37 protein-coding genes are annotated in these 56,705 nt (G+C 69.4%); 12 read left to right on the top strand and 25 right to left on the bottom strand.

What is annotated here, in order from left to right:
• Positions 1-110: 110 nt before the first annotated feature.
• The 5 genes from ACWEMY_RS19135 to ACWEMY_RS19115 all read right to left on the bottom strand — a co-directional run bounded on the left by ACWEMY_RS19135 (position 111) and on the right by ACWEMY_RS19115 (position 9,032).
• A complete protein-coding gene (locus ACWEMY_RS19135; protein WP_452391104.1) occupies positions 111-614 on the bottom strand; it encodes a helix-turn-helix domain-containing protein in 504 nt (167 codons plus the stop codon).
• Between the two features lie 541 nt (positions 615-1,155).
• A complete protein-coding gene (locus tag ACWEMY_RS19130) occupies positions 1,156-4,365 on the bottom strand; it encodes a type I restriction endonuclease subunit R (RefSeq protein WP_452391103.1) in 3,210 nt (1,069 codons plus the stop codon).
• Entirely contained in the window at positions 4,365-5,486 is a 1,122-nt protein-coding gene (locus ACWEMY_RS19125; RefSeq protein WP_452391102.1) for a restriction endonuclease subunit S, read from the bottom strand. The genes ACWEMY_RS19130 and ACWEMY_RS19125 overlap by 1 nt, the downstream gene beginning before the upstream one ends.
• Positions 5,479-7,104 (bottom strand): class I SAM-dependent DNA methyltransferase, encoded by a 1,626-nt coding sequence (locus tag ACWEMY_RS19120; RefSeq protein WP_452391105.1) that lies wholly within the window; start codon positions 7,102-7,104, stop codon positions 5,479-5,481. The genes ACWEMY_RS19125 and ACWEMY_RS19120 overlap by 8 nt, the downstream gene beginning before the upstream one ends.
• Before the next feature lie 23 nt (positions 7,105-7,127).
• Positions 7,128-9,032: a helix-turn-helix transcriptional regulator gene (locus ACWEMY_RS19115; protein ID WP_452391101.1), complete on the bottom strand. Its 1,905-nt coding sequence runs from the start codon at positions 9,030-9,032 to the stop codon at positions 7,128-7,130.
• Positions 9,033-9,261: 229 nt separating this feature from the next.
• Between ACWEMY_RS19115 and ACWEMY_RS19110 the strand changes: the two genes are divergently transcribed.
• The 3 genes from ACWEMY_RS19110 to ACWEMY_RS19100 all read left to right on the top strand — a co-directional run bounded on the left by ACWEMY_RS19110 (position 9,262) and on the right by ACWEMY_RS19100 (position 11,840).
• A complete protein-coding gene (locus tag ACWEMY_RS19110) occupies positions 9,262-10,689 on the top strand; it encodes a Fis family transcriptional regulator (protein WP_452391100.1) in 1,428 nt (475 codons plus the stop codon).
• Between the two features lie 131 nt (positions 10,690-10,820).
• Positions 10,821-11,477: a hypothetical protein gene (locus ACWEMY_RS19105; RefSeq protein WP_452391099.1), complete on the top strand. Its 657-nt coding sequence runs from the start codon at positions 10,821-10,823 to the stop codon at positions 11,475-11,477.
• A gap of 93 nt (positions 11,478-11,570) precedes the next feature.
• Positions 11,571-11,840, top strand: a complete 270-nt coding sequence (locus ACWEMY_RS19100; RefSeq protein ID WP_452391098.1) for a hypothetical protein — start codon at positions 11,571-11,573, stop codon at positions 11,838-11,840.
• Between the two features lie 200 nt (positions 11,841-12,040).
• Here ACWEMY_RS19100 and ACWEMY_RS19095 read toward each other — a convergent pair whose 3' ends face one another.
• The 5 genes from ACWEMY_RS19095 to rplN form a co-directional block, all read right to left on the bottom strand.
• Entirely contained in the window at positions 12,041-12,313 is a 273-nt protein-coding gene (locus tag ACWEMY_RS19095) for a hypothetical protein (RefSeq protein WP_452391097.1), read from the bottom strand.
• A gap of 160 nt (positions 12,314-12,473) precedes the next feature.
• A complete protein-coding gene (locus ACWEMY_RS19090; protein WP_014981705.1) occupies positions 12,474-12,659 on the bottom strand; it encodes a type Z 30S ribosomal protein S14 in 186 nt (61 codons plus the stop codon).
• A gap of 4 nt (positions 12,660-12,663) precedes the next feature.
• Positions 12,664-13,227: a 50S ribosomal protein L5 gene (gene rplE / locus ACWEMY_RS19085; RefSeq protein ID WP_019045062.1), complete on the bottom strand. Its 564-nt coding sequence runs from the start codon at positions 13,225-13,227 to the stop codon at positions 12,664-12,666.
• A 1-nt stretch (position 13,228) separates the two neighbouring features.
• Positions 13,229-13,546, bottom strand: coding sequence for a 50S ribosomal protein L24 (rplX, locus tag ACWEMY_RS19080; protein ID WP_019045061.1), 318 nt, complete (start codon positions 13,544-13,546; stop codon positions 13,229-13,231).
• 2 nt (positions 13,547-13,548) lie between these two features.
• Complete coding sequence (rplN, locus tag ACWEMY_RS19075) at positions 13,549-13,917, bottom strand: 50S ribosomal protein L14 (RefSeq protein WP_043647623.1); 369 nt, start codon at positions 13,915-13,917, stop codon at positions 13,549-13,551.
• Between the two features lie 305 nt (positions 13,918-14,222).
• On the opposite strand from rplN, the gene ACWEMY_RS19070 reads away from it, so the two are divergent.
• From ACWEMY_RS19070 to ACWEMY_RS19060, 3 genes are all read left to right on the top strand, one after another.
• Complete coding sequence (locus ACWEMY_RS19070; protein ID WP_452391096.1) at positions 14,223-16,232, top strand: M13 family metallopeptidase; 2,010 nt, start codon at positions 14,223-14,225, stop codon at positions 16,230-16,232.
• Positions 16,233-16,308: 76 nt separating this feature from the next.
• The gene (locus ACWEMY_RS19065) at positions 16,309-17,289 is read left to right on the top strand and encodes an ABC transporter substrate-binding protein (protein ID WP_375934213.1); all 981 of its coding nucleotides are present in this window, start codon (positions 16,309-16,311) and stop codon (positions 17,287-17,289) included.
• Positions 17,290-17,350: 61 nt separating this feature from the next.
• The gene (locus tag ACWEMY_RS19060; protein ID WP_452391095.1) at positions 17,351-18,163 is read left to right on the top strand and encodes a CPBP family intramembrane glutamic endopeptidase; all 813 of its coding nucleotides are present in this window, start codon (positions 17,351-17,353) and stop codon (positions 18,161-18,163) included.
• 223 nt (positions 18,164-18,386) lie between these two features.
• On the opposite strand, the gene ACWEMY_RS19055 is transcribed toward ACWEMY_RS19060, so the two are convergent.
• The gene (locus tag ACWEMY_RS19055) at positions 18,387-18,791 is read right to left on the bottom strand and encodes a MarR family winged helix-turn-helix transcriptional regulator (RefSeq protein ID WP_452391094.1); all 405 of its coding nucleotides are present in this window, start codon (positions 18,789-18,791) and stop codon (positions 18,387-18,389) included.
• Positions 18,792-18,871: 80 nt separating this feature from the next.
• On the opposite strand from ACWEMY_RS19055, the gene ACWEMY_RS19050 reads away from it, so the two are divergent.
• Positions 18,872-20,683, top strand: a complete 1,812-nt coding sequence (locus ACWEMY_RS19050) for an ABC transporter ATP-binding protein (protein ID WP_452391093.1) — start codon at positions 18,872-18,874, stop codon at positions 20,681-20,683.
• 26 nt (positions 20,684-20,709) lie between these two features.
• Here ACWEMY_RS19050 and ACWEMY_RS19045 read toward each other — a convergent pair whose 3' ends face one another.
• The 14 genes from ACWEMY_RS19045 to ACWEMY_RS18980 all read right to left on the bottom strand — a co-directional run bounded on the left by ACWEMY_RS19045 (position 20,710) and on the right by ACWEMY_RS18980 (position 53,501).
• Positions 20,710-21,474 carry an ABC transporter permease gene (locus ACWEMY_RS19045; RefSeq protein ID WP_452391092.1) on the bottom strand — a complete coding sequence of 255 codons (765 nt, stop codon included), beginning with the start codon at positions 21,472-21,474 and terminating at the stop codon, positions 20,710-20,712.
• Complete coding sequence (locus ACWEMY_RS19040) at positions 21,471-22,250, bottom strand: ABC transporter permease (protein ID WP_452391091.1); 780 nt, start codon at positions 22,248-22,250, stop codon at positions 21,471-21,473. Before ACWEMY_RS19040 ends, ACWEMY_RS19045 begins: the two co-directional genes overlap by 4 nt.
• Positions 22,247-23,203 carry an ATP-binding cassette domain-containing protein gene (locus tag ACWEMY_RS19035; protein ID WP_452391090.1) on the bottom strand — a complete coding sequence of 319 codons (957 nt, stop codon included), beginning with the start codon at positions 23,201-23,203 and terminating at the stop codon, positions 22,247-22,249. The genes ACWEMY_RS19040 and ACWEMY_RS19035 overlap by 4 nt, the downstream gene beginning before the upstream one ends.
• Before the next feature lie 113 nt (positions 23,204-23,316).
• Positions 23,317-26,364: a nocobactin polyketide synthase NbtC gene (gene nbtC, locus ACWEMY_RS19030; RefSeq protein WP_452391089.1), complete on the bottom strand. Its 3,048-nt coding sequence runs from the start codon at positions 26,362-26,364 to the stop codon at positions 23,317-23,319.
• Positions 26,357-27,655, bottom strand: a complete 1,299-nt coding sequence (locus tag ACWEMY_RS19025; protein ID WP_452391088.1) for a beta-ketoacyl [acyl carrier protein] synthase domain-containing protein — start codon at positions 27,653-27,655, stop codon at positions 26,357-26,359. Before ACWEMY_RS19025 ends, nbtC begins: the two co-directional genes overlap by 8 nt.
• Positions 27,652-28,413, bottom strand: coding sequence for a thioesterase II family protein (locus ACWEMY_RS19020; protein WP_452391087.1), 762 nt, complete (start codon positions 28,411-28,413; stop codon positions 27,652-27,654). The genes ACWEMY_RS19025 and ACWEMY_RS19020 overlap by 4 nt, the downstream gene beginning before the upstream one ends.
• A gap of 28 nt (positions 28,414-28,441) precedes the next feature.
• Entirely contained in the window at positions 28,442-34,615 is a 6,174-nt protein-coding gene (locus ACWEMY_RS19015) for an amino acid adenylation domain-containing protein (protein WP_452391086.1), read from the bottom strand.
• A 63-nt stretch (positions 34,616-34,678) separates the two neighbouring features.
• The gene (locus ACWEMY_RS19010; protein ID WP_452391085.1) at positions 34,679-38,170 is read right to left on the bottom strand and encodes an amino acid adenylation domain-containing protein; all 3,492 of its coding nucleotides are present in this window, start codon (positions 38,168-38,170) and stop codon (positions 34,679-34,681) included.
• Between the two features lie 209 nt (positions 38,171-38,379).
• Positions 38,380-42,672 (bottom strand): non-ribosomal peptide synthetase, encoded by a 4,293-nt coding sequence (locus tag ACWEMY_RS19005; RefSeq protein ID WP_452391084.1) that lies wholly within the window; start codon positions 42,670-42,672, stop codon positions 38,380-38,382.
• Positions 42,669-44,297, bottom strand: a complete 1,629-nt coding sequence (locus ACWEMY_RS19000; RefSeq protein ID WP_452391083.1) for a condensation domain-containing protein — start codon at positions 44,295-44,297, stop codon at positions 42,669-42,671. Before ACWEMY_RS19000 ends, ACWEMY_RS19005 begins: the two co-directional genes overlap by 4 nt.
• Positions 44,294-45,286 carry an ABC transporter substrate-binding protein gene (locus ACWEMY_RS18995; protein ID WP_375934169.1) on the bottom strand — a complete coding sequence of 331 codons (993 nt, stop codon included), beginning with the start codon at positions 45,284-45,286 and terminating at the stop codon, positions 44,294-44,296. The genes ACWEMY_RS19000 and ACWEMY_RS18995 overlap by 4 nt, the downstream gene beginning before the upstream one ends.
• Before the next feature lie 65 nt (positions 45,287-45,351).
• The gene (locus tag ACWEMY_RS18990) at positions 45,352-51,201 is read right to left on the bottom strand and encodes an amino acid adenylation domain-containing protein (protein WP_452391082.1); all 5,850 of its coding nucleotides are present in this window, start codon (positions 51,199-51,201) and stop codon (positions 45,352-45,354) included.
• A gap of 28 nt (positions 51,202-51,229) precedes the next feature.
• Positions 51,230-52,171, bottom strand: a complete 942-nt coding sequence (locus ACWEMY_RS18985) for a methionyl-tRNA formyltransferase (protein WP_452391081.1) — start codon at positions 52,169-52,171, stop codon at positions 51,230-51,232.
• A 37-nt stretch (positions 52,172-52,208) separates the two neighbouring features.
• Positions 52,209-53,501, bottom strand: a complete 1,293-nt coding sequence (locus ACWEMY_RS18980) for a SidA/IucD/PvdA family monooxygenase (RefSeq protein ID WP_375934160.1) — start codon at positions 53,499-53,501, stop codon at positions 52,209-52,211.
• 139 nt (positions 53,502-53,640) lie between these two features.
• On the opposite strand from ACWEMY_RS18980, the gene ACWEMY_RS18975 reads away from it, so the two are divergent.
• The 5 genes from ACWEMY_RS18975 to ACWEMY_RS18955 all read left to right on the top strand — a co-directional run bounded on the left by ACWEMY_RS18975 (position 53,641) and on the right by ACWEMY_RS18955 (position 56,463).
• Positions 53,641-54,123 (top strand): hypothetical protein, encoded by a 483-nt coding sequence (locus ACWEMY_RS18975; protein WP_375934156.1) that lies wholly within the window; start codon positions 53,641-53,643, stop codon positions 54,121-54,123.
• Positions 54,124-54,235: 112 nt separating this feature from the next.
• Positions 54,236-54,943: a siderophore-interacting protein gene (locus ACWEMY_RS18970; RefSeq protein WP_452391080.1), complete on the top strand. Its 708-nt coding sequence runs from the start codon at positions 54,236-54,238 to the stop codon at positions 54,941-54,943.
• Between the two features lie 39 nt (positions 54,944-54,982).
• The gene (locus tag ACWEMY_RS18965; RefSeq protein WP_452391079.1) at positions 54,983-55,249 is read left to right on the top strand and encodes a hypothetical protein; all 267 of its coding nucleotides are present in this window, start codon (positions 54,983-54,985) and stop codon (positions 55,247-55,249) included.
• Entirely contained in the window at positions 55,246-55,653 is a 408-nt protein-coding gene (locus ACWEMY_RS18960) for a PIN domain-containing protein (RefSeq protein ID WP_452391078.1), read from the top strand. The genes ACWEMY_RS18965 and ACWEMY_RS18960 overlap by 4 nt, the downstream gene beginning before the upstream one ends.
• A 48-nt stretch (positions 55,654-55,701) precedes the next feature.
• Positions 55,702-56,463, top strand: a complete 762-nt coding sequence (locus ACWEMY_RS18955) for an alpha/beta hydrolase family protein (protein ID WP_452391077.1) — start codon at positions 55,702-55,704, stop codon at positions 56,461-56,463.
• Positions 56,464-56,705 lie beyond the last annotated feature (242 nt).

Here is a 56,705-nt window from a genome sequence, read left to right as displayed (position 1 = left end):
AACTCGTCATCTACGATCCAGGGTGCTGCCACGACGAAACATCCTGCACGACAGCGGGTCTCACCGCTACATGACCGAACCCGTTAGGGGATCTAAGTAGGCTCGCCTACTTACAGCGAGAACGCGTCAAAGTGAGAAACACCGTGCTGGATCATCCTGTCGAGCAGGCAATGGTCCGCCAGCGTCGGCAGTGCCGACTCGTCGAGTTCAGCCACAGCGGCGACCTCGGTCCAGCGAACCACGTCCGCCCATAGCCACAATCCACCGGAAGCCAGCGTGACGGGAGCGGGAAACGGCCGCGCGCTATGCCTCTCACCACGAACCCAGTTGCCGACAGCCTGCCTCGACATATCCAACCGGTCGGCAATATCCTGCCTGGAAACAAGATCCTGATAGGTGCGCGACGGCGCCAAGCCGACCGCCGCGAGCGCCTTCGCCGCGAGCAGGCCGGCCTCGATCGCTGTCTCAGCGTCAACCAGGGTGGTTGCCACCGTCAAACCAAGCGCTCCGCTGATCGTGGTGCCCGGCAGCGCTTCCATCGCCTGATCGATGCGGGAATCGTCAGCCTCGACTGTCTCGATCACAAACGCGATCTCGAACTCATGAACAGTCATGCCAATATGATGCCTTCCGCCAGGCCTGTTGTCAATTGACAACAGGCCTGCCACGCCATTAGTCGGCACGGTCTTTTAGCAGCTCAGCGATGGTTTTCTCCAACCCTTGGCAGCAGCGATCGAGGACTCGCGCTTGACTCTTTCCATCCCCTTTCGGCGTGTGGTCGAACCTCGCGAACGGCGCCGGGGGCGGAGCCCATCGAAAACCAGGGTCCGGTGGCCATAGCCCGTATCCGTGTCCTTGCTTGCGCACTCTCCACCCCTTCTTCAGCCACTTCTCGACTGTCTCTGGGACCTCCTTGGTCCCCTTGTACGCAGCACGTACTTCGGCCAGACTCGACTCTTCCCAGGATCCCTGGTTACCCACTATGGCTCGCGCCTTCCCGTGGTCGGACAGCTGATGCCCGGCCCGAAGCCAGCGGCAGATTCGAGCGACGATCCTAGCGACCTCAGCCGCAGAACCGTTGCGTCGCAGGCTGATCCTGCGTACACAGTCGGGCCGGAGAACCTGTCGGTCCCGGACGCACGCCAGGAACCGAGATCACCGCGCTGATTCCTCGCCGCTTCGCGCGTAGTGCGGCGCCAGCGCCTCCATCTGGTCGATCACCAACCGGATCGCCTCCGGCTGCTTGTCCGGCGGGTACCGGTATTTGATGAGGAGTCGTTTGATGGTCGAGCGCAGTTTGGCTTTCACGTCGTCGCGCACAGTCCAGTCGGTCTTGGTGTCGCGGCGCATCACAGCGACCAGTTCGCGGGCGATCTGGCCGAGTACTTCCTGACCCATCTGGTGCACGGCGGACTCGTTCTCGCAGACCGCGTCATAGAAGGCGAGTTCGTCGTCGGACAGGCGAGGGGTGAACGCCTTGCCTCGGTCTCGTTCGGCGGCGGCCTCGCGGGCCAAGGCGACCAGTTCGGCGATCACTTCGGCCGAGGTGAGCTGCTGGTTGGTGTATTTGTTCATCAGGGTGCGGATGCGTTCGGAGAAGGCGCGCTGGCGGACCAGGTTGTGACTGGTACTGCGCCGCACTTCCTCGGTGAGCACCGCGCGCAGGGCTTCGATGGCCAGGTGCGGGTTCTCGGCTTCGCGGGCCTTGGCCTCGAACTCCGGGGTGAGGTCGGTGAGCGCCGGTTTGGGTAGTCCGGCGGCAGCGTAGATGTCGATGATCTCGCCCGACGCCGTGGTGTCGGCGACGAGATTCTCCAGCAGGCGGGTGATCTCGGCGGGCACCGGACGGCCCTCGGCTTCGCGCGTGGCGGCGTCGTACTTCGCCATCCACACGCGGACCTCTTCGTAGAACCTGACCGCCAGGCGCACCTCGGCCCCCGCCACCAGCGATGACCCGGAGCTCACCGCCCAGTTGCGGCTCAGCTGATTGGCCAGCGCCCGGAATCGGGTCACCAGTTTGTCGCCCTCGGCCGCCACCTGGTTTCCGGCGGTGTGCGGCGAGCGCAGGTATTCGGCGAGTCCGGTCGCGGCGATCACCCAATCACGTTGTCCACCTTTGAGTTTCGATCGCCACGGATAGCCTTCGACCAGCCGGTCCAGCAGGGCCAGCACCTGGAGCACCAGCTCGGCGATCTCGTCGGCGTTCTGCCCGACAGGTTTGCGCTCGCGGTCGGTCGCGGTGTACTCGTCCAGCGCGCGCTCGAGGTTTTCCGCCAGCGGCGCGTAGGCCACGACGAGGCCGTCCTGTTTGCCCTCGAAGGTGCGGTTCACGCGCGCGATGGTCTGCATGAGCAGCGCGCCCTCGAGCGGGCGGTCCAGGTACAGGGTGTGCAGGGGTGGCGAGTCGTAGCCGGTGAGCATCATCGACTGCACGATCACCAACTGGAGCGAGTCGTCGGGGTCCTTGAGCCTGGCTTGGATCAGCTTGTTCTCCCCGGCGCGGCGAACGTGCTTGGCCACCACGCCCTGATCTTTCGCCGAACCCGTGTAGACGACCTTGAGCACGCCCTCGCGCACCGAGTCGGCGTGCCATTCGGGACGCAGTTCGATCAGGTATTCATACAGGTCGGCGCAGATTTGCCGGGTGCCGGCGACGATCAGCCCCTTGCCCGGGCCACCGATGAACTCGACCATCGACTGCGACCGGTTCTCCCAGTGCGCGACGAGATCGGCGGCGACCTTGCGCAGCCGGGCCGGGGCGCCGTAGATGGCGTTGATCACCGCGACCGAGTTCTCGACCTTGGCGCGCTCCACGTCGTCGAGCCCGACCACGGCTTCGTCGGCCGCGTTGTCGATGTCCTCGTCGGAAACCCCCTCGACCACCCGCACTTCCGGGAGTCGTGGTTCGAAGATCACCCGGACGGTCGCGCCGTCCTCGACCGCGCGAGTGAGGTCGTAGACGTCGATGTCGTCACCGAAGCGGGCGCGGGTGTCGCGGTCGGTGAAGGAGATCGGGGTGCCGGTGAAGGCGATGCGGGTGGCGCCGGGCAGCGCGTCCTGGAGGTGCTTGGCGTAACCGTCGAGGGTGTCATAGTGGCTGCGGTGCGCCTCGTCGACGACGACGATCACATTGCGACGATCACTGAGCAGCGGGTGATCCAACCCCGCGTCCTTCTCCGCCTTGGACAGGCCGAACTTCTGCAGGGTGGTGAAGTAGATCCCGCCCGTGGTGCGCTCGGTCAGTGCCGCGCGCAGCTCGGCGCGGGTGTTGACCTGAATCGGCCTCTCCCCCAACAGCATCGACTTGTCGAATGTATTGAACAGCTGCCCGTCGAGCTCGGTGCGATCGGTGACCACGACGATGGTGGGGTTCTTCAATCTCGGCTGCTTGCTCACCAGGTGCGCGTAGAGCTCCATCTCCATGGACTTGCCCGAGCCCTGGGTGTGCCAGACCACGCCGGCCCGGCCGTCGCTCTCGGCCGCGGCCACCGTGCACCCGACCGCCTTGGTGACAGCGAAATACTGGTGCGGCTTGGCGATTCGCTTCACCAGCCCGTCGCCGGTGGAGTCGAACGCGACGAAGTTCTGCCGGATCTGCAGGAACCGTTCCGACTGCAACACACCCGCGATCAAAAACTCGAGCTCGATTCCCGCGTGCTCGTCGTCGCGAGCCTCGCCCAGCCGCAACGGTTTACCGTCATCGTCGACATTCCACGGCGCGTAGTGGTTCAGCGGCGTGAACGGTGTGCCGTAGCGAGCGAGCTGACCGTCGCTGATCACGGTGAGCACCGCGAACCGGAACGCCATCGGGAACTCGCGCAGGTAGGTGCCGAGCTGGGCGTGAGCCGAGGCCAGATCGGCCTGCATCGCCCCAGCCTTCTTCAATTCGATGACACCGACCGGCATCCCGTTGAGATAGAGCACGATGTCGAAGCGGCGCACCGATTCCCGCGACCGCACCGTCACCTGACTCACCGCGAGCAGTTCATTGTCCTCCACCCGAGGACCGACCAGACGAATCGTCGGATTCTGCTCAACCCCTTGATGATCCACATAGCTGATCCCGCGATACCCCTCGGTGAGGATCGCGTGCAGACGCTGGTTCTCAGCGAGCGCGTCCTGAGACTTCGGCGCGAGAATCTCCGCCCGCGCCTGCTCCAGGAACTCCGCGGGAACCTGCGGATTCAGTCGGCGCATCCGCTCCAGAAGCCGACCCGGCAGCACGATGTCGTCCCACGCCGCCCGCCCGCCGTCCTTCCCCGGAACGATCTCACTCCCGGAAAGCGGCTCCCACTCGCACTCCGCGAGCTCATCGAGCGCGAACTGCTCCCACTGCGCCTCACTGAAACCAGCGTCTTCGACCATCAGGCGATCTTTTCTACTATCTGCTCAGCGTCTTTGACACGGAGTTTTCCGGACATGAGGAGAGGGAGGAGTTCGTCGCGCGTTTTGGCGAGCACCCGGGTTTCGTCAACGGCAGCCTTCACCCGCGAAAGCAGGGCTTGCGAGACTTCGTCGAACTCGGCGAGCATCGCGGAGTCCGGCTTACCGATTTCGTACGCCGCGACGTCGGCTGCCGAGAGGCGTTGGCGGCCGGTGGTTCCGACCATGTGACGGATCGCGTACTCACGGAACCGCGGGCTCACCGAGAGGAAGTACGCGAATGCCGCAGGCACATTCGGCTTCGGTCTCATCACAATGAATTCGGTCGAACCGACACCAATCTCGCCGTCATCGAGAAAGTCGACGTAACCGGCCTTTCCATTCTCCAGACATGGCGTGATCCGGGCAAGCAATGCGTCCCCGTTGCGAAACCTTGCGCCGCCACGTGCGGCCCGGTGACCCCAATCCGAAACTGTCATCGCCCGATCTGGAAGATTCTTCATCTCCAGGTAGACAGGATCATCAGGACTGGCCGACAGTCGTTCCGTGGGATTGAAGGTGATCATCTCGTCCAGCAAGATCGTCTCGGCGACGCCGTCCGCCGCTTCGAATTGCGAGAACAACATGGACAAAAGGTCCCTTACAAGGTCCTGAATCCGGGAGTTGGCAGCAATCTTGTCGTCGAGCGCCCCCAACACCTCCGCAATCGCAACCTGAGTCGAGAAGTTGGGTACTCGGACTTCGAGTCCGGCAATGTAATTTCGATTCAACATCGGCTGCACGCTGCCCGAGTCGAAGCCGCTGAGGTCAAGCGTCTCGAACAAGTGAAATAAGAACTTCGGGTGATTCCCCTTGAAATCAGCGGCATACAGCGTGGTATTCAGCGGCCAGAAGTCTTCATCGGACCATGTGGGCACTCCCAAATTTGTCGCTCGACCAATGACGAACCCAGGACCTGCCACCGGCGCCTCGTCGTGCCACCCCGCAGTTACTCCGGCGGACAAGACACGATACGGCCCGGGGCGCCGACTCTTGGTGGGGAGATCGAACCCTCGACGCAACTCCACAACATCAGAAAGCTGCTTAGGCATCCATTCAGTCACGGATACGCTCCAGTTGATTACGCACCGCTCGCTCGAGACGTGCGGATTTATCGAACGCTTCGGCCAGTTCAGCAGTCAATCGACCAATTTTCTCACTAAGCGGCTCATCGTCGACAATACCCGAACTAACACCGACGAAACGACCCGGCGTCAGCGAGTATTCAGCGCTTTTGAGATCTTCTAGCGATACAGACCTACAGAACCCCGGAACGTCCTCATACGTCAACCGCTTCCGCGCCGCCGAGTCCGTCCCCCGCCACGCATGATAAGTATCCGCGATCCGCGCAATATCCTCATCACTCAACGCCCGCTCAGCCCGGTCCACCATGTACCCGAGCTCCCGCGCATCGATGAACAGCACCTCCCCCCGCCGATCAATAGCCCCACCCTTCCCCGCCGACTTGTCCTTGGCGAAGAACCACACGCACACCGGAATCCCGGTGGACCGGAACAGCTGGGTCGGCATCGCCACCATGCAGGACACCAGATCGGCCTCCACGATGCGGGCGCGAATATCGCCTTCTCCGTTGGAGTTCGACGACATCGAACCGTTCGCCATCACCACACCAGCGCTACCGCGAGGCCCCAGCTTGTACAGCACATGCTGGATCCAGGCGTAGTTGGCGTTGTTGGCTGGTGGCACCCCGTACACCCAGCGCGGGTCGTCGGTGTTGCGGGTCCAGTCTTTGATGTTGAACGGCGGATTCGTCATCACGTAATCCATCCGCGTATCGGCGTGCTGGTCGCGGGCGAAGGTGTCGCCCCAGCGGGCGCCGAGGCCCTTGTTGTCGATGCCGTGGATGGCGAGGTTCATCTTGGCCATGCGCCAGGTTTCCTCGTTGGCCTCTTGGCCGTAGACGGCGATGTCCTGCGGGTCGCCGTTGTGGTCCCAGATGAACTTCTCCGACTGTACGAACATGCCGCCCGATCCGCAGCACGGGTCGTAGATGCGGCCCTTGGTCGGCTCGAGCACCTCGACAATGGTCTTGACCACGCTCGGCGGGGTGAAGAACTCGCCGCCGCGCTTGCCTTCGGCGCGGGCGAAGTTGCCCAGGAAGTACTCGTAGACCTCGCCCATCAGGTCGCGGGCCTTGTGCTCGCCCTGGCGGCTGAAGCGGGCACTGTTGAACAGGTCGACCAATTCGCCGAGGCGGCGCTGGTCGATATTGTCCCGGTTGTACAGGCGGGGCAGGGTGCCGCGCAGCGATTCGTTCTCGTGCATCACCGCGTCCATGGCCTCGTCGATCAGCTGGCCGATGGTCTTGGTGAGCGAACCATCCGGGCCGACGAGACCTTTGGCGTTCTCGGCGAGGAACTCCCAGCGGGCCTGCCCCGGGACGAGGAATACGCCGTAGCCCTGGTATTCCTCCGGGTCGTCGATGATCTGGGCGATCTGATCATCGTCCCAGCCCTCCGCCAGATGCTCGGCACGAATTGTCTCCCGGCGTTCCTCGTAGGCGTCGGAGACGTACTTGAGGAAGACCAAGCCGAGGATGACGTCTTTGTACTGGCTCGCCGACAGCGAACCACGGAGTTTGTCGGCCGCCTTCCACAGCGTGTCCTTCAGCTCCTTCATCGTCGACGGGGCCGACGACTCCTGCCTCTTCCTCGGTGGCACCCGGGGGCTCCTCTCCTCGTTCATCAGACAACAACCTGTTCCGGCGCGCGCAGGCTGACCGTGCCGTTCGCGATACCGTGGATCAGCGCGGCACACAACTGCGATGTCGCAGTCAAGCGCGCACGCATCTCCGACTCGTACACGGCGGCACGGCCGAGCGTATCCTCGAGCTCCGACGTCTCCGACCGGCCCAGCCACGGCACGCTCCACGCCTTCCATTCGCGGCCCTGCGCGGGCATCTGATTGATCAGCGCGGCCAGTGCCCGCGGACCGACGCCCGCTTCGGCGTCGAGGTCCAGGCGCAATATCCGGGAGGGCGAGGCGACCAGCGCGCCGCCGGTCTCGTCGACCCAGGCGAGCGGGCGCGGACGCTCGGCGAAGATCACATCGCCGGGGCGAGTACGCACCGCTCGACTGTAGTACCGCTCGGCATCGAGCGGATCGAGCGTCATGCCGTCGGTGCTGTGGTCTGCCGCGAGTACCGGGACGGTCGCACCGTCGCACGCGTGGGCCGGGTCGATGCGGCTGCCGCGCAGCATCCGCACCAGCTTGCGCTCGGCCAGCTCGGACAGCGACCAGTGCCGCACCTGGACCGTCCCCTTCGCGGGCACGACGAGAACGTCGAGAGGTTCCACCGGGCGAGCCGTCAGCACAGTGGCCGCGCGAACACGGTCGATGTCGTGGGTAGCGTCGGTGACGCGCAGCCGGTCCGCGCATATGCCCTGCGGCACCATCGCGCCCCCGGCCAGAATGTCGGAACGACGGCGCGGGCGGCCGTACCGATAGGCACGCCGCGCCGAACTGGTGAGGGCTCCGACGATGTCGGCCGCCAACGCCTCGAGGTCGAGAGCTCCGGCCGCGGGCGCACCCAGATCCGATACCAGCGGCTGCTCGATATCGGCCCCACCGCGCACGATCCACACTCCCATCGCCTGCCGGTGCGCATCCCGCCACAGCCCGCGCGGCAGCCGCAATGCCATGGCCACCCCGCCCAGGCGCACTGTGCCCGACCGCCTCGGTTCGAGATCACGGCCCAACTTCTCACACAGCACCGAGGCGGGACCGACGACGATCGCCACCTCACCCGGTTCGAGGGCGACCAGCACGTCGTCCACGCGGTCCAGTGCCGGGGCGGGGTCGTCACCGATCACCGACATCAGGCGAACGGCGGGTGCCGCGGCCTGGTCGACCACGCGAGCTTCACGGATGGTCGCTCTGCGGCGCAAGCCGCGTGCGCGCGCGTCGTTCCCGACGACAGTCAGGTCGGCGCGGTCACCGATCAGGTCGAGGACGAGGCGAGGCAGATCGCCGTCCGACACCAGGCAGCTGGTATCGGAATCCTGGAATTCCAGGCAGGTTTCGACGATGCACCGCAGCAGCGACAGGCCGGACTCGGACAGGTCGCGGGCTTCCAGAGCACGCCCGGCGCGGCCTGTCTCCAGGCGTTCCAGTGCGTCCGCGAGGCCGAAGGCCGATTCGATCAGGTCATCGATATAGGCCAGGACCTTCGGCTCGATCGGCACCGTACCGACCTCCGCGACCAGCATGGTGTCGCCGGGGTCGACGTCTGTGGCCAGCGCGGTGAGCTCGGCGCCGGACAGCCCGGCCAACTCCCGACCCGACGCGGCCGCCAGGCACAGCAGCGTGACCAGGTGCTCGAACTCGACGCCGTCGGGAACGCTCAGCGCGGGCGCGTCGAGCCGGTGGGCGGTGTTGTTTCCGCGGCCGGTCCGCTCGAGCCAGTCGATGACCTCGTCGCGACGGAACCGCTCGACCCGATCGACCGTGGCGACCGGCGCGGGAAACGGCACGAACTCCCCGCGTGCCACCGGACGCTTGCGCCACATGGACACGACGGGCCGATGGACCTGCGCCAGATCGGCGATGTCCTGCATCGTCAGCGTCGGCTCGTGCTGGTGTTCTGCCATCCCCTGCTCACATTCTCCGGTCGAACGTCGTGTTTCGAGAGTAGAGCCGATCGCTTGACACTCAGCATCGAATCTCCGATAAGAGCCCTTATCAGCGTTTCACATCGCCAAACCCAGCATCGCCCGCCACGGTGTAGTCAGCACCACAACCTGATGCGCGACGCGCAGCCATCACCGAATCCGGTGTGGCACCGGGTAATTCATCACAGTCCAGTCAGAGGAGACCGATATGGTAGAGCACACCCGCCCCGAATCCGCCGGCGCCTACTTTCACGACAACGCGCAGGCTGTCCTCATCGAGCATGTCCTTGTCCACGACGCGGACGTGGCCCGGGAGGCCCGCCACTGGACGAGCGGCGCGCGGGGGCCCAGCGTCGAGGATCCCGACCAGCTCGACGCGGCCGACCTCGAAGCCTTCGTGATCGAGGCGGTGAAGATCGGTGCGCACGCGTTGGCCGCCACCGGCCAGGCTGTCGAATCCCGCGCGCTCGAACAGGTCGTACGGGAGCTCGGCGAGAAGGCCGCGCAGTCGTCCAACGCCGCGGCCGAAGTCACCGAGCAGTCCGCGGCGAATGCCGCCAAGACCGTCAGCCGGGCAGCTGAGGACGCCAAGAAGGCGATCACCGAAGCCGAGAAGTCCGGCCGCCGGGAGTTCGCCACGGCGGTCACCACCGCCAAGGAAGAGCTCAACGCCGAACTCCGCCGGCTCTTCGGCGGCGACAATCCGGAACTGCTCGACCGGATCGCACCGGTGCTCGCGAAGTTCGGCAGTGAACTCGACGCCAAGGTCGGCAGCAGTGTCGACGAACTGTTCAAGACGGCCGTCAAACAGTTCGACCTCGACGATCCGACCTCGCCGATGGCCAAACACGCCGCGGGCTTGGAGCGTCGGCACGAGCAGCTCGCCAAGCACCTCCAGCAGCAGCACACCGAACTCACCGGCAAGTTCGACGAGCTCACCCGCGAGTTGCAGGTGCGCGCCGCCGAGCAGCGGGTGGCCAGCTTGACCCCGATCAAGGGCGACACCTACGCCGAACCGCTGCACGCGATGCTCACCGAGCTCGCGACCGGGCTCGGTGACGAGTACACCGATACCAGCCGCACCACCGGGAGGATCTCGAAGTCCCGCAAGGGCGATGGTCTCCTGGTCGTCGGCGGCGGGTCGGCCCGGGTGGTCGTCGAGATGTCGGATTCGCCGCGGACCACCTGGAACGACTACTTGGATGAGGCCGAACGCAACCACGGCGCACAGGCCTCACTCGGGCTCGTCCGGGCCAAGGAACGCAACGGCGGCCACGCCGTTCGCGCGATCACTCCGCGGCGCATCGTGCTCGCTTTCGACCCGGAGACCGACGACCCGGACCTGCTGCGCGTTGTGGTGCAGCTGTTGCGCACCGGCGCACTCGCAGCGAACTCTCGCTCCGACGCCGCCCAGATCACGACGGCCGAGGAGAAGATCAGCGAGGCCATCGTGCAGCTGGGTGGAATCGACACCATCAAGAAGTCCGCGAGTGGCATCTACAAGCAGGCGCAGAGCATCGAAAACCAGTGCAATACAATCAATTCGGGGATCGAGCGGTTGCTCAATGCGGCACTCGCCGCACTGACCGCCGCCGGAGCCGACGGCGCCGCCAGCACTCCGGGCGCGGCGGCCTGAGGCATCGCCGAAGACCGCCAACACGATAACCCGGCTTATCACCGGCAACTCTCGACATCTGCGCAGGGCGCGTGGTCGAGTCGTGCACGCGCCTCGAACTCCCCTCTCCACCAAGAGAAATCAAGGAAGTCATGAAAATCAAGAAGTTCGTCCTCGCCACCGCGCTCGCGATCGCCGCGATCGGCGTCGTCGAGTCCACCGCGGTCGCGTCACCCCCGGCGACGACGCAGGAGGCGCTGGCTGCCCTGCCCGCCGCAGCGAGCGGGGTCGACCACGGCGTCGGTTACGACGCGGCCCGGGACGGCAACACCTTCACCGCCACGCTGACCGGCGGCACGTTCCGCGTCACCGATGACGCCATCGAGGCGGTGGCGGCCGACGGCACGCTCATCAGCAGCACGCCGCGGGCTATCGCGTTCGAGCAGAACGTCATCACGCTGGCGCCGCGCCTCGAGGCCAACGGCACCCGGCTGGTCGCCGACGTCGCCGCGCAGGAGATCGGCTACTGGCGCAAGACCTCCCCGCGCCAGCGCAGTATCGAGGCGGGCATGGCGATCGGCACGGCGATCGGCGGCATCGGCGGCGTCATCGTGGGCCTGGTCCTCGGCATCGCGACCGGCGGCCTGCTGCTCCCGATCACCCTGCCGGTGGCCCTGATCGTCGGCGTGCTCGGCGGCATGGCCATCGGCGGCGCGGCAGGTGCAGCCATCCCGAACTCCGATGTCCCCGACCAGTGGGAGTACGAGCTGGAATGCCGGGGTAGCGGAGACTACCGTTTCTGCTGGTAGGCCTCGTCCAGAGCGATGGGGCGGTTCTCCCGATGAGAACCGCCCCATTCATTCGATCGATGCGGTGACGACAGAGCCCGAGGGAGGTCTCGAATGGCACGGAAAGTGGTCGATGTCGATGACACCGCACTGGCCGCGGCGGCGCGATTTCTCGAAACGACGACCGATAACGAGACAGTCGAGGCAGCGTTGAACGCGGTGACCGATCATGGCCGCCGCACCGAGGCGATCGCCCGGATGCGTGCGCTGGTGGCCGAAGGCGAGATCGATTCTGCCGAAGCCGACCCGTCTTCCGGACTGCTGCGCTTACGCCGATTTGCCAGCGGTGATCCGACTCTCGCCCCCCGAACCGTAGCAATGTAGCCGGGCTAGCCTGTCGCACCTGGGGGGCGGACGACCGGAACCACGGGGAGCACCGACTCCAGGCCCGTGAAGTCCTTTGGATTCGTTGTAAACAATGGCAGCCGACTCCACCGGGAGATCACTGATATCGAACAGGCCGAGAGCTGCGACGATGCAAGTGTCCAGCTGACCCCTGTCGTAGCGGCTCACGCGTCCCCCGGCTATGGGTCGTCGGCGAGTTCGTCATCCACCATCGCGTCGAGATCACGGCGCAATTCGTCGGTGTCCAGCGCCGGAGCACCCACGAACGACTGCTGAGCCCCCGCGGTCGAGACGAAGCGGCTTCGACGAATCGGTATCGCGTCAGCCAGTGGCTCGCCATTCAGCGTGAGGACAAACCTCTCACCGTCGCGAAGACTCCTCGTTACCCGTCCGGAGTCGTTGACGAACGCGCGAACACTGATCTCGGGAGGTGGTTGCTCAGGAACGCCCATACCGCATGGTATGGCGACGTACCACGACGTGGTACCGCGCTTGGACGCCTCCGGGACCGCACTTCATACCCGTCAACGCACGAAGACACGGACTCCCGTCGGAAGTCCGTGTCTTCGTTCGTTATTCGCCTAGGCGGCAGCGCTCACGAGGAGCGCGGGCTCACCAGGAGCTCTTGTGCACGCCCGGGAGCTCGCCGCGGTGGGCCATTTCGCGCAGGCACACGCGGCACAGGCCGAACTTGCGGTAGACCGCGTGGGGGCGGCCGCAACGCTGGCAGCGGGTGTAGGCGCGGACCGCGAACTTCGGCTTGGCGTTGGCCTTGTTGACCAGTGCTTTCTTGGCCATGTGCTCAGTTCTCCTTGAACGGGAAGCCGAGGTGCTTGAGCAGCGCACGGCCTTCTTCGTTGTTGGTCGCAGTGGTCACCACGGTGATGTCCATACCGCGCGGGCGGTCGATGGAGTCCACGTCGATCTCGTGGAACATCGACTGCTCGCTGAGGCCGAACGTGTAGTTGCCGTTGCCGTCGAACTGCTTCGGCGACAGACCGCGGAAGTCGCGGATACGCGGCAGCGCGATGGAGACCAGGCGGTCCAGGAACTCCCACATGCGGTCGCCACGGAGGGTGACCTTGGCGCCGATCGGCATGCCCTCACGGAGCTTGAACTGCGCGATCGACTTGGTGGCCTTGCGGACCTCCGGCTTCTGGCCGGTGATCAGCTCGAGGTCCTTGATGGCACCGTTGATCAGCTTCGCGTCACGGGCGGCGTCACCGACACCCATGTTGACGACGACCTTGACGACGCCCGGGATCTGCATCACGTTGGCGTACTCGAACTCGCTGTTCAGCGCGTCCTTGATCTCGGCGCGGTAGCGCGCCTTCAGCCGGGGCTGAGTCTGCTCAGAGGTGGTCATGTCAGATGTCCTTCCCGTTCTTACGGGAGATCCGAACCCGCTTGCCGGTCTCTTCGTCGGTGCGGTAGCCGACGCGGGTCGGGTTACCGTCGGAATCGACGACCATCACGTTGGAAACCTGGATGGGGGCTTCCTGGGTCACGATGCCACCCGAGGACGCGCCACGCTGGTTCGCGGAGTCCGCGACGTGCTTCTTGATGCGGTTCACGCCTTCGACGAGAACCTTGCCGGTCGCCGGGTAGGCCTGGATGACCTTGCCCTTGGCGCCCTTGTCCTTGCCCGAGATGACGAGGACGGTGTCACCCTTGTGCACCTTCATGGTCAGAGCACCTCCGGGGCCAGCGAAACGATCTTCATGAAGCGCTTGTCGCGCAGCTCACGGCCGACCGGGCCGAAGATGCGGGTGCCGCGAGGATCGTTGTCCGGCTTGATCAGCACGGCAGCGTTCTCGTCGAACTTGATGTAGGAACCGTCCGGACGGCGGCGCTCCTTGACGGTGCGCACGACGACAGCCTTGACGACGTCGCCCTTCTTGACGTTCGCGCCGGGGATGGCGTCCTTGACGGTGGCGACGATGATGTCACCGATACCGGCATAGCGACGCGACGAGCCACCGAGCACGCGGATGCAAAGGATTTCCTTCGCCCCGGTGTTGTCGGCGACGCGCAGTCGCGACTCCTGCTGAATCACTTCAGCACCTCCTGGACCTGGATGTATACGTACGCCGGATTGCCGACCCGACGCACATGGTCAGTCACCACCGGACGCGCGCCTGCCAGCGGAGATACCTACCGCTGGGGGTTCACTGCCGGATCGCGGGCGCAGAGCTCCCGCAGGCAACCGGTCTAGTGTAGGGGAAAGCCCAGGTCGCCCCAAATCGGGGGTCACCTGCCGCGACGACCCCACCGTGTGGCCCGCGCGCCGGTAGCCTGTGCGGGCTGGATCGCAACGAGCACGGGTGCGGGTGCCGCATCGGGGAAGGACATCCTGTGACAATGGATCGCCGCGCATTCCTGATCGCCATGGGGCTGGTGCCCGTGGCGGCGACGCTGGCCTCGTGCGCCACCGACGATCCCACAGTGCGGCTCACCGGCGTGGACATGGGTGGCGGCGATCTGACGATCCGCCCGCAGGACGACCTCTACCGGCACGTCAACGGTGCCTGGCTGCGCGATTTCCAGCTGCCGCCGGACAAGGTCTCGGTCGGCGCGATCACCGACGCCACCGACCGCACGCTCGACCAGCTGCGCGCGATCATCGAGGGCATCGAGAACCCGGAGCACGGTTCCGAGGCCCAGCAGATCAAGGACCTCTACGACGCGCGCCTGGACCTCGACGAGATCGAGAAGCTCGGCATCACCCCGCTCGCGGGCCTGTTCGCGGCCGTCGACGCGGCCCCGGGCAAGCCCGAGCTGGCGAAGGTGATGGCCGAGGCGCCGATCTCGGGGCTGATCGCCATGGGCATCAGCATCGACCGCAAGAACTCCACCGCCTACATCCCCGGCGTCGGCCAGTCCGGGATCATCCTGAGCGAGCAGTACTACCGCAAGCCCGAGTTCGCGGCCCAGCTCGCGGGCTACCAGACCTATCTCGAACAGCTGGCCAAGGGCCTGGGCATGGCCGAGCCTGCCGCGGTCGCCCAGCGCATGCTCGACCTGGAGAAGCGCATCGCCTCCAACCACTGGGACAGCGTGCGCCTGCGCAACACCGACGCCACCTACAACCTGATGAGCTGGCAGGAGCTCACCGCGCTGGGCCCGCAGTTCGACTGGGAGCCGTGGCTGGCGGGCATGACCGACCGGCCCAAGTCGCTGTTCGACAAGATGGTCGTCGGCCAGCCGTCGTTCGTCACCGCGGCCGCGCAGCTGTGGGCCGAGGTGGACATCGCCCAGTGGCGCGAGTACCTCAAGCTGCACATCGCCAACAACTACGGGCGGTTCCTGCCCGCGGCCATCGCCGACCCGCGCTTCGACTTCTTCGGCCGGATCATGGGTGGTCTGCAGGAGAAGCCGGAGATGTGGCGTTCGGCCGTCGGGGTCGTCGACGACAATCTCGGCGAGCCGCTCGGCAAGCTCTACGTCGACGCGCACTTCCCGGCCAGCGCCAAGGAACGCGCGCTCGAGATGGTCGACGACCTGCGCGCCGCCTATCACGACAATTTCACCAACTCGACGTGGATGTCGCAGCCCACCCGCGAGGCCTCCATCGCCAAGCTGGACAAGATCGTGGCCCAGATCGGCTACCCCGACAAGTGGGTCGACTACTCCTCGGTGCAGATCACCCGCGGCAAGCTGATCGAGTCGCTGCTGGCCATCAACACCTTCGAGTCCGCGCGCGCCTTCGCCCGCCTGGGGACGCCGGTGGACAAGTCGGAGTGGAGCATGTCGCCGCAGACGGTGAACGCCTACTACAGCCCGACCACCAACCAGATCGTCTTCCCCGCCGCCTACCTGCAGCCGCCGTTCTTCGACAAGGACGCCCAGGACGCGGTCAACTACGGCGCGGTCGGCTCGACCATCGGCCACGAGATCGGGCACGGCTTCGACGACCAGGGCTCCAAATACGACGGCGACGGCAATCGCCGCGACTGGTGGACGCCCGAGGACCGGGCCGCCTTCGAGGCCAAGACCCAGCAGATCATCGAGCAGTACGACGTGCTCGTCCCCGAGGGCGCGCCCGAGGGGCAGCATGTGAACGGCGCGCTGACCGTGGGTGAGAACCTGGCCGATCTGCGCGGGCTGCAGATCGCGCTGGCCGCCTACCGCAAGGTCGCCGAGCGCACCGGGGTCGAGCCCGACTACCGGACGATGTTCTTCTCCTGGGCGCGGCAGTGGCGCGACAAGCAGACCGAGGAGGCGACCCTGCAGGGCCTGCAGGACACCCACTCCCCCAACGAGTTCCGCTGCAATCAGGTGGTCCGCAATATCGACGAGTTCTACACGACCTTCGAGGTGAAGGACGGCGACAAGCTGTTCATGGCCGAGGATCAGCGCGTCACGTTGTAGAACAGCCCTCCCCGGCCGTAGCTGTAGGTTAGCCTTGGCTGACTCTCACGGTAACCGGGTCTATGGAGGATGTTCGATGACCACTGTTCGGATTTCGCGCGGTCTGCGGCGCGGGGCGGTGGCGGCGCTGGCCGGCGCGCTCGTCCTCGGCCTCGCCGCCTGCGGTTCCACCGACGACGACACCGCCGGTGGCGGCGAGCCGGTGACCATCACCCACGCCAAGGGCGAGACCACCGTCACCGGCACCCCGGACAAGATCGTCGCGCTGGGCAACCAGTGGCTCGACACCACGCTGGCGCTGGGCGTGGTGCCGGTCGGCTACATCGACAATGTCGCCGCGGTCTCCAAGACCACCCCGCCGTGGGAGCCGGAGAGCCTGAAGTCGGCCAAGGCCCTGAACACCACGGGCAATGTCGCCGAGCAGGTGGCCGCACTGGAACCGGACCTGATCCTGGTCGACCCGTTCATCGCCGACCAGAAGACCTACGACGAGCTGTCCAAGGTCGCCCCCACCCTGCCCGCGCTGACCACCAATGCCGTGGCCCCCTGGCAGGACCAGGTCACCGCGCTGGGCAAGGTGCTGCGCAAGGAGGACGACGCGGCGGCGGTGATCAAGAAGGTCGACGACCGGATCGCGGCCATCGGCACCGCCAACCCCGGGCTGAAGGGCAAGACCTTCGCCAGCACCTGGCTGGCCAGCCCGTCGCAGCTCATGGTCCTCACCGACCCCAACGACGGGTCGGCCCAGCTGTTCACCCAGCTCGGCATGACCATCCCCGCCAACCTCACCGCCCAGCCCTCCAACCAGGGCCGCCTGGCCCTGTCCCCCGAACGCGTCGACGAACTCGGCGCCGACCTGCTGCTGGCCGGTTACTCCGCGGGCATGGACGAGAAATACCGCCAGCTCCCCGGCTTCAACGACCTGCCCGCCGTCCAGAAGGGCGCCGCCGTCTTCCTCACCACCCAGGAGATCAGCGCCGTCAACCAGCCCACCGCCCTCTCGGTCCCCTACATCCTCGACAAACTCGACCCCTACTTCGCGGCTGCGGCGAAATAGCCACTCGCTCAGTACCACAGGGTGATGCGCGTACGGAGTCGCGGCTGACAACGTCGGACCCGTGCGCACTCTCGATACCGGCGGATCGCCGACCGCCGCCTCCATTCGCGCGGCGGTCGGCGTCTATCTGCTCGCCACGCTCGTGGCGTCCATGTTATTCCTTGCGGTGCAACCACACTCGGGCATCCACCCCGCGGCCTTGTCGCTGGTGCAGTTTGCTCCGGCGGTGGGCGCGCTGGTCACCTGGCTGTCGTTCCGGCGGACGGTCTCCGGTTCGCGCCCCACGGCGGTGCCGTCGCGGCGGGTCGGCCTGCGCGTCGTGGCGATGGTCGTCGCGTGTGTGGGGTTCGGGCTACTGATCACCGTGGCGGCCGCCGTCAGCGGAATCGCTCCCGTGGGAACGGCAGCGGTCGGCGGCGTCCCCTTCGCGGTGTTCGTCCTCCTGCAGCTCCTCGGCGCCGCGGGCGAGGAGATCGGCTGGCGGGGCCTGCTCCAACCCCTTCTGGAATCCCGCACAACGAACCTGGCCGCCATCACCATCACCGGCGCCACCTGGGCCCTCTGGCACGTCCAAGCGTTCACCGGCGACCCCGCCACCGCCTGCTACTTCACCCTCTCGACCATGTCCTTCGCCCTCGTCCTCGGCACCCTGACCACCGGCACCTTCGGCCAACGGGTCCTGATCGCCACCACCGGCCACTGGCTCATCAACATCGCCTGCTACCTCCTGGCCGGCGACAACACCCTCCACCACCCCCAGCTCCCCGTCATCACCCTCGCCGCCCTCCTCACCGCCACCGCCGTAGCGACCTATCCCCTCGCACGCCGAAGAATCCGCGGCCACCTGCCCCTTGCACAGACTTCAAGACCGTAGCGAGACCGCTGGATAGGGCCAGATCAGACCCGCGAACGCCACGAAATAGCCTGGCCCCCAGGGAATCTCGACACGCCGCTGTAGCGGGCCCGGGCTGGCTGCAGCGTGTGGCCGTGGACGATGGGACCAGGCTCGTCATCCGTTCGATACGGACAGAGCCGCGAAAGTGTCTGGCGGACAGTCGCATTACCGATCCGCCGGCGCCTGATCGCATTCGCAGGATTCAGAGGGCGAGTTCGGTGAGGATTTCGCGGAGGGTGGATCGTTCGGCGGGGGTGAGTCGGGCGAAGAAGTCATCGGACTCGCGGGTTCTGGCTTCGGAGAGATCGGTGAGGATGCGGCGGCCGGGGTCGGTGAGCGTGACGAGGATCGCGCGGCGGTCGGTGGGGTCGGGTTCGCGAGTGACCAGGCCGGATTTCTGGAGGGCGTCGACCACTTCCGTGGCCGAGCGGGGGGTGATACGCAGTGCCTCGGCGATGGCCGAGAGGCGTAGGCCGTCGTGTTCGCCGGTGACTCGCAGGGCGCGGGCCTGGTGTGGGGTGAGGCCCAGCGGGGCGTAGGCGGCTGCCCAGCGTCTGCGCAGGGTTCTGGCGACCTGCATGAGCAGGTCGCTCTCGTTGTCGGGCATAAACCGGCCTCTCTATATGTTTCCACTACCAGATAGTGAGGTAACCTCAGCATTACAGCACAACCCGGAGGGGGTTGCACATGGAAGACACTCCCCGCGGCCGCACCCGCCGCACCGACCCTGCCGACCGCGCCCAGCTGCGCGAATCCCCGGTTTCCCTGCGCCGCGTCGCCGCGCTCTTCGCGCCGTACCGGGCCCAGCTCGCCCTGCTCACCGGCCTGATCGTGGCGGCCTCGACCGTCGGCCTGGCCTCGCCGTTCCTGCTGCGCCTGGTGATCGACGAGGCGCTGCCCCGGCAGGACATCGCCCTGCTGCTGTGGGCGGTGGGCGGGATACTCGCCGTCACCGTGGTCACCGCGGTGCTCGGCGTCGGGCAGACACTCATCTCCACCACCGTCGGACAGCGGGTCATGCACGCCCTGCGCACCGAGGTGTTCCGGCATCTGCAGCGGCAGTCGCTGGCGTTCTTCACCCGCACCCGTGGCGGTGAGGTGCAGTCGCGGCTGATCAACGATGTGGGCGGGATGCAGTCGGTGGTCACCAGCACGGCGACCTCGATCGCCAGCAATGTCACCACCGTGGTGGGTATCGCGGTGGCGATGGCGGTGTTGTCGTGGCGGTTGTCGCTGCTGTCGCTGGTGGTGCTGCCGCCGGCGATCTGGCTGACGCGTCGCGTCGCGCTGCTGCGCCGGGAGATCACCGCGCAACGGCAACGTCGCCTCGCCGACCTGCACGGTCAGGTCGAGGAGGGGCTGTCGGTGAGTGGCGTGCTGCTGGGCAAGACCCTGGGCACCGGGCCGCTCGCCTCCGCGCACTTCGCCGAGACCTCCGGCGATCTCGTCGGCCTCGAGGTGCGGTCCCAGCTCGCGGGTCGCTGGCGGATGGCGACGATGAGCATTCTCTTCGCCGCGATCCCCGCGCTGATCTACCTCGCCGCCGGTTTCCCCGCGACCAGCGGCGGCATGACGATCGGCACCCTGGTCGCCTTCACGAGCCTGCAGTCCGGGCTGTTCCGACCGCTGATGAGCCTGCTCAATGTGGGTGTCGAGATCACCAGTTCGATGGCGCTGTTCAGCCGGATCTTCGGGTATCTGGACCTGCCGGTCGACATCGACGAGCCCGCCCGGCCGGTGCGCCTGGACCCGCGTGACGTGGTGGGCGAGGTCCGCTTCGAGGACGTCGGCTTCCGCTACGACGCCGACGGACCGGATGTGCTCGACGACGTCTCGCTGGTGGTGCCGCCGGGGACGACCCTGGCGCTCGTCGGTGAAACCGGTTCCGGCAAGACCACTCTCGCGTCCCTGGTCGCGCGCCTGCACGACCCGACCCGCGGCAAGGTCACCATCGACGGCATCGACGTGCGCGATCTGGAACTGGGCACCCTCGCCCGCGTCGTCGGCGTCGTGTCCCAGGAGTCCTACCTGCTGCACACCACCATCCGCGAGAACCTGCGCTACGCCGCCCCCGCCGCCACCGACGCGGAGATCGAACGCGCGGCCCGCGCCGCCCAGATCCACGACCTCATCGCCTCGCTCCCCGAGGGCTACGACACGGTGGTCGGCGCGCGCGGCCACCGCTTCTCCGGCGGCGAGAAACAACGCATCGCCCTGGCCCGCACCCTCCTGCGCGACCCCCGCGTCCTGATCCTCGACGAGGCGACCAGCGCCCTCGACACCGAAACCGAGCGCGCCGTGCAGGCCGCCATCGACGTGGTCGCCCAGGGCCGCACCGTCATCACCATCGCCCACCGCCTCAGCACCATCCGCGACGCCGACCAGATCGCCGTCCTGCACCAAGGCCGAGTAGCCGAACTCGGCACCCACCCCACCCTCCTCGACAACAACGGCCCCTACGCCCACCTCCACAACACCCCAACCCCCCTGGCCGCCTGACCATGGTCGGGAATTTCGACAGCCGGTCAGCTCTGGGCGGCCTTGCGGTAGCCGCGGACGGCTAGGCCGCCGAAGATGGCCAGGCCGGCCAGTGACCAGGCGATGGTCTGTAGTAGCGGGGTGGTGATGGGGCCGCCGAGGAGGAAGGCTCGCATGGTGTCGATGGCGGTGCTCATGGGCTGGTAGCGGACGATGGGCTGGAGCCAGCCGGGGTAGTTGTCGACCGCGACGAAGCCGGAATTGAAGAACATGCCGACCAGGACGACGATGGCGAAGATCTGGACGACCTGGCCGCCGATCTTGCTGACACCGACCATGACGACCACCGGCGTGAAGCCGATGATGACGATCACCGGCACGGCGAGCACGCCGAGGACCCCGAGCAGACCGGCCTCGAACCGCAGGCCCAGCAGCACGCCGACCAGCACGACGACGATGGTGGCGGCCAGGGCGCGCAGGCATTCGGCCAGCAACCTGCCGACCAGGCCCGCGCTGCGGTGGATCGGCAGCACCCAGAACCGGCGCAGCAGCCCGCTCTCGCGTTCCCCGAACAGCGACTGGCCGGTGCCCATCGCGCCGTACATGGTGCCTGCGACGGCGATCATCGGGACGAAACCGTAGATCGGTTCGTCACCGCCGCCCATCTCGAGTGTGCGAGAGAGCACGAGCTGGAACATCAGCAACAGCAGGACCGGCAGCACCAGGGTGCTGGTGAGCACCTCGTGCTGACGGCTCCAGCGGCGCACCAACCTGCCGGTCTCGGCGAGGCTCTGGTCGATCAGCGTGGTCACCGACGCTTCCTTTCCACCAGGACGGCCAGCACCGCGCCGCCGATCAGCATGGCGGCGATCCAGATCGCCGACACCGTCAGTTCCGCCGGATACCGCCCCTCGGACAGGCCGCGCAGCGCACCCGCCACCTGGGAGACCGGCTGGTTGCGCACGAACGGCTGGATCCAGCCGGGGAAGCCCTCGGCGGGCACGAATCCGGTGGACACCATCACCAGCAGCAGCTGCGGCACGAACAGCACGGTCGCACCCAGTTCCGGATTACCGGTGACGGTGCCGAGCGCGTCGGAGGCGATCACCAACGCCGCACCGAAAGCCAATGTGAGCCCGACGAACACCAGCGCGGGCACCAGCCCGTGGAACCGGAAGCCGAACAGGGTGCCGATCACCAGCGCGCCGATGAGCGCAGACAGCGCCCGCACGAGGTTGGCCGACATACGTGCCAGCGGCGGCACCCACGAGCGCACCGGCAGCGCCCGCAGCCGGGTGCCCATGCCGCCGGAGACCTCGCGCGCGGCCCGGTCGGCGGCGAACATGGAGGTGAAGAACATCGACTGCACCAGGATCAGCGGCAGCAGGTACTGCGCGTAGTCGATCCCGGCCGCTTCCATCGACTTGCGCAGCGGCACATAGAAACAGATGAAGAACACCAGCGGCGAGGCGAAGCCGAGCACGAGGTCACCCTCACGCACGGCCGCGCGAATTCCCCGCTCGCTCAGCGCACTCCACTGCTCAACCGGCGGAACCCGCACCGGTCCCGGCGAATTCGCCGCCGTCATGCGACCGGCGCCTTGTCCTCGGACGGCGTGGTGAGCTGGATGAACACCTCGTCGAGCGAGGGCCTGCGCAGCGCGATGTCGATGAGTTCGATCCCGGCGGCATTGACGCGGTCCAGCGCCGCGGTGAGGGTGGCGGCGCCGTCGGGGGCGGGCAGCGAGACACGGTCGGCGGATTCGGGGACGGTGGTCTCGCCGAGGCCGCTCAGCGCGGTGACCAGCGCGGGCACGTCACCCGCGGCCACCGGGACGACCTCGCAGTAGCTGGCGCCCGCTCGGGCCTTGAGCTGGTCGGCGGTGCCCTCGGCGATCACCGTGCCCTTGTCGACGACGATGATGTTGTCGGACAGGACGTCGGCTTCCTCGAGGTACTGGGTGGTGAGCAGGATGGTGACGCCCTGGTCCTTGAGTTCGCGCACCAGCGTCCACAGGCTCTGCCTGCTCACCGGGTCCAGGCCGGTGGTGGGCTCGTCGAGGAAGACCACCTGCGGCTGACGCACCAGCCCGCAGGCGATGTCGATACGCCTGCGCATGCCGCCGGAGTACTGCCCGACCCGGCGATCGGCCGCCGCCACCAGGTCGAAGCGCTCGAGCAGTTCGTCGGCCTTCGCCTTGGCGGGCTTGCGGCCCAGGCCCATGAGCCGACCGAAGAGCACGAGATTCTCACGGGCGGTGAGCATTTCGTCGAGCGCGGCGTACTGGCCGGTGAGCATGATGGAAGCGCGCACCTCGTCGGCCTGGGTGACCACGTCGTAGCCGGCCACGGTGGCGCGGCCCGCGTCGGGCCGGACCAGGGTGGACAGCACCGAGACGGTGGTGGTCTTGCCCGCGCCGTTGGGGCCGAGCACGCCGAGGACGCTGCCCGCCGGGGCCTGGAAGCTGATGCCCCGCAGGGCTTTCACCTCACCGAACGACTTCTCGACGCCTTCGACGGCAATCGCCGCACTCGATGTCAACGCAGTTCTCCGATCGTGATGGTAGCGAGAATCCTGGGCGTCACCGAGACACCGAGCCCCCCTCGTGACTTTGGTAACGCTAACCTAATGGTTCACTCGGTGCGAGACCCACGTCAGGTCCGCAACAGCCCGACGACCTCGTCCAGCGAGGCGCCACCCATGATCGCGGTGACCGGCAGTTCCAGACGCAATTCGTTCTCCACCCGCTTGCGCAGGTCGAGGGCTTGCAGGGAGTCCAGACCGAGGGCGACCAGCGGCACGGCGCCGTCGATCGGCTCGGTGGCGTCCAGGCCCATCACCTCCCGCAGGGCGAAGCGGACGCGCTCGGCGGTGTCGGCTTCGGCTGCGGGCGTGGGGGTTTCGGCCACGGGAGCGGCGACGGCCACCGGTTCCGGGGCGACCTCGATGACCGTCTCGGGCACCTTCAGGTCGGCGAACAGCGCACCGAGCCCGAACGCGGTGAACACCTCGGTGATTCGCGGCCAGTCCGCCGCCACCACGATGACGTTCTCCGCGACGGTGGTGATGCCCGCGGCGACCGCCCCGGCGGGGTCCATCGGTTGCAGGCCGGTGCCGCTGATGGCGGCCAGCGCGTCGGCCTGGTCGGCGCCGACGGCCCGCCACAGCCCCCACTGGACCGAGCTGGCCGCGATGCCGTCGGCGCGGTAGCGCGCGGCGGCGGCGTCGAGCATGCGGTTGACCGCCGAGTACACCGCGTGACCACGCCCGCCGACGGTGGCCGAGAGCGAGGAGCACAGCAGCACGCGGCCCTGGGGGCTGCGCGGCAGCAGGGTGACCAGGTGGTCCAGGGCCACGATCTTGGGCGCGGCGGCCGCGCGGATGGACTCGGGCGTGGGGTCGGCCGAGGCCGCGTAGTCGACGGCGGCGTGCACCAGCAGGTCGATCTCGCCGAGTTCGGCGGCCAGCGCGCGCACCGCGTCGGGGTCGGTGACATCGCCGGTGAGCACGCGCACCCGCGTGCCGCCCGCCGCGAGCTCGGCGATCCTGGCCTGCGCGTCGGGCGAGCCACCGGAGCGGCTGATCAGGGTGACCCTGCCCGCGCCCGCCCGCGCGAATTCCGCGCAGAAGTCGAGGCCGAGTTTGCCGGTGCCACCGACGATCACGACCTCGCCGAGTTCGGCGTCGGTCAGGCCGGTCACGACCGACTCGTCGGCGACGAGGCGCTTGCCGTACCAGTTCGATTCCCGCACAGCCAGTTCCGGCTCACCGGCGGTGTGCACGGCACCGAGGACGAGCTTGGCGGCCTGCTCCCCCGCGTCGGCGGGCAGATCGAGGTGCCGGAAGGCGATGCCGGGGTATTCGGCGGCCAGGCAACGGAATCCGGCCTGCGCGGCGGCGGGGAACAGGCCGGGCAGATCGCCGTCGACCACCTGCTCGCCACCGGTGGTGACCAGCCAGATGTCCTCGACACCCGAGGTCTCCGGCAGCCAGGACCGCTCACCGAGGAATTCGGCCAGCGCCGTGACGGCCGCGTCCACCTCGTCCGCCACGGTGGGCAGCAGAACGGCGACGGTGTCGTAGACCGTTCCGGCGCTACTGGTTCCGTGCTCGTGGTCGACGATGGTCGCGCCGTGCCGGGGCGCACCCGCACGCAGCGCCTCGACCAGCTCACCGTGCGTGCCCGCGACATCGACCACGGCCAGCGCGCGCGGCCGCACCAGGCTGCGGCGCGGCAGGTGCACCCACTGCTCGGTGATGCGCGGCACCGCGACCGGCTCCGGCTCGGCGGGCAGCTGGGCCGTCTTGCCGGTGTAGTCGTGCGGGGCCCACAGGTGCTTGTCGTTGGTCTGGGTGTTCGGGAAGTCGAACAGCGGCAGGCGGGTGGTGCGCGGGCCGTCGACGAGCAGGCCGTCCCAGTCGAAATCGGTGTTGTTCACCGCGATCTGGGCGATGCTGCGGGTGAACTCGGCCAGGTCGGTCGCGGTGCGGCGGGAAGTGCCGGTGACGAGGTAGTCGCGCTTCGGGGCGAGGGTGGTCAGGTTCTCCTGGACGGCCAGCATGAGCGTCGGGTGGTCGGCGATCTCGAGCAGGGTGTCGACGCCGTACTCGGCGGCGGCCGCGATGGCCAGGTCGAAGCGCACGCGATTGCGCAGGTTCCAGTACCAGTAGTCGCCGATGGGCAGGTCGGTGGTGATCGACTTGCCCAGCGCGCCACCGAAACTCGGCACCGAGGTCTCGGCGAAGGCGGGGCTGTCGAGCTGGCCGACCATGCTGCCGCACAGGATCTCGCGGAACTTGCTCACGATGGAGGTGTGCGCCGGGTAGGCGACCTTGATCTCCTTGGCGAAAACGCCGAGGGCGGTGAGATTGTCGACGGTTTCGGTGATCATCGGGCGCTCGCCGGAGATGGCCAGGATGTGCGCGGAGTTCACCACCGACAGTTCGGCCCAGCCGGAGTTGCGGGCCAGCAGCGCCTCGCACTGGTCGCGGTCGACGCCGAGCACGGCCATGGAGTAGGCGCCCGCGATGCCCACTTCCTGGCTGACGGTGCCGACCAGCTGGGCACGGATGGTCACCACGCGCACGCCGTCGGCCAGCGGGATCAGCCCGGAGACGACGGCGGCGGCGATCTCGCCCTGGGAGTGGCCGACGGTGGCGGCCGGGTGCACGCCGACCGCGCGCCACATGGCCGACAGGCCGATCATCTGCATGAACAGCGCGGGCTGCACGATGCGGACGTCGTCTTCGAGGTCGCCGTCCTCGTGCAGCAGGTAGGCCAGCGGGGAGATGCCGTAGAGGTCCTGGAAGACCGCTTCGCACTCGTCGACGGCGGCGCGGAAGGCGGCCGAGTGGCGGTAGAGCATCAGGCCCATGCCGGGACGCTGGCTGCCCTGGCCGGGGTAGACGTAGCCGATTTTGCGCGCAATCGCGGTGCCGCGCATGAGCTTCGGATGTGAGGTGCCCTCGGCGACGGCGGTCAGCGCGGCGAGCAGCTCGGCGCGGTCGGTCACCGTGATCAGGGCGCGGTGCCTGCGCGCGACGCGGGTGCGCAGCAGCATGTCGGACACGGGGCCGGGTCCGAGGTCGGGGTGCTGTTCGCAGTAGGCCAGGACGGCGGCGCCTTCGCGGCGCAGCGAGTCCTCGGTGTCGGAGGACAGCAGCACCGGGATGGTGCCGTCGGGCAGACGATGGTCAGACATGGGTCACCTCTTGGGCGGGCATCGCCACGATGGCGTGTGCGTTGGTTCCGGCGACGCCGAAGGAGGACACCGCGCCGTAGCGGACGCCGTCGACGGGCGCCCAGTCCTGCAGTTCCTGGGCCAGCCGCAGGGTCGAGGCGTCCCAGTCCACCTTCTCGGTGGGGTTGGCGGTGTGGCGGGTGGGCGCGATCTGCCCGTGCAGGCCGCTGAGCAGCACCTTGATCAGGCCGAGCAGTCCGGCGGCGGCCTGGGCGTGACCGAGATTGGACTTCACCGAACCCAGCAGCGGGGTGCCCGCGCCGTAGACGCGTTGCAGCGCCGAGAGTTCCAGTGGGTCGCCCACCGCGGTACCGGTGCCGTGGCCTTCGATCATGCCGACCAGTTCGGCCGGAATCCCCGCCGCCGCCACGGTTTTGCGCATGAGCTGTTCCTGGGCGTCGGTGCTGGGCACCGCGATCGGGGCGCCCTTGCCGTTGTGGTTGACCCGGGTGGCCAGCAGCTCGCCGTAGATCCGGTGGCCCAGTTCCTCGGCGCGCGAGCGCCGTTCGAGCACGATCACGCCCGCGCCCTCGCCCCACAGGGTGCCGGTGGCGTCGGCGGAGTAGGGCTTGCACTGGCCGTCGGTGGACAGCGCGTTGGCCTTGGAGAACTCGAAGAAGCCCGCGGGCGAGCCGAGCACGCACACGCCACCGGCCAGCGCCCATTCGCAGTCCCCCGCGCGGATGGCCGAGGCGGCCAGGTGCACCGCCGCGATCGAGGACGCGCAGGCGGCGTCGACGGTCATGGTCGGCCCGACCAGGCCCAGGCCGTGCGAGATGCGTCCCGAGATGGCGCCGTAGGCGCTGCCGGTCGCGCGATAGCCGGTGTGCTCGTTGACCTCGGCGCCGTGCGGCCCGTAGTCGGTGTGTGAGGCGCCCATGAAGCAGCCGACCTCGGCGCCGTCGAGGCTGCCGGGGTTGATGCCCGCGTTCTCCAGTGCCCGCCAGGCCACCCGCATGGCGACGCGCTGCTGCGGGTCCATGGCGACGGCCTCGCGCGGACTGATCCCGAAGTAGCCCGGGTCGAACTGCGCCGCCTTGTCGAGGAAGCCACCGGCATCGCGCACGGGACTCCAGCCCTCCTGGCGGCCCGCCGCGAACATCTGCGCCAGCGGCCAGCCGCGATCACGCGGGAACGGCCCGAGCAGATCGCGGGATTCGGCCAGGGCCGTCCAGTAGCCGGTCAGGGTCTCGACGCCACCGGGTGCCTCCACGGCCATCCCGCTGATGACGATGGGATCGTGCTCGCTCATCGGGTACCCACCGTCAGGCCGGTGCCCAGCAGTTCGGCGATGTCGCCGACGTGGTCGTGCAGGTAGAAGTGCCCGCCGTCGAACATGCTCACTTCCAGGGGGTGTTCGGTGTGCTGCTGCCAGGAGTAGAGGTCGCCGATGGAGACGAACTCGTCGTCGCTGCCACCCAGCGCCAGGATCGGCGCGGCGACGGTGACGTCCTTGGCGCAGACGTAGGCGTCGAAGGCGGCGTAGTCGGCCTTGAGCGCGGGCAGGGCCATGCGCATGAGGTCGCGGTTGCCGAGCACGTCGGCGCCGGTGCCCTCCAGACCCGCCATGTGCTCGAGCAGTTCGTCGTCGTCGGTGGGGTGGTTGGGCATGTCGGCGACCTGCCAGGGCGCGACGGCGCCGGAGACACCGAGCAGCCGCACCGGCAGCCCGGCGGCCTCGGCCAGCCGGGTGAACTCGAAGGCCACCATCGTGCCCATGCTGTGCCCGAAGACGGTCAGCGGGGCACCGCTCGCGGCGAACGGGGTGCGGGCGTACTCGTCGAACGCGCCGCGCGCGAGTTCGGCGATGCTGCCCTTGGCCGGTTCGGCGGCCCGGTCCTGTCGGCCGGGGTACTGCAGCAGCACCACGTCGAAGTTCTCGGACAGTGCCTTCGAGAAGGGGCGGTAGCTGGACGCGCCGCCGCCCGCGTGCGGGCAGATCACCAGTGGTGGAGCGCCCGCGGTGCGCGGTCGGTGGAACTTGCGGAGCCAGCCGGGTGAGCCTGCCATTACCTGTTTCTCCTAGCTAGTGCGGCGGTCACTGCCACATTCGTCTCATCGCCAACATGGCCGCGTCCTCGTCACCGAGGACCTCCGTCGCGCCGATGCGGCGGTCGAGGTCGCCCGCGAGCGCGCGCAGGGTGTTGGTGAAAGCGGTTTCGATGATCTCGGCGTCGCCCGCGTCGAAGGAGTCCTCGGCGTAGAACACGACCACCTGCCACGGTTCACCCGGGAACAGCAGATCCGCGGGGAAGACCATGACCATCAGCGCGTTGTCGGTCGCTCCGCGGCCGGCGAAGTCCACCAGTTCCAGTTCGCGTACGCCGAGCAGGCGCACCAGTTCGTCACGGCCGGACGGGTAGGACTGGAACACGAACATGCTGTCGAACAGCTTGCGCGCGCCCGTGGCCTTGTTGGCTGTGGTGAGCCGGAGCTGGTGGTGCTCGAGCAGCTCCATCCGCCGCCGCTGCATCTCGGTGACGGTCTCGCGCCAGCTGCGCCGGGCATCGAGGTCGATCGCGACGGGCACCGTGTTGACGAAGCAGCCGATGGCGGTGTCCACGTCGTCGAGGTCGGCCGGGCGGCCCGAGACCACCTCGCCGAACACCGTCGACTCCTCGCCGGTGACCCACCGCAGCACACTGCCCCAGGCCAGCTGGCACAGCGCGCTGAAGGTGGTGCCCAGTTCGGCGGCGCGTTCGGTGAGCGCGTCGGCCAGTTCCGGTTCGATCGGGAACCGGTGCTGCACCGGCACTTCCGAGCCGCCGGTGGCGCGGTCGGGGGCGACCAGGCACGGGCGCACGCCGGACAGGTACTCGGTCCAGGCGGCTTCGGTGGCCGCCTCGGTGGCGCGGGTGTGGCGCAGGAACTCGGCGAAAGTGCCCGGGTCACCGAGGGGTTCGATGCCGTTGTCGGCGTAGTCGGCGAAGATCTCGCGCGGCAGCAGCTGGCCGGACCAGCCGTCGGTGAGGATGTGGTGCGAGGCGAGCACCAGCATGTGCTGGTCCTCGGGCAGGTGCACCACGGTGGCGCGCATGAGCGGACCGCGGGCGAGGTCGAAGGGCTTGGCCTGGTCGGTGTCGAGGAAGTTCTCCAGCTCGTCCGCGGCCAGGGTGATCTCGTCGACCTGGAAGTCCAGATGCTCGGCCACGATGGCGTAGGGCTGACCGGACTGCGCGACCGACACCGCGATGCGCAGGTTCGGGTAGCGGTTGAACACGGTGTTCAGCGAGCCGGTCAGCCGGGTGACGTCGAGTGCGCCGCGCACGGTGATGGTGGTCTGCACGGTGTAGGCGTCACGACCCGCGGTGCTCAGGGCGGTGAAGTACAGGCCCGCCTGGAGCGGGGCCAGCGGGTAGACGTCCGCGAAGCGGCCGTACTGCTTCTGCCAGCGGTCCAGGTCGGACTGGGAGACCTCCCTCGCCAGCACGTCGCTGGGGGTGAGGCGGGCCGCCGGGTTCTCCCGGACGGTCTTGGCCAGCTCGCGCAATGCGGCGGTCCACAGCGCCGCGAACTCGCTCACCTCGGCTTCGGCGAGGACACCCGTCGGGTAGCGGAACGACGCGCGCAGGGCGGGCTGTTCGCCGGTCTCGACCACGGCGACGGTATTGATGTCGAGCACGGCCGGGGCGGGCATGACCGGGTCGGCATGGCCGCCGAGGTAGCCGAATTCCGGTGCGGCGTCCCAGGCGGTGGCGTCCTCGGCGCTCGCCAGGGCGAAGCGGCCCATGTAGTTGAAGCTGATCTGCGGTGCGGCGGCGCTTTCCAGCTCGGCGCGGGTCTCCGGGTTCAGCCAGCGCAGCAGGCCCCACGCGATGCCGCCGTCGGGCACCGCGAGCACCTGCTCCTTCACGGCCTGCACCGCGCGGACCATCTCGGGCTCGAATTCCCCACGGCCGCCGCTGATGTCGAGGGCCATCGGGTAGGCGGTGGTGAACCAGCCGACCGTATTGGCCAGGTCGGCGCCCGCGAACAGGTCGTCGACGCGGCCGTGGCGTTCCATGGTGACCGACAGGGTGGCGCCGTCGCGGCCGCGATCACGGCGGAAACGGTGGGTGGCCACGGCGAGGGCGGCGACCTGGATGTCGAGGAAGTCGCAGCGGAAAGCCTGGGCGGCGGTGGTCATCAGGAACTGGGTGTCGTCGGCATCGAGTTCGGCGGTGACCTCCGCGACCGTGGCCACGGTGTCGAGCGCGGGGTCGTAGGCGCGGGTGCCGAGCAGCGGGTCGGCGGACTGGGCCACGGCCTGCCAGGTGGGCAGGGTCGCGGTGATCTCCGGCGACTGGGCCAGCGTGGTGAGATTGGTGTTCCACGCCTGGACCGAGGTGCCCGTGGTGTCGAGATCGGTTGCGCCGTCCCAGTACTGACGGAGATCGTCGTGCAGGATGCGCCAGGAGACGCCGTCGACCACGAGGTGGTGGGCGACCAGCAGCAGGCGTCCGGCGGAGTTGTCGTCGGCGCGCAGCCAGACCGCGCCGACCATCCGGCCCGCGGCGGGGTCGAAGGATTCGGCGATCTCACGCAGGTGCCGCTGGAGCAGATCGCCTGCGGTGGTGTCCCATTCGGCCTCCGGCACCAGCACTTCCACTACGGATGTCTCCGCGGCGGAGACGGCTTCCGGGACGAAGTAGCCGAGCGTGCCGTCCGGGCCGGGCTCGAGACGGGCCCGCAGCAAGGGGTGGCGGTCGATGAGGTGGTGGACGGCGGCGGTGACGCGGGTGAGGGTGGCGTCGGTGGGGGTGACGACGGCGGTGGCCTGGGCGTAGGCGTTGTAGGCGGAGGAGCCGGTGGTGAGCAGGGTGGCGATGGGCTGCAAGGGAATCCAGCCGGTGCCGTCACCGGATTCGAGGAGGGCAGGGCCCGCGGCCTCGTCGAGGGGGGTGGTCGCGGCGGCGATGGCGGCGACCGTGCGGGCCTCGAACAGGGTGCTGGTGGTGATGAGCAGGCCGCGCTTCTTCAGGGCGGAGGCCATGCGGATGGCGCTGATGGAGTCGCCCCCGAGGGCGAGGAAGTCGTCGTCGGCGGCGAGCACATTGTCGATGCCGAGGACCTGCCGGATGACTTCGGCGACAGCGGTTTCCGCGGCACCGCGCAGGGCCCGGCCGTTGCCGGACTCGCCGCCGAGATCGGGCTGCGGCAGTGCCTTGCGGTCGAGTTTGCCGTTGGCGGTCAGCGGCAGTTCCGGCAGCCGCACCAACGCGGACGGGATCATGTAGTCGGGCAGCAATTGCGAGAGCTGGGCGCGGATGGCGCCGGAGTGCTCCTCGGCATTGCCGCCCGCCAGGGCCGAGTCCGGCTCGGCCACGTAGTAGGCAACCAGTACGGATTCGGCACCGCGCGGCACCGCGATGGCGACGGCCGCGGCGATACCGGGCACCTGCCGCAGCACGGTGCCCACCTCACCGAGTTCGATGCGGTGGCCGCGGATCTTGACCTGGTCGTCGACGCGGCCGAGATACTCGAGGCTGCCGCTGGGATGCCAGCGGACGATGTCGCCGGTGCGGTACATCCGCGCGCCGGGCTCGTCGGCGAACGGGCAGGCCACGAAGGTGCCCGCGCTGAGGCCGGGTCGGCGGTGGTAGCCCTGGGCGAGCTGGATGCCGCCGAGGTAGAGCTCACCGGTGACGCCGGCGGGAACGCGACGCAGGTGCTCGTCGAGGACGTGCACATCGGAGTTCCACTCCGGCAGGCCGATCAGCGCCGAACGGAAGGCCGCCGGGTCGGCCAGCGCGCCGGCGAAGTCCTCGTGGGTGATGTCCATGGCACCCTCGGTGGGGCCGTAGAGGCCGAGCACCGTGCCACCGAAGACATGGCTCGCCTCCTCCACCAGCGGCGGCGGGACGGCCTCGCCACCGAGGTAGACGAACCGCATCGACTGCAACCGGGCCGGGTCGGGCCCGGAGTCGAGGAAGGCTCGAACGACGCTGGGCACCAAGGAGATTTGGGTGATCCGGTGCCGTTCGATGATGGCGGCCAGCGCCTCCACATCGGCCTGCCACCACTCCGGCGGTGGCAGCACCGTGGCCGAACCGGTGCACAGCGCGTTGACCAGCTCGAACACCGACACGTCGAAGCCGATGGGGGCCTTCTGGAGGATACGTTCGGCCGTCTCCGGCACCGGCTGACCCAGCACACCACGCGTGCCGACGGGGTCGGGCAGCTCGCCGCTCGCCTCGGCGCTGCCGCCGAAGCCGAGGAAATCGCGCATCCACTGCACGTGGTTGGCCACGGCACGGTGGTTGATCACCACGCCCTTGGGACGGCCGGTGGTGCCGGAGGTGTAGAGCAGGTAGGCGGCGTCGAGCGGGTGGATAGGGCGGGCGGGCTCGACGGCGGAATCGTCGAAAGCGGCCAGCGCGGAACGGATCTCGTCGGTGTGCACATCGATCACCGGGACGGGCAGGGCGCCGAGATCGCGGTCGCGCTCCCCCGTCACCGCGCGCACCAGCAGGGCGGGTTCGGCGTCGGCGAGCATGAACTCGATGCGGTCGGCGGGGTAGCTCGGGTCCACCGGCACGTAGACCGCGCCCGCGCGCAGCACGGCGGCGAACAGCACCGGCAGGTGTTCGCTGCGCTCGGCGAAGATCCCCACCCGGTCGCCGGGCCGCACGCCACGGTCGATGAGCAGCCGCGCGAATCGGTTGACCCGCGAATCGAATTCGGCGTAGTCGAGCTCGGTGTCGCCGAAGACCACGGCGGTGCGCTCGGGGTAGGTGGCCGCGGAGTGGCGGATCATGGCGTCGACGGTGTCGCGCTGGATCGTCACCCGGCCGCCGCGCGACCAGGTGTCCAGGGCCGCGCGGTCACGATCGGAGAGGGTGAGCAGTTCGGTGAGCGGGCGCCGCGCGGTGGCGGCGGCGAGCACCTGGTCGATGTACTCGTGCAGGCGCACGATGGTCGGCTCGTCGAAAAGATCGGTGCGGTAGGTGATCTGGACGTCGACCCGGTCGGCGTGCATGAACGCCTCGACGGCGACGGGCAGCAGGGAGGCGCCGTGATCGGCCAGCTGCCAGCTGGTGCGGGCGCCGGGCAGCTGTGGGCCGTCGATCTTCTGGTGCAGGAACAGCACCATGGTGTCGAACAGGCGCGAGCCGATATTGCCGGTGGCCTTGTTCACCGCCCGGACCACGGCCTCGGCGGGGAAGTGCTTGTGCCGGAAGGCTTCCGTGGTGACGGAGCGGACCTGTTCGACCAGGTCGGCGAAGGTGTCGACCCGGCCGGTGAAGCGCAGCGGCAGCATATTGCTGAGGTTGCCGATCAGCTGGTCCATGCCGGACTCTTCGCGATTGGCGACGGTGGTGCCGACCACGATGTCGGACTGGCCGGTGAGCTGGCGCAAGGCCACGTAGTAGGCGGCCAGGAACACCTGGAACGGGGTCACCCGCAGCTGGGCCGACAGGGCGCGCAGGTTCACGTCGGCGTCGGCGCCCAGCAGCCGGTCCAAGCGGACACCCGCCTCGGAGACCACGGCGGGCCTGCGGTTGTAGGGCAGCGCGAGTTCGGGGACCTCACCGTCGAACTGCCCGGCCCAGAACTGTTCGGTGGCACTGTGATCGGTCTCGGCGAAGCGGTCCTGCTCCCACTCGGCGAAGTCGGCGACCTGCAGGGCCAGCGGCTCGGCGGTGATCTCGCCGGTGAGCGCCTGGCTGTAGAAGCGCTCCACATCGCGCGAGAGCGCGGGCAGGGTCATGCCGTCCCAGGCGATGTGCTGGATCACCAGCACGACCACCACGGTGGTGGCGTCGAGGCGCACGAAGCTCAGGCGCAGCGAGGACTCGGCCGACAGGTCGAAGGTGTCGTGCGCGGCGGCGGCCACCAGCTCGGCCAGCGCGGCGTCGGCCTCCGGGCGCGGGCGGTCGGTGAAGTCGAGCTCGCTGATCCGGGGCGGCAGGTCGTCGTGGATGCGCTGGTAGGGGTTGCCCTGGTCGTCGTTGTGGTAGGTGGTGCGCAGGACTTCGTGGCGGCGCGGGAGTGCGGTGAAGGCACGGCGCAGGGCGTCGTCGTCGACGTGGCCGGTGAAGGTCAGCGCCAGGCACAGGTTGTAGGCGCTGCTGTCGGGCGAGATCTGCTGGTGCGCCCAGACGTAGCGCTGACCGAAGGAGAGGGCGGCGCGAGCGGGGTCCCGGCGCCGGGCCACCTCGGGGGTGGTGTCCAGGCCCTCCTGCGCGAGGCGGGCGCGCATCGCGGCTTGCAGGTCTTCCAGGGATCGCATCTCGGTCCAACCAATCTCTACTGCGGTGATTCGGTACTGCGGTGCCCGCGCGCGGGCGGGTGCTCAGCGGGTGGGTACCGGTTCCGGCAGGTCGATCTCGGCGAGTTCGCACAGGATGCGCGCCACCTGGAGCAGGCGGGCGGGCACCGGTTCGGCGGCGAGCAGGCCCTCGGCGATGCGGCGGACGGTGCGGCCGTCGAGCACCGCGGCCACACCGAATCCGTCGACGGCGAGCAGGCCGCGGACCTTGGCGGTGAGGGTGGTGGCCAGGATGGAGTTGCCACCGACATCGAAGAAGTCGGTCTCCACGCCGATCCGGTCGGTGTCGAGCACCTGAGCGGCGATGTAGGCCAGCGCGGCTTCCAGCTCGTTGGCCGGGGCGATGTAGGCGTTCACCAGGTCGCTGTCGGCGGCCAGACGCTTGCGGACGGCGGCACGGTCGAGTTTGCCGTTGGCGGTCAACGGGATTCGATCGAGGAGTTCCAGCGTGTCGGGAATCATGTAGGGCGGCAGTGTCTCGGCGAGCCGCTCCAGCACCGGGGCCGCCGTGAGCGAACCGGCCACGGCGGTGGTGACGGCGGCGGCGAGGCGGCCGGAATCGGTGATCAGGGCGACGGCTTCGGTGATCTCCGGCAGGGCGGTGAGCGCGGACTCGATCTCGCCGAGTTCCACGCGGTAGCCCCGGATCTTCACCTGGTGGTCGGCGCGGCCCAGGAAATCGACGGTGCCGTCGGGCAGGTAGCGGGCCAGGTCGCCGGTGCGGTACCAGCGCGTGCCGTCGCGTTCGACGAAGCGGTCGGCGGTGCGTTCCGGGTCGCCGCGGTAGCCGTCGGCCACGCTCGCGCCGCCGATCCACAGCTCACCCAGCACCCAGTCCGGGCAGTCCTCGCCGCGCTGATTCACCACGCGCAGCGCCACATTGGCCAGCGGGGTGCCGTAGGGGACGTTGTCCCATTCGGCGGGGAAGTCGTCGGTGACCTCGCAGACGGTGGAGTGGATGGCGGTCTCGGTGGTGCCGCCGAGGCCGACGAAGCGCAGGCCGGGCACCAGCGCGCGCAGGCGCTGGGCGAGTTCGGTGCGCACCCGGTCGCCGCCGGTGAGCACCAGGCGCACGGTGCGCAAGTGCTCGGCGGTGCCCAGTTCGAGCAGCATGGTGATCAGGCCGGGGGCGGCGTTCACCACGGTGACACCGGTCGCGGCGATCAGCTCGGCCCACGCCTGCGCGTCGCGCTCGGTCTCGGTGTCCACGCAGACCAGGGCGCCGCCGCGCGCGAGCGGGGAGAAGATGTCGTAGACCGACAGGTCGAAGCCCAGCGCCGACAGGCCGATCGCGCTGTCGCCCTCGCCGACACCGAAGCGGGTGTCGATGGCGTCGATGGTGTTGGCGGCGGCGCGATGGCTCACCTCCACGCCCTTGGGTTCGCCGGTGGAGCCGGAGGTGAACAGGACGTAGGCGAGGTCGTCGGGGGCGCCGACGACGGGGGCGTCCAGCGCGGGTCCGGCCAGTGCGTCGGCCAGTACGACGGCGCGAACATCGCCGAGCAGGTCGGCCGAGCCCCGCGCGGCATCCACGCTCCCGGCCGGCTCGGCGACAACGGGCGGCGTGTCCACCAACGCCACGCGCACATTCCCGCGCGCGAGAATGCGGTCGCGTCGGGCGGCGGGCTGATCGGTGGCGATGGGCAGGTAGGTGGCGCCGGCGGCGAGGACACCCAGGACGGCGGGGATCTGGCGGTGCCCCTTGGGGACGATCACCGCGACGGTGTCGCCCTGACGTACACCGGCTTCGGTGAGCGCGTGCGCGACGGCCAGCGACTGGGCGGCGAGCTCCCCGTAGGTGGCCGAACCACCGTCACGCCAGCGCAGCGCGGTGCGCTCGGGGCTGTGCGCGGCGTGCTCGAAGAAGGCGGCGTGCAGGGTGCGGGCGCCCAGGTCGGCGGCGGTGTTGTTGGCCTCGGCGCGTACGGCGCGCTGGGCTTCGGGCAGGTCGATGGCGAGGTCGGCGGCCCAGTCGGCGTCGGTCGCGACCAGCCGGTCCACGATCCGGCGGAACTCGGCGAACATGGCCTCGGCCACGCCGGCGGGCAGCGCGTCGCGGCGGATGTCCCAGTTCACCAGCAGACCGCCGTTGAGCTCGGCGACCTGGGCGTCGATATCGACCTGCGGGCCCTGCGAGATGATCCACACCGGCTCACCGAACACCCGGGTGACCCGCTCGGAGAACAGTTCCCCGAGGTCGAGGCCGGAGGTGAACACCACCGAGGGGGTCACCGGGCCGCCGCGCAGTTTGCCCAGGTCGCGCAGCACATCCAGGCCCTCGTAGGCGGAATGCTCGGCGCAGGTGTGCAGTTCGCGCTGCAAGCGCTTGGCGCGGGCCACGGTGGACTCGCGCTCGCTCGCGTCGACCTCGACCAGCACCGAGTTGGTGAAGTCGCCGACCACCTGATCGATGTCGTCGTGCAGCTGCTCGCGGGCGAACAGCGGGAGGTTGAGCAGGAAGCGCTGCTTGGCCGACCAGCGGGCCAGGGCCTCACCGAAGACGGTGGCCAGCGCGACGGCCGGGGTGACCCCGTTGGCATGGGCGTTGCGGTGCAGCGCGGCCTTGGTCTCGGCGTCGAACCAGTGGTGCAGGCGGATGCTGCGCGCGGCGTCGGCGCGCTCGTTCTCCGGGACCACCGGCAGCGACGGGATGTCGGGCAGGGTGGTGATCTTCTCGGCCCACCAGGCGGCATCGGCGCTGTTGTCGGCGGCATCGGCGGCCTTGGCCGCGAGGTACTGGCGGAAGGTGACGCCGAGCGCGGGCAGGGTGTCACCGCCGTCGGCCTCGTAGAGGGTGGCCAGGTCGTCGAGGATGCGGCGGTAGCTCTGGGCGTCGGCGGCGACCATGTCGACATCGAGGTGCAGGCGGTGCCTGCCGTCGGCCAGGGTGCTCACCGCGATGTCGACGACCTGTCCGGCGCCGACATCCATGCGCTGGTGGCTCTTGTCCTGACGGATGCGCTCGAGTTCCTCGGCGGCGTCGGGGCGGGCGCTGAGGTCGGTGCTCGCGAACACCGGGACCAGCGGCTGGGGCAGGATGCGCTGGGTGCCGCTGTCCAGGAACTGGGCGCGCAGCATGTCGTGGCGGCGCAGCAGCGCGTCGACGGCGCGGCGCAGCCGCTCCGGCTCGAGCCCGGCCCCGTCGAACTCGACGTAGAGGTGCGCGGCCACGCCACCGAGCGCCTGCCCTTGACGCCGCCCGACCCAGTAGGCGTGCTGCATGGTGGCGAGCTCGAACTCCTCGCCGACGACATCGGGCGTGACGGTGACGGTGGGTGCGGGTGCGGCGGCTCCACCCGCCGCGGCGAGCAGCTCGACCCAGGCATTGATGGTCGGTTGCAGAGCGAGACTGGAACTGCGCAGGTCATAGCCCTGCTTGCGCCACTTGGCCGACAGGTGCATGAGCTTCATGGAGTGCATGCCGAGGCTGACCAGATCGTCGTCGAAGCCGATGCTGTCGGGGGCGATGCCGAGATCTGCCGCTACGAGCTCGCGAACTTCCGCCTTGCCGAACATCAGACTCCTCAATCAACCAGAACCGCCCCCCGGGGACACAAGGCAAGCCTTGCCTAACCTTCTGGCATCGTAACTCATGAGGGCTGTCGAGATGAACATTGTGGTTTGCCTAACCTATGTTGCTACCCCGATATCAGCGACGCCACACATTCGCGAAAAAAGAACGGCCGATCGGGTGGGATCACCACCCGATCAGCCGTCCGGCTGGATCAGGCCGAGTAGGCCACGACCACGTCGTACCAGCGGCGGGTGAGCTCGGTGAGCCGCGCCGGTGGGAGAACCGCTGTGTTGCCGTCGAACTGGGCGACCAGGCACGGGCGCCCGTCGCGGGCCACGACCGCGGTGGTGATGTCTACGGTGAAGCGCAGCGGCAGGGCCGGGTCGACCGCCACCCCGAATTCGGCCGTGAACTCGGCCAGCGGAATCGGCGACCACGGACCGCTGCCGAATTGCAGCACATCGAAGCGGCCGAGGTGGTTGAGCCGCAACTGGGCGCGCACGGTGCGGTCGCGCTCCCCCAGTTCGGGCCTGCCCGCCGCCGGGGCCCAGTCCGCGGCGAGATGCCCCGGCACGGTCAGGGTCTCCTCGACGGTGAACCAGCCGACCCTGCGTGAATCGTCGTCGGCGGGGCGGCCGTGGGATTCGCGGGTCAACGCGATGGCGCCGGTCTCGTCGGCGGTGCCGGGGAAGGTGGCCGCGCAGGCCACCAGCATCGCCTCGTCCAGGCTCACCTCGTGCTCGGCGCAGGCCGCCAGCAATCGCTCGGTGTGGTCGGGGCCCAGCTCCACCACCTGCTGGGTGGCGTGGGTGGCACGGTCCAGGGCCGGGTCGGTGTAGCGGGCACCGAGGACACCGCCGCGGATCACCGGCGTGACCGGAGCCGAATCCACCTCGGTACCAGCGCCTTCCGGGGCGATCTCGCGGCCCTGTTCCAGATTGCGCAGGTCGTCGGCGAGGATGAGCCAGGAGACCACGTCCACCGCGAGATGGTGGATCGAGAGCAGCAGCCTGCCGTCCAGGACGGTGGCCGCGACCATCCGGCCCGCGTCCGGGTCGAGCCGGTGCACCGTCTGCTCCAGCGCCTCCGCCGGGGTGAGCGAGCCGTCGGCCACGACGGTGAGTTCGGCTGCGCTGGAGGACTCTTCGACCACCAGCACCGCGCCGTCCCCATCGCGCCGCAGCCGGGAGCGCAGCGTGGGATGAGCCACGGCCAGTGCTTCGAGACGGGCGACGATCTCGCTGACACCGGCGCCCTCGGGGAGGGTGAGCACCTGGCTCTGCGCCAGGTACCGGTAGTCGCCGTTGGCGAGGATCTCGTGAGCGAGCGCGGTCAGCGGCAGTTCGGTGCCCGCCGGGGTGACCTCGGTCGCCGCGAGTCCGGTCTCACCGTTGTCGATCCGCTGGGCCAGCTCACGCAGATCCGCCGCCGCGAGAACATCTTTCGCGGCCACGCTGTACCCGGCACCGCGCAGCCGCGAGACCAGGTCGATCACGCCGATGCTGTCGATGCCCAGGTCGATGAGGCTGTCGAGGATGCCGATGCGCGCGCCCGCGCCGTCACGCATGGCCGTGATCAGTTCCAGCAGTGCGCGTTCGGTGTCGGTGGCCGGTTCGGCCTCCGGACCCTGCGCGACCGGGGCGGTGAGCAGGGCGGTGGCGGCGTGCACGTCGAGTTTGTCGTTGCGGTTCAACGGGATCTGCGCGACGTGCACGATCCGGCTCGGCACCAGGAACTGCGGCAGGCGGCGCGCGGCCGCTGCGCGGATCTGCGCGGCAGTGCGCTCGGCGACCACCAGCGCACCCAGCCGGGTGCGGCCGTTGTCGGTGAAGGCCAGGGCGGCGGCGTGGGTGACGCCGTCGATCTCGCGCAGCACCACGGTGGCCTCGTCGGGCTCCACGCGGTAGCCGTTGATCTTGACCTGGCTGTCGATGCGGCCCTCGTAGATCACGGTGCCGTCGGTGGCGCGACGCACCAGATCGCCGGTGCGGTAGCGGCGTCCGGCCGCGCCCGCGACGAAGGCCGCGGCCGTGGTGGCCGGGCGGCCCAGGTATCCCAGTGCCAACTGACCACCGGACAGGTACAGCTCGCCCTGCCCGCCGGGCGGCACCGGGCGCAGCCGATGGTCGAGCACCTCGGCGGTCATGCCGTCGAAGGTGCGGCCGATGGTGGGCGCGGCGTGGTCGTGCACGTCGGCCATGAGCGCCTCGACCGTGGTCTCGGTGGGGCCGTAGAAGTTGATCACCCGGGTGTCGGCCAGGCCCTGCAACCGCCGCCAGGTGTCCTGGCTGATCGCCTCGCCGCCGAGGGCGAGTACGGACAGCGGGCAGTGTTCGCGCCCGTCGACGGTCTCGAACAGGCCCGCGTCGATCAACCGGCTCAGCATGGACGGGGAGGTGTCGAAGATGTCGATGCCCTCGGTGCGGATGGCCGCGACGATCCCGTCGGCGTCGGTGCGCACCTTGTCGCCCAGCAGCACCACCGCGTGCCCGCTGAGCAGCGCGACCGTCGGCTGCCAGGCCGCGTCGAACCCGGTCGACCAGCCGTGCCCGATCCGCAACTGCCGTCCGGCGCGCGCGGCGGCGGGGGCGAAGATGCGGTGCTCGTGATTGGACCAGTGGTTCAGCAGGGCGCCGTGCGGGACGACGACACCCTTCGGACGGCCCGTGGTGCCCGAGGTGAAGATGACGTAGAACGGCGTGCGCTCGTCCGGCACCCTGCTGTCGGTATCCCCCGCTTCCTCGGGGCCCGGTGCGGGAACGGCGCCCCGGCGGACGACACCGGAGTTGTCCGGCACGAGGTGCGTGAATTCCCTACCCTCGGAACGTACTTCCGCCAGCAGCCCGGCCAGCGACTCGTCGGCCAGGACGACGCGCACATTCGCGGTCTCGAACATGTACGCGAGCCGGTCGGCCGGGGTGGCCGGGTCGACGTGCACGCACAGGCCACCGGCTTCGGCGATGGCGAAGGGGGCGTGCAGGACTCGCCGGTCGCGCGGGAGCACCACCGCGACGGCGGTGCCGTTCCCGACACCGTAGGCGCGCAGGCCACCGGCCAGCACCCGCACGGCCGAGCCGAATTCGGTGAAGGTGTGCTCGCCGATCTCGTCGACGACGGCGACCCGCGGCCCGGCGGCCTCGGCGGCGGCCAGCAGTGCCTGCGGCACATTCGCGAACGGCACCGGATGCGCGGGAGCGACTGTGAGAGAGGCGGGTTCGTCTGCGAGCAGGACCGGGACGGTACTGCCGTGTTCGGCGTCGACGATCGCGCGGACCACCGCGAGCAGGCGCCGCGCGAGCCTATCCGGTTCGAAGCGCTCGACCAGGTCGGGGCGGATCTCCACGCGGGTGATGAGCTGGTTGTCCTCGACCACGGGGACCACCGCGATCGGGTAGTGGCTCGGCGAGTCGATGCGGCGCGGGGCCAGGGTGGCGCCGTCGGCCAGCGGCATGCGCGCGGTGATCGAGCCCATCGGGGTGTTCTCGAAGACCAGCAGCGTGTCGAAGAGCTGGCCGACCCCGGCCTGCTTGGTGATCTCGGCGATGCCGAGGTATTCGTGGGCGCGCAGGGCGGCGACCTCGCGCTGGAGTTCGGCGCCGATGGCGGCCGGGGTGCGCTCGTCCATGCGCACGCGCACCGGGATGGTGGTGACCAGCGCGCCGACCAGCCGGTCGGCATTGGGCAGCGAGGCGTCGCGGCCGGAGGTGGTCTGGCCGAACACCACGTCGTCGCGGCCGGTGAGGCTGGAAAGCACACGGCCCCAGGCCATCTGGAGCACGGTGTTGAGGGTCAGGCCGTTGGCCCTGGCCCAGCGGGTGACCGTCTCGGTCTCGGCGCGGTCGAACCGGGCCTCACCGAGCACGGGGATGTCGGCGGGGGCGGGACCGGCGATAATCGGCATGGGTGCCAGGCCCGACAGGGCGGTGGTCCAGGCCGCGATGGAGGCGGCGGTGTCGCGGGAGGCCAGCCAGGCGGCGTGTTCGCGCAGCGGCGGGGCGGGCGGCAGCGCCGCGCCCTCGCCACGGTGCAGGGCCATCAGGTCGGCGAACAGCAGCGGGATCGACCAGCCGTCGACCACGATGTGATGCGCGGTGCAGATCAGCTCGTAGTCCTGCTCGCCGACGCGCGCGGCGGTGACGCGGAACAGCGGGCCGTTGTCCAGGTCGATCCGGATGCGGCCCTCGTCCCAGTAGCGCTGCCGGGCGGCGGCCTCCGGATCGGCGGCACCGCGCAGGTCCAGTTCGGTCCAGCCGATGTGCCCGGCGGTGGTGGTGAGCAGCACCGGGTGCGGCAGGCCGTCGGTGACGACCGAGCCGCCCAGGTGCGGATACCGTTGCAGCACTTGGTCGAACGCCTTGCGCAGCGTCGACAGGTCGGCCAGGCCCTCCACCCGCACGGCGAAGGTCACCAGGTACGGGTCGACCGCGCCGGAGGTGGTGCTCACCGAGTAGAGGCCGCGCTGCAACGGCGACAGCGCGACGACGTCGAGGATCTGCGTGCTCACTGCCCGAGCTTCTTCCCCAGGGCCGCGAGCATGGCCGGATCGAGACCCGAGGCGCTCAGCGGCGCCACCTCGGCCTGCGCCGGGGCGGGTTCGGCGGCGGGCTGGGCGGCGGTCTCGTCGATCAGCGCGGCCAGTTCGTGGATGGCGGGCGAACCGAAGACCTGCTGCACATCGAAGGTGTAGCCGTCCTCGGCCAGGTCGGTGACCAGGCGCAGGGCGGCGATGGAGTCGCCGCCGAGGGAGAAGAAGGTGTCCTCGCGGCCGATCTCGTCGTCCTCGTCGAATTCGAGCACGCGCCGGATGGCCTCGATCACGGCACGTTCGGTGTCGGTCTGGCCGGGACCGCCCTGACCGGGCAGGCCGAACATGTCGAATTGCGGTGCGGGCGCGGCGAACAGGCTCAGCGCGCAGGTCTCGTCGGTGCCCGCGGCCCAGGCGCGGCAGCGCCGTTCCAGGTGCGCGGCGAAGGCGTCGAGTTCGGGCAGGGCCGGGCCCTGGAGGGTCACCACGACACCGTCGGCGTCACCGGCGATATCGACGACCAGGTCGACGCCGTGCGGCTGGACCAGCCTGCGGTCCAGTTCGCGCACCGCGCAGCCACGCAGTCGCGCGGTCCGCGCCGCGGCGCGCACGCCGACGAGCACCTGGAACAGGCCGCCGGTGGCGACCGCGCCCGCGCCTTTGAGCTGGTGGGTGAGCCGTTCGACGCGGGTGCTCGCGTGGGTGCGGGCGGTGGCGACGAGTTCGGCGGCCGCGGCGACCTGGTCGCGCGGGGTGCCGCCGGTGGTCGTGTCGAATCGCAGCACCAGGTGGTTGGCGAAGTGACCGATGGTCTCCTCGGCGCCCTCGGCGTCGCGGCCCTGGTCCAGGATGCCGACGGCGAGATCGGTGCCCAGGCCCGCCTCGCTCAGCGAACGCGCGACCAGGGTCGCGAAGGCGGCCGCGCGGTCGTGTCCACCGGCGAAGTCGGCGAGGGTCTCCGGGTCGACGCGGAAGCGGCGCACCGGCTCGGCGGGCACGGGGCCCGCGGTGGGCTCGGCGCGCTCGGGCAGTCCGGCCAGGCGGTCGAGCCAGTAGCTCAGCGCCGGGTCGTCAGCCGGGGTGGTGGTCAGGCTCTTGAGCTGACGCGGCACGAATTCGCTGAACTGCGCGGCCGCCGGAGCGACCGTGCCGGTGTTGTAGGCGGTGCACAGGGCCTCGGCCAGCAGGTCGAGGGCGAGGTCGTCGGCGGCGACCGGATGCACCGTCAGCGCCAGGATCGAGCGCTCCCCCACCACGAACCGGCGGATGCGCACCGGGATCGCCTCGGCCAGATCGAAGCGGTGCGCGGCCTCGGCGCGCAGGGCGGCGTCGAGCTGGTCCTCGTCGAGCGGCACGGTCTCCACGACCGTGTCCGGCACCGCGACCACCCGCTGATACGGCACGCGCCGATCCGCGGGGAACACGGTGCGCAGCGCGGTGTGCGCCTCGAGCACACCGGCGGCCGCGCGCTCGAGCGCGTCGGCGTCGATCTCCCCCACGAGTTCCAGGGCGAGGAAGACATCGGCCGCCGGGGTGTCGCGCAGCCGCTCGGGCAGCAGGGCGGCCTGCTGCGCGGGCGCGAGCGGGACCGGGCGCGAGCTCATCGACCGACCGCCGCGAACGTCGGATCGAGGGTTTCGAGCAGGTACGGGATCGACAGCGGCGTGGGGGTGTTGACCGCGCTGATCGTCTTGGTGTCGACGAAGGCGATGCCACCGGAACGCACCGCGGGCAGGTCGTTGTAGCCGGGCAGTTCCTTGAACTTGGCCTCGAACTGCGGCATCGCGCCGCAGATGAGCGTGTCGGAGGTCAGCTCGTTGAGACGCTCCGGCGACAGCGCCAGGCGGCCACCGGCGGAGGCCTGCGAGGTGATGTTGGCGGGGATGCTCATGCCGAGGCGGGTGAACATCTCCGAGGAGCCGTCGTTCTGGTCGGCCAGCACCATCAGCTGCGCGGGGCCGGTCAGCATGCAGGTGAGGAAGGTCTTGCCCTTCAGGTTCGGGTACTTCTGCGAGACCGCGTCGATCTTGCCGTTGACCCCGGCGATCACCTCGGTGGCCTTGTCTTCCTGGTGCAGCACCTTGCCGAGCACGGTGAGCTGGTCGGACCACTTGTCGACCTGGGCGTTCGGGGTCACCGCGCCGATGGTGGGCGCGATCTGCGAGAGCTTCTCGTACATCGGCTGATCCACCAGGAAGCTGGGCACCAGGATCAGGTCGGGCTCGACACCGGCGATCTGCTCGGCCATGTCGCCGCCCATCTTCAGGACGGTGGCCTTCTCCAGTTCCGGCGGAGTCCACGGCAGTTGCGACTTGCCGCCCATGGCGACGCTGTCGGCGTAGGCCACCGGGGTGATCCCCATGGCCTGGGTGGCGTCGAGCCACTGGCTGCCCAGCGTGACCACGCGCTCGGGCGTCCCGGACACCGTGGTCTCGCCGAAGTTGTGCGTGATGGTCACGCCGGCGCCCGCCTCGGTGTCGTCACCGGAACCGCAGGCGACCAGGCCGGAGACCAGCCCGAGCACCAGCAGCACCAGTCCGGCCCGGCCTGCCGCGCGCCTGCGCGGCGCCTTGTCGTCTCGCCGCAGTGTCATGGACAGAACTCCTCGTGTTCACGCCCGCGGATCGTTCAGCAGGCCTTTGTCGATAGTAGGTTAGGCTAAGCGAATTTCAGCCAGCCATCAGTGGTCCAGTGCGCACGATCACCGGTCGGCACGAGTTCGCCGCCTTCCGGCCCCGCCTGCGCGACGCCACCGATCCACACCTGTCCACCCACACCCGGCGGCACCGGGGCACCCGATTCGTCGAGCACCACGACGCGCGCGCCGGGCACCGGACGCACCCGGCCGGACCCGTCGAGCGGTCCCCTGGCGACGGTCCCCGCGTAGCCGGGCACCGCGTAGCCGACCATGCCGAGCACGCCCTGCGGCGCGATGACCCGGAGTCCCTTGTCGCCCAGCACATCCCAGCGCCGGGAGTCGGCCACCTCGGGTAGCTGGGCGGCCGCGGCGACGACATGGGTCGTACGCTCCGACACCGCCGCGGCCACCCCCTCCGGCGCGAGCTCCACCAACGCGCCGTCGGCCAATCCCGCCAGTGCCTCCACCAGCAGGCCCACCGGCCCGGCCTCGACGCCGATCACCCGGCACTGGGCCGTGGATCGGGACGGGTCGGGCCGGGCGGTGTCCCGGGAGGCGGCCACCCCGCGCCGATCGGCGACGGCGGCGGCCAGTGCGGCGGGCCGGAAAGCAGGCGCACCGGGCAACTCGACCGCCGTGCCCGTCGCCTCCGCGATGACCGCCTGGTCGAGGGCGGTGAGCAGGGCGCCGAGTGCCTCCGCGGCGACCGCCTGGTCGCGGGTGTCGGCGGTGGCGTCCGGGCGGCGGTCGCGGGCCGCGGCGGTGAGCCGCGCGCAGACCGTGCCGAAATCGAGTGTCTCGGTGCCGCAGCGCAGGGCCGGGCGCACCGACGGATAGGTCAGCGCGCGTTCCAGCAACTCGCTCAGGCCGGGAATCTCGGAAACCTCGACGCCACAGGACCATTCGCCGAGGACCCGCCTGCGTTCCTCGGCGGGCATCACGTCCAGATCGGCCAGCGCCAGATCGGGGGTGTCGGCGAACGCGCCGAGGACGCGCAGCATGCGACGGGCGAACAGGTGCGCGGTGTCGCGGTGGTAGCGGTCAGCATTGAGGGTGACCGTCGCGGCGAATCCGCCGTCGTGGTCGCCGGTGAAGCCGAAGCCCACATCGCGCAGGGCGCCGTCGAATTCCGGAGGCAGCACGGTGGCGGTGAGGCCAGCGCCGAAATGCGGCCGGGCCAGCCGGTCCTGTTCGCTGAAGTGCAGGATCGTCGCGTAGGTCTCGGAACCGTCGACGGCATCGCGTGCCACATCTTGGTGGCCGTAACCCGCCAGCGCGGTGGCGCGCGCCCGGTCCAGCACCGTGCGCAACGACGGGTTGCCGCGCAGATCGGTGCGCAGCGCGACGATGCCGGTCAGCGGACCGACCACACCCGCCGCCATCGCCTCACCCCGTCCACCGACGGCGGCACCGACCACGAGATCGGTACCGGCGCCGAGCTTGTGCAGCAGGGTGAGGACGGCGGCCTGGTAGAGCATGAATTCCGAGGCGCCTGCGGATTCGGCCAGCGCTCGCAACCGTTGACGCAGTGGTGCGGTGACGGGGAAGCGTGCGAGGTGGCCGGTTACGCCGGGGCGGCGGATGAGGGCGGGAGCACCGAGGGGGCTACCGGCGCTGTTGTCCGCCCTGGGCTGGTGTCCTGCACCGTCGGCCAGCACGCCTGCGCCGTCGCCCTGCGCGTTGCGGGCGGTCGTCAGCACCGGCGGCGTAGCGGACACGTCCGGAGCCGGGCCGGTCGCGATCGGCGCGCCCGCCAGGGCGGCGCGCCAGTAGTCGCGCTGGGCAGCGAGGGCGTCGGCGGCTTCGTGTTCCCAGCGGGCCACATCGGCGAAGTCGAATTCGACTTCGGGCCAGTGTGGTTCGGCGTCGGCGACGCGGGCTCGGTAGGCGATCGCGGTCTCGGCGAGCAGGATGTGCAGGGAGCGGTGGTCGGCGATCAGTTCGTGAGCGGTGAAGACGAGGACGTGGGATTTCTTGTCCGTCACCAGGACCCGGATGTCGAGCGGCGGTGCCACTCGGGGATCGAAGGACTGGCGGGTCGCGTCCGTGCGCGCGGCGGCGAGGGCGGAGGCACCGGGGGTCGACAACACGGTGATCGCGACCGGTTCGGCGGACAGCGCGGCAACGGGCTCACCATCGACCTCGGTGAACACAGTGCGCAGAATATCGTGCCTGCCAACGGCTTCGGTCATTGCGTGACGCAGCGCCTTGAGGTCGAGTCGCCCGTCCAGTCGCGCCGCGAGCGAGACATTTCCCGCACCCCGCACCGAGTCGGCCGCGCCCCGCGCCGAGTCGGCCCCGCTCTGCGCCGAGATGCCCGCGCCCCGCGTCGAGATGCCCGCGCCCCGCGTCGAGATGCCCGCGCTCTGCGCCGAGTCGGCCGCGTTCTGCGCCGAGGTGGCCGCGCTCTGCTCCGAGATGCCCGCGTTCTGCGCCGAGGTGGCCGCGTTCTGCGCCGAGGTGGCCGCGTTCTGCGCCGAGGTGGCCGCGTTCTGCGCCGAGGTGGCCGCGTTCTGCGCCGAGGTGGCCGCGTTCCGAGCCGAGCTGACGGCATCGGACGTATCGGCAAATCCGTTGCGGGCGGCGAGTTCTCGTGTACGGAAACGATCCCAGCTCGCCCGCTGGGCGCGGGTGAGTGGGGGTGGGCCCGCGGTGGGGTTTCGGCGTAGCGGGGGTAGGGGGATGCGGGCCGGGGGGCGGGATTCGATGAGGGCGGCGAGGCCGGCGACGGTGGGGGTGTCGAAGGGGACGCGCACGTCGATGTCCACGCCGAATTCGGCCCTGATCCGGGCCACTAGGCCCGCGGCCAGCAGGGAGTGGCCGCCGAGTTCGAAGAAGGAGTCCTGGGCGCCGATCTCGGTGCGGCCGAAGAGCTGGGCGAACAGGGCGGCCAGCCGGATCTCGGTCTCGGTGGCGGGGGCGCGGTGTGTACCCGACCCGGCGCGCAGGGCGGCGGGCAGGGCGCGGCGGTCGAGCTTGCCGTGTTCGGTGAGCGGCAGCGCGTCGAGCAGCACGAACTCCGCGGGCACCATGTACTCGGGCAGGGTCGCGGCCACGTGCGCGCGCAGCGCCGTGAGGTCCGGCGAGGTCCCGGCGGCGGGCACCACGTAGGCGGCCAGCACCGTACCGAGGGCCGGGTCGGCGGAGGCGACCACGGCGCACTGACCGACCTCGGGATGACTCGCCAGCGCGGCCTGCACCTCGGCCGGTTCGATCCGGAACCCGCGCACCTTCACCTGCTCGTCGGCGCGGCCGACGAATTCCAGTGCGCCGGAATCATTGCGGCGCGCCAGGTCACCCGTGCGGTAGAGGCGCGAACCGGGCAGGAAGGGGTCGGCCACGAAACGCTGCGCGGTGAGCGTGGGCCGATCGTGATAGCCGCGCGCCAATTGCGCACCGCCCAGGTAGATCTCGCCCACCACCCCGTCGGGCACCAGCCCGAGCCGCTCGTCGAGGACGTAGACGTACACATTGCGATTGGGGATGCCGATCGGCACCGTCCCCGGGCCCTGCGGGCCGACGACGGGCATGTGCGTCGAACAGACCACGGCCTCGGTCGGGCCGTAGTGATTGCGCAGTTCGGCGTCGAACACCGCGGCGAAACGGTCGGCGACCTCCCCCGTCAGCGCTTCGCCGCCCACCGGAACATGGCGCAGCGCACCCCATTCGCTCACCTCGGGCAGCAGCAGGAAGGTGCTCAACGTGGAGGGCACCATGTGCAGCACGGTGACCGCGCAACGGGAGATGAGTTCGGCGATGTGCGCGATGTCGCGGAAGGCGTCGGGCTCGGGCACCACCAGGCAGGCACCCACGGTGAGGGTGACGAAGATGTCGAGCAGCGAGGCGTCGAAACTTACCGACGACGACTGCAGCACCCGGTCCTCGGCGGTGAGATCCCACTGCGCGCAGAACCCGATCAGATGCTCGGCGATGGCCGCGTGCGGCACCGGCACGCCCTTGGGCTTTCCGGTCGAACCGGAGGTGTAGACGAGATAGGCCAGGTTGTCCGGGCGCAGCGGGCGCCGCCGCTCGGCGTCGGTGGGCGGGTGTTCGGGCAGGTGCAGCGCGGTTTCCTCGGCGGCGGCCAGTTCGACCGGGCCGAGGACCAGGCGCGCTCCCGCGTCGGCGTCGAGGAAGGCGATGCGCTCGTCGGGGTAGGCGGGGTCGATCGGCAGGTAGGCGCCGCCCGCCTTGAGCACGGCCAGCACCGCGACGACGAACTCCACCGAGGTGCTCGATCGCAGGCCGACGATGTCCTCGGTGCCGATGCCCTGGCCGATCAGCCAGTGCGCCAGGCGATTCGCGCGCAGGTCGAGGTCGCGGTAGGTGAGGGCCTGGTCGGCGGCGTGGTCGCGGCCGGGAGCCAGCAGGGCGAGGGCGTCGGGGCGGGCGCGGACCTGGTCTTCGAACAGCCGCACCAGGGTGGTGGCCGGGGTGGGGACGAGTTCGCCGCGCGAGAGGTCGAGCAGGCGGTCGCGTTCCTCGGCGCCGAAGAGTTCCAGATCGCCCAGGCAGGCGGCCGGGGCGGACAGTGCCGTGGTGAGCAGGTGGCGGTAGTGGCGCAGCAGCCGGTCGACCAGCGCCGGTTCCAGGCGGTCGGTGGTGTATTCGGCTTCCAGGCGGGCGTTGTCGGCCCCGGCCACGACGGTCAGGCGCAGCGGCAGGCGCGCGCGACCCGCTTCGTCGTCGAGCCGGGTCGCGGTGACACCGTCGAGATGCAGGGGCGCGGGTTCGGCACGCACGGCGAAGCCGAGCTGGGTGATGACCTCGAGGCCGTCGCGTCCGCCGGTGCGGCTGGGGTTGACCGCGCGCACCACATCATCGATGCCGACGCCACCGTGGGTGAACGCCGCGGCGCAGGTCACTTCGGAGGCGGCGACCAGATCGGCGAAACTGTCCGTGGCGGAACAGGAACCACGCAGCAGGACGGTGTTGCCGTAGTAGCCGATCCGCGCTTCGGTGTCGGCCGACCTGGTGGTGACGGGGGCGGCCACCAGGAATTCGCTCGCGCCGGTGTAGCGGTGGACCACGGCCTGCCAGGCGGCGAAGAGCACCGCGAAGGTCGAGACATCGCGCTCGGCCGCGAATTCCCTTACCCCGGCCAGCAATTCGGCGGGAAGTTCGGCCCCGGCACGACGACCGCGCCCGGCCTCGGCCTGCGCGAACTGCGCGCGTCCGGGCAGTTCCAGCGCATCGGGGAGCGCGTCGAGGGTCCGGCGCCAGTAGTCCAGCGCCTGCGCGGCCGAGCCCAGCGGTTCCGCCCGCGGCGCACCGAAATCACTCCCGGTCGCGGTGCCGCTCGGGAGCGGCCCCTCGTCCGATCCGGCGACGCCGAGATACGCCGCCGACAGCGCGCTGGCGAACAGCGACGCCGACTCCTCGTCCCAGGCGATCGTGTGCGCCACCAGCGAGAACACGAATTCGCCCGCGCCCGTGCGGATCAGGGTCACCCGCAGCGGCGCCTCCGCGGTCAGGTCGAACGGGGCGCCGACCGCCCGGCGCAGCAACACGGCCACGCGCCGCTCCCGGCTGCGCGCGGACAACTCGGACAGGTCGTGCTCGGTCCAGCTCGGCAGGACCGCAGGGTCGACCACCTGGTACGGCTCGCCGTCGCCGCCGAGACCGTAAGTGGTGCACAGGATCCGGTGCCGATCGGCGACCGCCGCCACCGCCGCGCGCAGCCGCGCCACATCCACGTCGCCGGTGAGCCGGTAGCTCACCGTGACATTGAGCGAGGCGTCGGCGAGGTCCCGGGTCTGCAGGAACCAGGCCCGCCGCTGCCCCGGGGCGAGCGGGGCCCGCCCCGGCCGGGACACGGCCCCGATCTCCACGGTGGGCACCCGGCTGGCGGGGTTGGCGACGGTCGTCATGACTTCCTTCCGACCTGGGTTGAACTGATTACTCCGCGGAGTCGGTGAGATACCCACCGCGCCGGAAGAATTCGGCGCCGTCGTGCTCGACACCGTCGGCGGTGCGCACGCGGGTGATCACCAGGCCGCGGTTCTGCCCGCGCACCGGGTTCGGTCCGCTGACCACGGCGCCGCCGTCCTCCTGGACGATCACGCGACCGTTGGTGCCGCCGTAGCGGGCGTCGGAGACCTTCGCGGCCAGCACCTCGACGCGCTCACCGCGGTAGAAGCTGTAGGCGCGCGGGTACGGCTCGGACAGGGCGCGCACGAAACGCTCCAGGTCGACCGCGTCCCAGGTCCAGTCGATGCGGCTGTCGCGGTCGGAGCGCTTGTGGAAGTAGGTGCGCTCGGCCTTGTCCTGCGGGCGCCACTGCGCGGTGCCGGACTCGAGCGCGGCCAGGCCCTCGGCGACCGCGCCGGGGATGAGCTCCATGCCGGCCAGCACCAGTTCGGTGCCGGTGGCGGTGGGGCCGATGGGCAGGCGGTGCTGCACCAGGATGTCGCCGGTGTCGAGCTGCTCGTCCATCCGGTGCACGGTGAGGCCGAATTCGGACTCGCCGCTGATCAGCGCCCACAGCACCGGCGAGAAGCCGGTGAACTTGGGCAGCAGCGAGTCGTGCAGGTTCAGCGTGCCGTAGCGCGGCATGTTGTAGAGCTCGGCGGGCATCCAGGTGTACCAGCTGTTGACCACGATCACATCGGGCTCGGCCCGCTTCACCAGGTCGATGGTCTCGGCGTCGGCCGACTCCGTCAGATGGACCGGGATACCGTGCTCGCGCGCCAGCTCCTCCACCGAGTCCGACCAGATCCCCTTGTAGGAGTCCTCGCTCGCCGGGTGGGTGACCGCCAGCACGACCTCGTGCTCCGAATCGATCAGAGCCTGCAGGGTTTTACGGCCCCAGGTCTGGAAGCCGAACGACACGATACGCATGAACCGAACCTCATCTTCTCGAATTAGTAAGGCTAGCCTATCCTAGTGCCCTGTGCAGCTCGGACGCGGCCCTGCGCGCCGCCCCGGAGCGCACCGAGGACTCCGCGAGCACCCGGTCGGACAGTTCGCCCAGGCAGCTGAGGTTCGGGAAGCCGGGCCCCTGCGCCATGCCCGCCATGTTCGGCAGGAAGAGCTTGGCCTCCATACCCGCCACGGCGAGGTCGTGACCGATGGCCGCCTCGAGCCGGGTGCGCTCGATCGGGCCACCGATGGCGAGCTCGACGAGATCGGCGGCATCGGAGTCGAACATCTCCAGGAACCACAGCGGCTGCCCGCCGGTGGCGTCGACCACCAGATCGAAGGTGTGGGTGGCGTCGGGGCGGCGTTCGTTGCGCAGGGTCAGCTCGATGCCCTCGCCGTCACCACCGACGCGGACCACGCGGCCCTGCAGGTGGTGCACGCGGCTGTCGCCGAGCAGGTTCTCCTGCACCCGCACCGAGAAAACACCACGGTCGGTGCGGCGCACCACATCTCGGCGCTCCTCGATGCTCAGCGCGCGCCACTTGCCCGGATCGCTGTAGAGGGAGTTCTCGAAGTAGCTCTCGCCGCGGGTGTAGATGGTGGCGGCGGGCGAGATCACCGAGACGGTGAGCACATCGTGGCGGACCAGTTCGTCCATGGCCGAACCGGCCGTCTCGCCGCCACCGATGACCGCGGCCCGCGAAGTGGACGGCAGTTCACGGCGCCCGACCAGGTCCCAGAACTCGGCGATGGACAGCATCTTCGGGTGATCGGCCAGGGCGCGGCCACTGTTGCCGGGGCCGGTGATCATCAGCGCGTCGGACTGCAGCCTGCTCTCGGCGCCGTCGGCGTCGACCACCAGGACCTCCCAGCCCTGCGCGGCGGCGGAGATCGTGCGCACGGTGGCGTGCACCACCTCGACGCCGGACTTACGCGCCACCCACTGCAGATACTTGGCCCACACGTGGTGGTGCGGACTGGGCCTGCCGCGGTCGACCCACTCGGCGTAGGTGCCGCGCTCGACCAGGAACGAGGTCCAGCTGTAGCCCATCATCGCCTCGTTGATGGCGCGGTTGTGACCACGCGCCCAGGAGGAGTGATAGGGGAAACCCACGTCCTTCTCGGGGCTGGTGCCCAGGCGGTGCTGCCCGTCGGTCCAGCCGCCGGTCGGCAGCCAATTGCCGCCCACCGCATGGGATTCGATCACGACGACCTCGGGGGCGGGAAGGCCCAGTTGCCGCAGTACCTGCGCTTTGGCCGCGACCGCCATGGCCTTGGGGCCCGCGCCGACCACCAGAAGTCTGTCCACCGAAGTTCTCCCACATTCAAGCGTTTGAGCACCCGATACCGGGGGCACTCTTACATGTTTGCATAGGCTTACCTTATATTGGGGACCGATGCCAGTCACCGTGGTGAAATCACGGACGAGCAGCATCCGACTCGCAACGATGGGAACCGAGAAGATGATCAAGAACAAGGTTCGCGCCACCACGGCCGCCTTCGCCCTCACCGCCGCCGCCGTCCTCGGCACCGCGGGCACCCTCGCGACCGCGGCCCCGGCTCTCGCCGCGCCGTCGATCGTCCGCACCACCCCCGCCCCGAGCGCCGGTCAGCTCCAGGCCAAGCTGCAGCTGGTGCTCAACACCGGCGCCGACAGCGGCACCCGCGCCAACGAGCTGGAGAACGGCGCCGCCGGCCTGCCGCTGATGGACCAGATCGGCAGCGTCATGGCCTCGGTCCCCGGCTTCGCCTGGACCGTGAGCAACGCCTACACCGAGGGCTCCTACACCTACGCCGACCTGCTGGTCACCGTGCCCGGCTTCGGCACCTTCCCGCCGATCGCGGTCAGCTGGGTCGATGTCGACGGCACCTGGAAGCTCACCTCCGAGTCGCAGTGCACCATCGCGTACTACGCGTCGCTGTCCTGCTGAACTCCCCACCAGGTCACCCGGCCCGGCAGCCCGCGGTTCGCGGGGGCCGGGCCGTCTGCTTTCCGGGCGGCCGGGTCGCGACAAACCGGAAGGGTTAGGTTAGCCTTACAACATGGGTAAAGGAACCAATGGCCTGATCATGAAGGTCTGGCGCGCCGACAACTACGAGCTGCTCGTCACCTCGGTGGAATCGGTCACCGACAAGTACCTGCGCATCGGATTCGAAGGCAACGGTGTACTCGCCGACCACCCCGCCCATCCGACCCAGTTCATCCGCATCTGGATTCCGGAAGCCGAGAGCGACAAGCTGCACCACCGCGGCTACACCCTGATCAACCAGGACCCCGAGAACGACCGCTTCGACATCGAATTCGCCCTGCACGGCGGCCCGGCCAGCCAGTGGGCGGCGCGCGCCGTCGTCGGCGACAAGCTGGAAGCCAGCTCACTCGGCATGGACGCCTCCCAGCCCGACACCGACCAGAGCGACTACGTCATCTTCGGCGACACCGCCTCGCTCCCGGCCATCAACGCCCTGCTCGACGCGATCCCCGACGCCACCGCCCGGGTCTGGCTGGAATCCCAGTACGACTCCGACCCCACGCTGCCCGTGCACGCGCACGCCAACCACGAGGTCACCTGGCTGCCCCGCGTCGACGACGGCCGACTGCTGCGCGAGAAGGCCCAGGAGATCACCTGCGTCCCCGGCACCTACGCCTGGATCGCCTGCGACGGCGCGACCACCCGCTCCCTGGTCAAGACCTTCCGCACCACCCACGCCCTCCCGAAGACCGCCATCAAGGCCCGCGCCTACTGGAAGTGACGCACACTTTGTAATAAACGTTGTCGTACAATTGCGGGCATGACCAATCCCCGCACCGGCTCGACCGCCAACGTGTCGGTGTCCATGCCGACCGACGTCCTCACCGCCGTCCGCGATCGCGCAGGGCGGCGGGGCGTCTCGGCCTACATCACCGACGCCGTTCGGCATCAGCTCGAGATGGACGGGCTCGCGGAGATAGTCACGGAGTTCGAAGCCACACACGAGCCACTGACCGAGGCCGAGATCGCCGCGGCTGCTCAGGACATGTTCGGCGACAACGGTGTCGCGGGCCAGGGCGCGGCGTGAAGGAACCTGCGACTCGCTCCGTCGTCCTGGATTCCCAAGCTTTCTCCCTGCTGCTGAAGCAGGACCGCGCCATGACCGCACGTATCGAGGCGACCCGGCGCGCCGGTATACCCGTTCGGGTATCGACTCTGACCATCGTCGAGTCGGTGTACGGCAAGACCGACTCCGCGCGTCTCGCATGGTTGCTCTCCCGGATACGGGTCGAGCCCGCGACCCAGGACGACGCACTGCTCGCGGTCGAACTCCTGCGCGACGCAGGCGGCCTCCACGGACACAAATACGCGATCGATGCCCTCGTCGCGGCGATGGCCCTACGCGCACCGGCTCCCGCACTGGTCCTCACCTCAGACCGCGACGACTGGCAAAAACTGTGCGGGCACCGGGTCGTCATTCGTGACGTTTAGACCGACCGTCGAATACGGCAACCCCTCCCGCCGTGTCTGCTCACAGGTGTGGATCGCGTCGTCGTAGACCACCCGCGCGCCTTCTACACCAGCCTGCTCAACAACCTGACCAGCCGCGGCTTCGTCGTCCTGGCCGTGGACCACCCCTACGAATCCGCCCTCACCGAACTGGCCGACGGCACCATCGCCACCACCGTCGAGAACTTCCCCGCCGACGACCCCGACGGCGTGCGCTTCATGACCGAACGACTCGAAACCCGCACCGCCGACCTGCGTTTCGTCCTCGACCAGCTCGAACACCCCGAAACTCTCGGCCTGCTCGCCACGCACATCGACCCCGCGGCGATCACCGCGATCGGCCACTCCCTCGGCGGCGCGAGCGCCCTGGCCACCCTCTCCGTCGACCCGCGCGTGCAGGCCGCGGCCAATATCGACGGCACCCTCTACGGACCCCTCCCCGACCACACGCTCACCCGCCCGGTGCTGCTCGTCGAAAGCGACCACTCCGAAACCGGCCACTCCCAGCGCTATCTCGACGGCAACGCGACCCTCCTCGACCACCTCACCGCCCCCGGCTTCCGCTACGAGATCAGCGAAGCCAACCACTACACCTTCACCGACGCCCCCCAATTCCTCGCCACCCCAGCCCGTTTCCTCCTCACCCGATTCCTCGGCGGCACCCGCGGCCCCACCGAAACCCAACACGCCACCAACGACCTCCTCACCCCCTTCCTCACCGGCCAACACGCCGCCATCCCCGCCACAGCAGCCACCCACCCCGGCATCACCGGCGGCCCGATCCCGGGCTGAGCACTTCGACCCGTCGTATCGACGCAATGATTCCGTCATTGCATGACCCGCGATACGTGGATCGGTGAACGTCGGGCCCGTCGGATCAGTGGGCGCTGAAACCCGCCCGCTGGTAGAGGCGGTGGGCCGGTTCACCTTCCGAGCGGGAGGTCAGATCGGAGCTTCGCGGCGGTGGCGGGACGTGGCGGCCCCGCCGGGGGGGTTACCCCGGGGCGCGGGGGGGGGGGGGGTGGGGGTGTTAG

It is taken from the genome of Nocardia sp. NPDC004415, assembly GCF_053602435.1.
The sequence above is the reverse complement of the archived record's forward strand: the minus strand, read 5'-3'. Positions and strand labels throughout refer to the sequence as shown.

Coding starts and splice junctions, on each gene's coding strand:
- ACWEMY_RS19020 (WP_452391087.1), bottom strand. CDS start 28,413: ATGGCAGGCTCACCCGGCTGGCTCCGCAAGTTCCACCGACCGCGCACC.
- ACWEMY_RS18985 (WP_452391081.1), bottom strand. CDS start 52,171: ATGCGTATCGTGTCGTTCGGCTTCCAGACCTGGGGCCGTAAAACCCTG.
- ACWEMY_RS19105 (WP_452391099.1), top strand. CDS start 10,821: ATGAAAATCAAGAAGTTCGTCCTCGCCACCGCGCTCGCGATCGCCGCG.
- ACWEMY_RS19025 (WP_452391088.1), bottom strand. CDS start 27,655: ATGAGCGAGCACGATCCCATCGTCATCAGCGGGATGGCCGTGGAGGCA.
- ACWEMY_RS19050 (WP_452391093.1), top strand. CDS start 18,872: ATGGAAGACACTCCCCGCGGCCGCACCCGCCGCACCGACCCTGCCGAC.
- ACWEMY_RS19065 (WP_375934213.1), top strand. CDS start 16,309: ATGACCACTGTTCGGATTTCGCGCGGTCTGCGGCGCGGGGCGGTGGCG.
- rplX (WP_019045061.1), bottom strand. CDS start 13,546: ATGAAGGTGCACAAGGGTGACACCGTCCTCGTCATCTCGGGCAAGGAC.
- ACWEMY_RS18965 (WP_452391079.1), top strand. CDS start 54,983: ATGACCAATCCCCGCACCGGCTCGACCGCCAACGTGTCGGTGTCCATG.
- ACWEMY_RS19095 (WP_452391097.1), bottom strand. CDS start 12,313: ATGGGCGTTCCTGAGCAACCACCTCCCGAGATCAGTGTTCGCGCGTTC.
- ACWEMY_RS19135 (WP_452391104.1), bottom strand. CDS start 614: ATGACTGTTCATGAGTTCGAGATCGCGTTTGTGATCGAGACAGTCGAG.
- ACWEMY_RS19130 (WP_452391103.1), bottom strand. CDS start 4,365: ATGGTCGAAGACGCTGGTTTCAGTGAGGCGCAGTGGGAGCAGTTCGCG.
- ACWEMY_RS18990 (WP_452391082.1), bottom strand. CDS start 51,201: ATGACGACCGTCGCCAACCCCGCCAGCCGGGTGCCCACCGTGGAGATC.
- ACWEMY_RS19090 (WP_014981705.1), bottom strand. CDS start 12,659: ATGGCCAAGAAAGCACTGGTCAACAAGGCCAACGCCAAGCCGAAGTTC.
- ACWEMY_RS18970 (WP_452391080.1), top strand. CDS start 54,236: ATGGGTAAAGGAACCAATGGCCTGATCATGAAGGTCTGGCGCGCCGAC.
- ACWEMY_RS19040 (WP_452391091.1), bottom strand. CDS start 22,250: ATGACGGCGGCGAATTCGCCGGGACCGGTGCGGGTTCCGCCGGTTGAG.
- ACWEMY_RS19115 (WP_452391101.1), bottom strand. CDS start 9,032: ATGGCAGAACACCAGCACGAGCCGACGCTGACGATGCAGGACATCGCC.
- ACWEMY_RS19000 (WP_452391083.1), bottom strand. CDS start 44,297: ATGAGCTCGCGCCCGGTCCCGCTCGCGCCCGCGCAGCAGGCCGCCCTG.
- ACWEMY_RS18995 (WP_375934169.1), bottom strand. CDS start 45,286: ATGACACTGCGGCGAGACGACAAGGCGCCGCGCAGGCGCGCGGCAGGC.
- ACWEMY_RS19015 (WP_452391086.1), bottom strand. CDS start 34,615: ATGCGATCCCTGGAAGACCTGCAAGCCGCGATGCGCGCCCGCCTCGCG.
- ACWEMY_RS19110 (WP_452391100.1), top strand. CDS start 9,262: ATGGTAGAGCACACCCGCCCCGAATCCGCCGGCGCCTACTTTCACGAC.
- rplE (WP_019045062.1), bottom strand. CDS start 13,227: ATGACCACCTCTGAGCAGACTCAGCCCCGGCTGAAGGCGCGCTACCGC.
- ACWEMY_RS19100 (WP_452391098.1), top strand. CDS start 11,571: ATGGCACGGAAAGTGGTCGATGTCGATGACACCGCACTGGCCGCGGCG.
- ACWEMY_RS19055 (WP_452391094.1), bottom strand. CDS start 18,791: ATGCCCGACAACGAGAGCGACCTGCTCATGCAGGTCGCCAGAACCCTG.
- nbtC (WP_452391089.1), bottom strand. CDS start 26,364: ATGTCTGACCATCGTCTGCCCGACGGCACCATCCCGGTGCTGCTGTCC.
- ACWEMY_RS19010 (WP_452391085.1), bottom strand. CDS start 38,170: ATGTTCGGCAAGGCGGAAGTTCGCGAGCTCGTAGCGGCAGATCTCGGC.
- ACWEMY_RS18975 (WP_375934156.1), top strand. CDS start 53,641: ATGGGAACCGAGAAGATGATCAAGAACAAGGTTCGCGCCACCACGGCC.
- ACWEMY_RS19070 (WP_452391096.1), top strand. CDS start 14,223: ATGGATCGCCGCGCATTCCTGATCGCCATGGGGCTGGTGCCCGTGGCG.